Below are 57,671 nucleotides of genomic sequence, written 5' to 3' on the forward strand. Positions count from 1 at the left end.
ATGCAGGAAGTCAGGGTCAGGGGAATTGCCAGAGTGAGATAGAAAGCGCGCATAGGTCCAAGTGGTTCGGCGTCTTAAATATTTTATAAAACTTAACCATTGTCGAGTCTATTCTTGCCTTTTGAGCCCAGTTCTCGCCTCGAAAGCCCGAAAATACGAGGAATTTCTGGCTATGAAACTTTAAAAAGTTTTGTTCCAACCACGGAGATTAGCCGAACAAATCCATCTGGGGATTGTTGGCTTGGGGCATGTTGTCGTGGGTGTCCCGCGTGTTCTTGGGCTTGGGATTGGCCTTCTTCTTCGCATCGGGCTTGTGAGAATTCATTTCCAAATGGCTGAGAATCTCGGTTGCGCGGGAGATGATGGCTTGGGGAAGTCCGGCGAGGCGGGCGACCTGAATCCCGTAACTTTTGTCGGCGGGGCCGGGTTGAATCTTGCGGAGAAAGATGATGTCTTCGTTCCACTCGCGGACGGCGACATTGTGGTTCTCGATGCCCTCCCGGGTGGCGGCGAGGTCACAGAGCTCGTGGTAATGGGTCGCGAAGAGGGCTCGGCATTGGGTCTTGTCGTGGAGATGTTCTGCGACGGCCCAGGCGATGGAAAGACCGTCGAAGGTGGCGGTGCCGCGGCCAATCTCGTCGAGGATGACCAACGAGTCGGCGGTGGCATTGTTGACGATGAGGGCGGTCTCGTTCATCTCCACCATGAAGGTCGACTGGCCTTGCGAGAGGTCGTCGGAGGCTCCAACCCGGCAAAAGATTTTGTCGACGAGGCCGATGGTGGCCTTTTCCGCCGGGACGTAGGCTCCCATTTGTGCCATCAGGGTGATGAGAGCAACTTGTCGGATGTAGGTCGACTTCCCGGCCATGTTAGGGCCTGTTAAAATGTGCAGGCGGCCGCTCTCGGGGTCCATGCCGGTGTCGTTGGGCACGAACTTTTCCTCCACGAGGGTTTGTTCGAGCACGGGGTGACGGGCATTGGTGAGGTGGAGGGAGCGGTCGGTGGTGAGCTTGGGTCGACTGTGTTGATACCGTTGGGCTGTCTCGGCAAAGGAGAGAAGCACGTCGAGGGTGGCGAGAGCATCGGCTGTCTTTTGCAAAGGGGCGAGATGCTCGCAGACCTGCTGGCGCAGGTGGACGAAGAGGTCGTATTCCAGCGCTTTGGCCCGCTCGTCGGAGCCGAGGATTTTCTGCTCCATCTCCTTCAACGCGGGGGTCACATAGCGCTCGGCGTTGGCCATGGTCTGCTTGCGCTGATAGTCGTCGGGCACCAGTGAGACCTTGGACTTGGTGACTTCCAAAAAGTAGCCAAAGACGTTGTTGAACTTGATCTTGAGGGTCTCGATACCAGTTCGCTGGCGTTCACTTTCCTGCAGTTCAGCGAGCCAGTTCTTCCCCTCGCGCGAGGCGGAGCGAAGTTCGTCCAATTCCGCCGAGTAGCCGTCCCGGATGAGGTTTCCGTCTTTGGGTGAAGCGGGTGGTTCGTCGTGAAGGGCCTCGCCGAACAGTTCGGTCAGGGTGGGGAATTCCTCGATTTGGGAAAGAAGAAGGCTGGAGAGGGTGCCGGTGTTGGGGAGGGCTGCCAAGTCCTCGCGCAGGGCCGGGATGCGGTCGAGGGAATTGTGGAGGGTCTTGAGATCGCGGGGATTGCCGCTTCCTTGGGAGAGCCGGCCGGTGGTGCGCTCGATGTCGCGAATCTCTTTGAGGGATTCGCGCAGTTTCGAGAGGAGGTAGGGCTCGGCCAGCAGCTGCTCCACGGTGTCGAGGCGGGCATTCAGGGTCTCGAGGTCCCGCAGGGGGTGGAGGACCCAGTCGCGGAGCTTGCGGGCGCCCATCGGGGTGGCGGTGCGGTCGAGGGTGGCGAGCAAAGTGTGCTGGGTGCCGGAGCGGGATTGCACCAGATCGAGGTTGAGCTGGGAGGCGGTATCGATGAGAACGTGCGCGGAATGGTCATGCACGGTGAGGGTGGACAGGTGATCGCAATTGCGACGCAGCTGATGGACGAGGTAGTGGAGGGCGGCTCCACCCGCGCAGATTGCAGAGGTCATCTCCGCGCAGCCAAAGCCACGGAGGGATTTGACCTTGAAGTGGTCCTGCAGAGTGTGGGTCGCGGTCTCGGCGAGAAAGGCGTAGGCGTCGTAGGGAAAGGCGCCAGGTAGTCCGCCGAGCTGCTGAAGTTGGTCGTCGGCAATGAGTAGCTCGGACGGTGCGAGGCGGTGAATCTCGTCGCGCAGGAGGTCGAGATCGGTGAATTCCGCAAGGGAGAATTCACCAGTGGAGTGGTCGGCGCAGGCGAGTCCGTAGCGCAGCTTTTTGCCGGAGCCCAGCAGGCAGGCGGCGGCGAGGTAGTTGTGGCGGGTGTCGTCGAGGAGGGTGAGGTCGTCGATGGTGGAGGCGGAGATGATTTGGGCAATTTCCCGCTCCACGATTTGCCCCGGTTTGGGTTCGGAGGTTTGTTCGGCCAAGGCGACGCGCTTGCCGGCCTTGACCAGCTTGGCGATGTATCCGGTGGCGGCGTGGTGGGGCACTCCGGCCATGGGGACGTCGTGGCGCTTGGTCAGGGCGACGTTGAGGATGGGTGCCGCGATTTTGGCGTCCTCAAAGAACATTTCATAGAAGTCCCCCAGCCGATAGAGCAGCAGAATATCGTCCGGAAGGGAGCGACGGATGGCCTGATACTGGGCCATCATGGGAGTAAGCTTTTTCGTGGCGGACATGCTGCGCCGACAGTTTGAACAGAAGGCCGCCCGGGAGCAAAGCCGGAATCAGTCCGATTGGGGCAGCCTTGGGCCGCTTACTCGGGCCGGTAGCGGGAAAGAGCGGTCAAGACGTAACCCGTGCCGTAGGGCTTGTGGTAGTTGTAGAGCGGGTAGTCCCACCATGAACCATCCTTTTCCTGCTTTTCCAGCAGGAGTTTGGCCAAAGGCTCGCGCAGTTTGGAGCGGTCTTTCTCCGGAAGGATGGAGAATGCTTCGGACGCGTAGTAGTGTCCGTAGAAGTAGAAATAACCCGAGATCTGAAAATGGGTCTCATGGGGCACGGGGCGCTTTCGGCCAATGGAGAGAAAGCCATCCCGCTTGGTGAGGCGGTCGAGCCAGGCGACAACCCGCTCGTCGGTGATGTCTTCGTCGTCAAAGGCACGGAGGGCGACATTGCAGGCTTGGGAGCGTGCCAGGGAACCCGCCGGGCGGTTGATTCCGCGGCGAGGAGCCATCTGGTGTGGGAGGGAGTAGGCGAAGGAGCCGTCGGGGATCTCCTGCTGGCGAAGGCAGCGCAGTGCCCGTTGGACCACCCGCTCGTTGAGCTGAATGCCGAAGGTGTCGCGCGCATCGCGCAGGGCGAGGAGAACTGTGGCGGTGGTGAAAGAGGTAGGCGAGCCCGAGGGCTTTTGGGTGTGGGCCACGAAGTCGTAGTAGCCCCAACCGCCGTTGAGGTATTCGTAGCGATAGAGCATCTCCACCTGTTGCTCGGCCAAGCGCGCGATGGAGGCCTGTTTGGAGGCGTTGCCGGCGTGATAGCGATTGAGCTCGGCGAGGGCGCGGATGCCGTAGGCGTGACCCCAGTTGTTGTAAATGGTCAGCTGCTCGGCACGGCGGAGGCGGGGCAGTTGGTCGAAGAGCCAGGCCTCGCCCTTTTCGATCGCGGCGACGGTCGCGGGTCGGCGGTCACCGGATTTGAGCAAACCTTCCAAGGCCAGAGCACTGGCCCCGGTGCGGAAGGCGTGGTGCGCGCCCGGAATGGGCGCATTGATATTGAGTCCCTTGGTGAGGGTGGCGCTTCCCCAGGAGCCGCTGGGGTTTTGGCTTGCTATGAGAAAGTCGACCCCGCGCTGGATGGCGGTGTCGATCTCCTTGGTAAGGACCGCAGGGTCATTGGCTGCCGCAGCAGGGGCGGCAGCAGCGGCTTCCGTCTGGGTCTCGACCGCTGGAGTAGCCCCTTCAGGTTTGACTTCCACGACCGGCGCAGCGGTTTGAGCCAAGGCGGAAAGAGGCCAGGAAAGGACGAGAGCTAGAGTGGAAGCGCGCATGATCTAGGGCAGGATAACTTGACCTTCTTCCAGTCCGGAAAGGACTTCCACGACTTTTCCGTCTTTTTTGCCAAGCTCGATGGTGCGCTCTTCGGGCTCCCCTTCGGAAAGTTTGACCAAGACATAGGAAGTGCCATCCTCGCGTTCCTTCAGGACTTCGCTTGGGATGGTGATGGCCTTCTCGGCGCTGTAGAATTCCAGTTCGCTCTTCTCGGTCTGACCCGGGAACTGGAAAGGCTCGGCGGGAGCGGGAGCGAGGGTGACGAGATGCTTGCCGCTCAAGTTGGGATAGCTGGAGATGGTGACTTGAGGTGCTTTCTCACCTGCTTCGGCGATCGACTTGGTGAGTTCTTCCGCCTTTTCGCTACTAACAAGAGCTTGCACCGAGAGCGGGGAGTCTTTGGCGACCAAGGTGAGGACGGTGCTTTCGGTGGGGACGCTGCCTCCTTTTTTCAGGAACTCAGCGGTTTTGCCCTTGTTCCAAACTCCGTCTTTGAACTCGCCATAGACCAGAGTGCCGTCGAATTCGGCGACGATGTCGAAGAGTTTGCGATCGGCTTGAGTTTCCTCCAGAGCCTTGCGGGCCTTGGCGAGGGCTCGTTCCTGTTTGGCCACTTCCAGCTTCTTCAGTTCGTAGCTGCGATCGAGGTTGAGCTTGGCAGTCGCGTAGGCGATGCGCGCGTTTTCTACCTTTTCCTGATAACCGATGAGCTCGCGGGGGAGAGTGACTTCCAGACTGCGGGCGGCATTGCGCTTGCGTTCGGCGAGGTTGAACTCGGCGTTGCGCACGCTGGCCTTTTGGCGGACGAGGATGATTTCTTCGGTCTCTTCGGTGATGTCGTCCTCTTCATACATCTTCAGGAGCTGGGTCAGTTCTTCCTTTTGATACTTCAGGTAGTCTTCGGACTGGGTGACGGAATGCGCGATGTCGTCCTTGCGGGCGGGCAGTCCGGTGGACTCGTAGTAGGCGAGGTCGGCCTCCGCATTCTCCATCTTGCGCTTCGAGGAGGCGAGGGCGAGAGCGTTCTTTTGCTGCAGCTCGGTCAGTTCGCGATTGGCGACGGCGAGCTTCAGTTCCTGGCTTTTGACCTCAGCTTCCTGCTCGACCAGATTGTCGTCGATGGGCTGGGTCTTGAGGACGATGAGGGGCTCTCCCGCCTTGATCTCGGTGCCGTGGGCGGGGACTGATTCGATGGGAAAGGTCTTCCAGCGCTCGGGAGAAAGTAAAACAGTTTGGGTCTTGGTTGGAACCAGAACGCCACTGAGCTCGGTTTTGATGGAAAACGGAGCGGCTTTGACAGTGTGTGGAGCGGGTTCTTCGGCCGTGGCGACCAGTGAGATTGCGAGTGTGAACGCAGCTAGAAGCTTTTTCATAAAGAGTATTGCGACTCTCTAGCAGAATCGGATGAAAAGGCGAGAGCAAAGCCATTCCGACCCAATATTAATGATGGGGGCCGAGATGGCAGCGCATGCCAGTCAAGTACTCGTCTGCATAGCTGAGAGGCCGAAAGGCGTAATAGAGGGCCGGCTTCTCGTTGGGAAAAATGACGTATTGGTGTCCGTCGGTATGGGTGCTGACGAAGAGAAAGCGCAGCATCAAATACGCGCCCAGATAGATGAAAAGAACCCCGCTGGGGAGGGCGAGGATGTGTTTGAAGAGGCGGGTGGGGACGAAAAGCATGGGGGGACTAAAGGCTGTCGAGAGTATCCTTGAGGATGCTCAAGGCCTCGGCAACCTCGGCTTCGGTCACATTGAGGGCGGGCAGGAAGCGGATGGTGTCGGGGCCGGCGGGGGGGACCAGGAGCTTGTTCGTGAGCAGCTCGCCGCAGAGATGAGCGGCAATGGTTTTGCCTTCCGGGGCTTTGACGACCTCGGGATTGAGTGCGATGCCCAGCATGAGGCCTTTGCCGCGTACGGCGGTGATGGCGGAGTGCTTCCAAGAAGCAATGGTCTCCCGAATCTGGGCCTCCCGCGCCATCGCATTGGCTGGCAGTTCGGCGTCTGCGATCTCGTTGAGCACCGCGAGGGAGGTCTCGGCCGCGAGTGGATTGCCACCATAGGTCGAGCCGTGGGAGCCCGGCCCAAGGAGGGAGGAAAGGGCGGTTCCGTCGTCGCTTGCGGGGCGGTCATTGACCCAAAAGGCTCCGATCGGGATGCCGCCGCCCATTCCCTTGGCCCACGAAATGGCATCGGGTTGCAGGTCGGGGGCTCCGAGAGCGCGCCATCCCATCATCTCGCCCAAGCGGCCAAATCCGCATTGGACTTCATCGAGCATGAGCAGGAGGTTGTGCTCCTTGCAGAGCTTGGCCAGGCCTTCCAGGAATTCGGGAGTGGCAGTGTTCACCCCTCCTTCGCCCTGAATGGGTTCTAGGAGAATCGCGCAGGTCTCGGGAGTAATGGCTTCGGAAAGAGCATTGAGTTGATTGAAGGGGACATGACGAAAGCCCGGAAGTAGGGGATCGAAGCCGTCTTTAATCTTCTGTTGTCCGGTGGCGGCGATGCCACCCAGGGTCCGGCCGTGGAAGGACTTGTTGAAGGTGATGATCTCGTGCCGTGCCTCGGCTGTCTCCGGATTGGGACAATGGCGACCGAAGCGCCGCGCCAGTTTGATGAGCCCGTCGTTGGCTTCCGCGCCAGAGTTGGCGAAGAAGGTCTTTCCCGGAATTTCAACCAGATCGGTGATCAGTTGAGCGAGGTGCGCGGCGGGCTCGGTGAAGTAGAGATTGGAAACGTGGATGAGGGTGCGCGCCTGTTTCTCAATCGCCGCCACCATGGAGGGATGGCAATGGCCCAGTGAGCAGACGGCGATACCGGCGCAAAAGTCGAGGTAGCTATTCCCCTGGTTATCCCAGACTCGGGAGCCCTCGCCCTTCACCAAAGTCAGAGGAAAGCGGGCATAAGTCGCCAGAATAGGCGCGGTAGTGGGGTCGAAGCTCGTGGACACGCGAGAGATGAACCCTTTTTGCGGCGCTTTTTCAAATCGGAAAAGTGAGAGAATCCGATGTCCATTTGCCAATTTGGGACATTGAAATTCTTCAACCCCAGATCAGACTCAAAGCGATGCGCAATCTAGTTCTTCTTTCCCTTGCCATGTCCTCGTTCGCCTTTGCGGACCATGGGGGCACTTCTTCCTTTGAGAAAAAAAACCAAAACTATCGTCGCTCCATTGGGACTGCTTCCCAAGAGAGGCTGCAGGCTCGCTGGTTTCAGGACGGAGAGGAGTGGCTGTGTGTCACTGGTGAAGGGGACGATGCCTTAGCTGTTTCGGCCAAAGATGGGGAAAGGCGCGAGATGCCGACCGGGGAATTACGGGAATCCCGGAACCTTCGAGGTGGTCGGAATGGGCGGGGCGGCCGTGGCGAGCGACGCAGACAACAACCGGGCAAAGCTCCCGCGATCAGTTTTCCCAGCCCCCGTCAGATTGCCGCCCTGGAGTGGCAGGCGGAGGCGAAAGAAGGTTGGATCTGGGGTGAGCGTGTGGAGTGGACGGCCAGCCGCGAGTATTTTTTCGTAATGGAGATTCGTGACGTGAAGGAGCGCCAGGTTCACTACACCCGCTCGTCACCCAAGGACCAATTGCAACCCAAGTATTTCGTAAACAACTACCCCAAGCCCGGGGACGAGTTGCGGACCCAGGTCCCGGTCATTTTTTCCGTGGAAGGGAAGCGCGTCGATGTCGATCCCGGTCTCATCAAGGACGCCTACTCCATTAGTCGGGTTGAGTGGCAGGACGACGAGCGCATCTGGTTCGAGTTCATTGAGCGTGGCTTCGACAAGTACCGGTTGCTGGAGCTCAACGCGGCAACAGGAGAGACCCGGGTGGTGGCTGCCGAGGAAGATGAAAAGTTCATTCATATTTTTGAAAAGTGCGGATGGTGGAAGCTGGGGGAGGGGAAATTGCTTTGGAGGTCGGAGGCTGATGGCTGGAGCCATCTCTACTCAATCAACGAACAATCCGGTGAACGTAAGCAGTTGACCTCGGGGCAGTGGGTTGTGCGGGGCGTGGAGAGTGTCCGCGGTGGGAAGGTTCTTTTTCGCTTGAGCGGATTCTATCCCGAACAGGACCCCTATTATAATCATTACGCCCGGCTTGATGTCGCGAGCGGAGAAATGACGTTGCTGACCCATGGTGATGGCACTCACGAACTGCAGTTCTCGCCCGATGGCAGCTACTATGTGGATCGTTATTCGCGGGTGGATATGCCGCCGGTGCATGAGTTGCGGAGGGCGAGTGACGGGTCGCTCATCACCGTGCTGGCAGAGGGTTCAGCCGAGGAGATGTTGAGCAAAGGTTTTCTTCTGCCGGAGCGCTTCGTCACCACCGATCGCGAGGGGCGCTATCCCATCTACGGAGTGATCTGGAAACCCCGCGACTTTGACCCCAGTAAAAAGTATGCGGTGGTCGAGAACATCTACGCCGGGCCACACGGCTCCTTTGTCCCGAAGAAATGGAGCAGCTGGTATGGTCACCGAAGCGAAATGATGGGAGCGGGTTTTGTGGTGGTGCAAATTGATGGGCGCGGTACCAATTTCCGGGGAAAAGAGTTTCAACAATTTGCCTACAAGAATCTCAAGGACTCCGGCTTCCCGGACCGGATCAAGTGGATGAGAGAGGCGGCCAAAGAGAGACCTTGGATGGACCTTTCCCGTGTCGGCATCTACGGGGGATCAGCGGGAGGACAGAGCACCGTGGCCGGTCTCCTATGGCACGGTGATTTCTATTCGGCCGGCGTCGCGGACTGCGGTTGCCATGACAATCGGATGGATAAGATCTGGTGGAACGAGCAGTGGATGGGCTGGCCGATCGATGAAAGCTATGCTGCCAATTCCAATACCGAACATGTCGAAAGGTTGAAAGGCCACCTGTTTCTAACAGTCGGAGAAGTCGACACGAATGTCGATCCCAGCTCCACCATGCAAGTCGTCGACGCGCTGATTCGCGCAGACAAGGACTTCGAGTTTCTTTCCGTCCCTAACGGAGGGCATGGCATTGGCGAGAGTCCCTATCTGCGGCGCAAGCGGGTCGAGTTTTTCGAGCGCCACTTGGGCGGACCTATTCCGATGCCTCAGTAGTGGTCGTTGTGGTCGCGCCGCCCGAGGCATTGCGCGGGCGGATATTGATCACATGCGCATCCCAATTGTCATTGGCCTTGGCTTGCGAAAGGACGTACTTGAGCGCGACCGAGGCGGGAATGTTGCGGAGGCGGATGTTGACCTTGTTCTTGGCGATGTTTCCCGAAGGGTCGTCGACCACGAAGTTGGGGACGAAGGTGTCGTCACTGGCCTTCTCAATCATCGCGCCCAAGGCCTCAAGACTCTCCTCCAGGGTCAAATCTTCGAAGGTGACATTGGGGAGGGTGATGGATGCCAGCTTGGCCTTCCGAACCCGGATGCGGGCCTCGGCGGTGAGGGTCTTCATCGAGAGCAGGCGATACTTGGCATTCCCATGATTCGGATCCAACTTGAGGGTGGCGGCATAATAGGTTTTGGCCTTCTCGACGTTGCCGGCTTTGAGCTCTTTCTCTGCCGCTTTATAATAGTCGGCAGCAGTGGCTTCGGCGAAAAGGGGGCTCGTCAGGCCCAGGATGAGGACGGGTATTAGGTATTTCATTTGTTCTTGGTGTTAGCGCTTGGAGTGATCGATCCGTGCAAGATCAACCACCTATCACGCTATCTTAGCCAAGAGGATGCGTCAAGGAAGCGGGAGAGGTTTTCCCTGCAACTACAAAGACTTTACGGGGGTGATGACTGTAGTGGCGATCCAAGGTCCGGACTTGGGATTGAGAGTGGCGTGCCAGAACCAAGGGGAGGGTGAGTTCCAATTGCGGGAGCCGTCCGTGATCTGTTCGCGCACATGCAGAATCTGGTCGTTCTTTTTTGCGTAGTAGGTGAGCCAGTTTTCAAGGTCGATTTTTCTACTAGAAATCTCGTAGCCGGATGAGCGCAAGCAGGTTTCCGAGGCGTGCAGTCGGCGCGTTCCCCGCGTCGCCCGGCGGAGGATGATCTGCCGTCCGGCGCTGCGGAAGGTGGCGATGTCGCCGGGGAAGTTGGCAGCGAAGCTCTTTTCGAACTCCGTTGGTTCGATGAGGTGTAGGGCCGCTCCCTGGAAGTGACTGGGCCACTCCGCGAGATTGGGCGGGAGATCGTGGTCGCGATGGGAGAAGATGCGGGCACCTTGAATCAGGCCGAGACTGGCCCCGAGTAGGAGGAGTGGAGTATGGTTTTGCATGGTTGGGTGAGTTTGTTGACGAGAGCGAGGAGACCGAGCGCGACGGTCAGATGGAGAACCGCGCCAATGGCTTCGTGGGTCCAGTGGGGGAAGCTGAGGAGGCCGGACTCGGGAAAGAAGAGAGCGACTGCACGGAGAATATTGGCCACGATGCTGAGCAGGGCCGCGAGGGGCAGAAGGAGAAGAAGCTTTCGACCAGAGAGTCGGTTCATCGCCGCCAGGGTGCAGCTGAGGTAGGCGGTGAACCAAAGCATGCGCAGTCCCGAACAAGGAGGATCAACTCCGACTTCTGCCCCTTGGAAAAAGAGGAGGGTTCCTTCCCGCGTGACAGGGAGTTGAAGCAGATTGAGAAGCTCTTCGGCACAAACGGAGACCGCGAGCCGGACGGGCCAGCCCAAATAGAAATCGAGTGAAGCCATCACCGGAAGCGAGAGGAAAAGAAGTCCCATCAAACCCGGATTACGAAAGAGCCCCGCGACCAGAGCCACGGCACACAGTCCGAGCGCGGCGGTGATGAGGTTGGGAAGAAAAAAGGAAGAGGCGACCGTCAGAACGAGGGCGAGCCACGCAAGTTGCTGCGAAAGAGGAACGTCGGGCGGAGTGTTGAGTGGTCGTCTTCCGCGCGTCTTTTTCCGCACGAGCAGGTCCTTTCCCTGCCAGGCCAATATTGCTGCGGTGGCGAGGGCGAGGAGACCCAGTGGCTCGTCGGAACCGTCGAAGGTCCGCTCCACGAACCACTGGGCCTGCGGCCACAGGGCGAGAAAAAAGGCCGCCGCGACTCCTGCTCCTTCCTTGAACGGCGAACTTGTCATTTGAATGCTTCAGGTTGTTCGGCGGTCTAGGACTGGCGACGGCGGGGAAGGAAGATGGTCAAGAGGGTGACGATCAGGAGGGCCACCGGGCCGGGCTCGGGGACGGAGCCATTTTTGGCCAATGGCTGGTGGGTGGTCACTTGGCTCCCGGGCATGGCAGAGGCGGGCACCCCTTTTGGGAGGGCATTGGGTTGCTGGGCCAGCTTGGGATTCAGTTCCGTGGGCCGGCTGACCGTATCCACCGCCACGAAGGAGGACCAAGGGGTCAGGAGCGAATACTTGAGCCCTAGATTGGCCACTTGCGCGATGGTGTCGCGGTCCTCGCTGAGCTTGGCGTAGTCGGCGAGGTGACGCACGCGCCCGCGGGCCCAGAGAGGCCGCAGGGAAGGGTGACTTGTTCCCGTAGCGGTGACGGCTTCCGCAAGGTCGAGGGAGTCGCTCCAGCTTTGTCCCCCTCCTGTTAGGCCGGAGACCGTGATGCTTCCGCTGGGCTCGCCAGTCCACTTGGCGGTGAGTGAGAGAGGACGGTTGGCGAAGAGGTCGCGAATCTGTGTCGGCTCGAGTTCGCTGACCTCGCAATCGTTGGTAGTGACCTTGATGTTGGTGAGAACGGGAGCGGTGATGTATTCCAGAAAACGCTCGCTGACCGGAGCGGCTTCGGAAGGCTTGGTGACGACAAAGGGCTCGCCTTCACCCACCGCAGCCAGTCCTTCGATGAGGTGACGGTTGACGGAGGAACCGATGCCAAAGGCGAACAAATTCGCTCGGCCCAAATTGTCGCGCACGGTCTGGAAGGCATCGGCCTCGAAGTTGATATAACCATCGGTGATGACCACTAGCGAGCGCGAACCGTCACGACCCTGCGGCAGAGCAATGGCTTTTCTTAAAGCCGAAACCAACTCCGTGCCACCCCGTCCGCCTTGGGCATTCAGAAAGGCGATGGCGTCGGCGACGTGTTCTTTCGTTGCCGAAACCGCCTTGGTCGAAAGGATGCGCGAGTCCCCCGCGAAGAGGAGCATGTTGAAGCTGTCCTCCGGCCGCAGGCCCGCACAGAGATTGCGGAAAAGCTCTTTGGTGGTGTCGAGTGGGAATCCGCTCATCGACCCCGAAACGTCAATCACGAAGAGATAGTCGCGCGGCGGAATGTGGTCGGGGGTGACCCGCGCCGGAGGCTGAATCGTGAGCTGGAGAAAGTTCTCGTCCTCACCCTCGTGCAGCAGAAGCCCGCTTTCGATGGCTTGGTCCGCGAGCCGGTAATTGATGATGAGGTCGCGGTCGTTGCCGGGGCCTCGACTGCTTCCTTGCCAAGCGAGATCGGCGCTTTGCTTGGAGGTGTAATTGATGTCGATGTCGTGGCTGGGTGACTCCACCGATTGCAACGGGAGGCCCGAACTGAGAGCGAGGTTCAGCGAGAAGCTCGTCGCCGATTGTTCGCCTTCTGCGAGAAAAGGATTGGCGACCGTCGTCGTCCCGGCAGTGGGGTTGCCGTAGCGGGGGCCGAAGGTGGTGGGGAAGACAAACTGATAGACGTTGTCCTCGGGTTTGAGCAGCTCGGAGTAATGGAGCTTCACCTCGATCTCATCCCCCGGCAAAATCCGAGCCACCGACATTTGGAAGAGGTTGGGCCGGTGCTGCTCTAACAAAGCGGCGGACTTACTTTCGCTTTGGGCCTTGGCAAAGGTTTTCTTAGCTTCTTCTTTTTCCTGGATCTCCGCCACAATGGTGCGATTTCCAATCGTCATCGTCATGCCATGAACCGCCGCCCCCGTGCTGGCGGGAAAGAGGTAAGTCGCGTCGAGCGGCTGACTGCCTTCGTTGGTAAAAGTCTGTGTCAAGGTCACCTGCGCCAAAGGCCCCGCAATCGCGACCTCGGCATGGGTGGACTCCAGCGGAAGAAGGGCCGAACTGCTTTCGTCAGCCGAGTTGTTGACTTGGAAGTAGGGGAGGAGGCTGGTCTCGTCGGCAAAGGCAGAAGAGAAGGCAGCCGAACTGGCAGTGAGGAGGAAGAAAAGAGCTTTCACAGTATCGGTCGTCGTTGAGTGACGGCCGAACCCTGCTCTTCATGGATGAAGCTTTGATGAAGGTTCTGTGAATTTTGCGCGGGTTGAGTGGGGGGCGGTTGTCGGTTGTCTCGTTGAAACGAAAAATTTGTCAGAAGAACTAAACCCGTCCCCTCAAAATAGAAAATCTCCTCCATTCCGTCAGTCCCAACAGGACGAGGGAGCAAAGCCCGTGGTCTCACGGGCTATGTTCTCTCGCCCCTTCGGGGCCGACAGGGCAGGTCGAGTTGTTGGTTCGGGCTTGCAAGGGTTCTAGGGGTATTGCGCCTCAGAATCTCTGGTGGACGGGACGTCCACCGCACGGGCTAGAAGCCGCGCCAGGCGGTGAAGCTGAAGGCGAGGACTAGGACTCCGTAGGCGAGTCCGCCAGCGGCGAGGCCTTTCCAACGACCCTGGGTTTTGGTGGCCCAAGCGACGGCGTCACGGAAGGTGTAGGGCATTCCGATCCAGAACATGCCTTTGGTCAAAAGAGCGTAGGCAAAGATGGAGAGCAGCAGCCGGGAGCCGGGTTCTTTGAGGAAGGCCGCGTCGAGAATCGGTGCGGCAACCATGAGGGCGATAACCCCGAGACCGCGGACAAAGAGAAATTCGCGAACTTGGGTGATGAGGCCAAAGCAGACCAAGGGAACGGCGATTTGCAGGTAGCGCTTGAGGAAATTGAATTCGCCGAGGTCCATGGAAAGTTTGCCGAGCCAGCTGAAGGGACCGCGTAGGTCGGGGGCGACAAGGAGCCAGAACCAAATGAGCCCGATGGCCATGGTGTAGATGCCGGCATTGTGATTGCGGGGGAGTTTTTTGAGGATTCCCTGGGATTGCTCGGGCTTTGCCAGCATCCAAGCGTGCATCGCGACCAGATAGATCCCCACCACGATTCCTACTGAGCTCATGGAGAGAGACTCGTAGGGGTGCATTGCTTCCTTCATCACAGTGGAGATTTGGTAGGGGAGTCCGCGCCACTTGGCAACCCTGCAAACGCAAATTCCCAGCCTCCGCGAAAAACGAATGGCCGGGAATTTTGGAGGGAGGGAAGGGATTCCTGGAGGACTTTTTCCTCAGGAGAGATTAGACAGGGTCGCCTTCAATATTGGGCTCTTCGTCCGGTGAGCCGAGGAAACGATAGACAATTGCGCCGAGGAGGCCGCCTGCGATGGGGGCTATCCAGAACATCCAGAGTTGGCTGAGTGCCGCGCCCCCTGCAAAGACTGCTACGGCGGTGCTACGGGCGGGGTTCACAGAGGTATTGGTGACGGGAATGCTGATGAGGTGGATCAGGGTCAGGCCCAGACCAATGGCAATGGGGGCGAAGCCTTTGGGGGCCCGGCCGTCGGTGGCACCGAGGATGATAATGAGAAAGATTGCAGTCATAACGACCTCAGTGACAAAGCCTGAGAGAAGTCCGTAGCCTTGCGGAGAGTGCTCGCCATAGCCGTTGGAGGCGAAGCCACCCACGCCGTCGAAGTCTTTCTGCCCGCTGACAATGAGGTAAAGGGTTCCGGCGGCGAGAAGGCCTCCTACAACTTGTGCCCCGATGTAGGGTCCAATCTCTTTTGCGGAAAAGCGACCGCCCATCCAGAGCCCGATGGAAACGGCAGGATTGAGGTGACATCCGGAAATATGACCAATGGCGTAGGCCATCGTGAGAACGGTGAGACCGAATGCGGCCGATACACCGGCCCAACCGATGCCGACATCGGCCACTCCGGCAGCCAAAACCGCGCTACCACATCCACCTAAGACCAACCAAAAGGTTCCAACTAGTTCAGCTACATACTTTTTCATCGAGGTGACCCTTTAGAGGCTGCTCGTGAAGCAAAGAGCACAAAAATCACAATGTATTTGCATCGGGCGGCATGAGCCTATGGGCGCTGACGGTGGGCGCGGGGCATAATCTCGTCTATCCCCCAGCATCGTGGTGGTTGCCGGGTCTGCCTAATGGAGATGAATTTTGGCTCTGATCCTGAGCCTGATGTCCAGCTGCAGAGGCCAAGCAGTTGTGAGATGCCCTTCTGAGATTCGAGGGCAAAGAGGGCGTCTTTCTCTTCCGACTTGTAAACCAAATCGATGAGGTGACATTGTTAATACGACGGCCTCGTTTTTTTACCCATGTTTCCTCGAATCCTATTCTTCTTCCTCCTTTTGCTCTCTCCGCTGCGTGGGGAGGTGATTTTGCAGTATTTTGGCACAAGTTGGGGGGAGATTGAGCGGCGGATACCTGAATTGGCCGAGGCGGGTTACACTGCGTTGTGGTTGCCTCCACCATTCAAGGCGGGAGGGGGGAGTTATTCGGTTGGCTTTGATACCCTTGACCGATTCGATCTGGGCGACAAGGATCAGTCGGGAACGCTGCCGACCCGGTATGGTTCGCGGGCGGATCTGGAGCGCCTGATGGTGACGGCCCACCGTTTTGGTTTCCGCGTCTACTTCGACAATGTGATGGCCCATACCGCAGGGCCATTGGATCCGGTTCCTCCGGGGACCCTTTTACCGGGAGTGCCGGGCTTTGTGCCAGAGGATATGCACTTGGGCTGGAATGGGAGCAATTGGCAAAAGTTTGCAGATTACCCTGACTATAACAATGAGTGGGAGGTGCTGAACCGCAATCCATTCGCTTGGGATATCGCGCAGGAAAGCCCCAATACATCCTTCGATGACAATGGCTTGGCGGAGGGTTCGGACTTTCCCAAGTGGGTCGGGATTCGACATCCCGATCGGCCCGAGTACTACCTCGACACGGATCTAACGGTGGCGATCAATGGACAGGGCAATCCTGTTCATCCTTTCGCCAATCAGGAGCCCTTTGATGATGTGGGTGTGGATGGTAGTCCCAATACGGGAGATTCCGGTGAGGGGAATGGCCGTTTCGACTTCACCGACAGCAACGCCAATGGGCAACACGACGCGGGGGAACCGAGTGAGCCTTTCATCGACACGGGAGTTGATGGCAGCAATCCCAATCGGCAAACCACTGCCTGGGGCTATGGGGATGGAATCTACAATATGGGTAATCCTGTTGCGGAGGATGTGAACCTGATGTTGTTTCGAGCGATTCGTTGGTTTGTGCAGGAGATCAAGCCGGATGGCTTTCGGCTCGATGCGGTCAAGCACGTGCCTTCTTACTTTTTTGGCGAACAATCCGGTGCAGATAAAGACCTTTCCAATGCGGGATACAATGGTTCGATTCAGGAGCACTTCAATCTCACCAGAGGTTACTCGGATTGGAACAATCATCGCGATACGGTTTTCAGTCTGAGCGTGGCTCGTGATGATGCCATGCTCTTCGGCGAGCATTTGGGTGAGCCTCCAGCGGCCGATGGCTATCGCGACGCGGGGATGCGAGTGGCGACCGATCAGATGCTCAATAATGTCGCCAACAATATTGGAGGAAACCTCACTGGGTTGGATGCGCCGGGCTATGGCTTTGTCTTTGGAGATCCTGCCACCTCGATGAGTTACGTGATGAGCCATGACAACACCTTCCTCTTTGGGGGAGACCGGGCGGCAGCGCTTCCGTATATGATTTTAAAGGAAGGGCTCCCGATTGTTTACACCGATGGTTATAATGAGTCGGGTGCTCCGGACTATTTCCCCAAGCCTGCCGATATCAACTTTCTGGGTCAATTCAGCGACACGAGTGTGACGGGTGCATTGGCGATTCACAATGACCTAGCGCGTGGGGGGCAGCGGGGTCTGTGGAGTGACAGCGATTTTTTGGCTTTCGAGCGCTTTGACGGGTCGGAGCAAGGTCCAGCGGCAGGCTCTTGGAACGACGCTACTTTGCTTCTGATGATGGCACGTAATTACATCGGGGGCGGACATGGACGGGGGGATGTGGTCACCGGCTTTCCGGCTGGAGCGGCTTTGCGAAATCAGTCGCCGTATGGCGGGGACTTTGTCGCAGTGGTGCAAGGGGATGGCAAGGTGCGGGATACCTCTGGCAATGTGATTTTAGTGCCTTCGGGTGGTTATTTTGCTTTCGGGTGGCGGCGCCCCCAATTGCCTGATGTCTGGAGTGATGGACCCGCCGGGGAGCGACAGCCGATCGAGATCTATCAGAACGGCGAAAGAGCTTCCATGATGACTGTTACCCGTCGGGATGGTGTTGATGGTGATCCGAACTTCAATCCGCTCGGGCTTGCCGGGCAGAGTGACGGAGACTTTTCCTACGAGGTTCAGATACCGCGGGTGACGGGTGGCGCTCCGGTTCGTTTCGTAGCGCGTTCGGATGGTTCGGCGGAGAATATCCTTATGAAGTTGGACGGTGGAGTGGATTTGAATTCGCAGATGGGATTCGGTCCCAGCCTGGGAGCAAAACGGGATTTCCCTCCCGGTATCAACAGCGACCTGCGAGACGATCAGGGGGATGGCGATTTGTCCAACGATCCCATCCGGCAGTCGTCGACCGATACTTACCTCGGCTACGAACAGATGCGATTTGTCGGACGTTATAACGAACGGTTCGCTGCAAGTGACGTCAGTCGCAATGTTGCGGGGTCTCTCGGCGCGGAGACCTGGACCGTTACCATTGGAGAGGCGGGCGTGAGCGTGAATAACGGCAATGGACCGAATTCGGGACAGGAAACAGCGAGTTGGATCTACCACGATCCGGCGGCAGACAATCAATTGGGAAGCGGTGATTTGCAGTTGAGCCCTGCTCCGGAGAATGCGGTGAACTCGCCCATTACGGTTTGGGTCAAGGTGGGCTATGAGAACGAAGTGGATCGTGCTCACCTCTATATTACGATGGACGGTTCGGTGCCCGAAGGTTCAGCTGGTGTTGGAAAAGGAACAACGAAGGTGGTTGCGCTCACGGATACTGCTGACGGGAATCTGGACGGAGGAACGATGCAGACCCGCTGGTGGTCGGGTCAGGTTCCAGCTTTGCCGGAGGGAACCATTTTGACCTATAAAGTCGGAGGACATCGCGATGCGGTCAGCAGCCGGTTTCCTTTTTCGGAAGGGGATCATACGGATATCTCCCGGATGGAAACCGTGTTTGAAGTCGCGGACTTCGAGCCGGAAAATGTCATCTATCATCCCCACAACGATTACGGGAAAATGGCGACAGGCTTGGCGGAAGGCTATCATGTTCTCCGGACGCGTCCCTTTGTCGGTCGCAATGACGGAGCGTCCATTTTTCGCACCAACGTGCAGACCTTCTACTACGATGCGAGTCGGACCGAGGGGCAAATTGCTTTTCCTGAAGAAGGAGATCAGCTTGGAGGATCCAGCTACGAAGTTGTTGTTCTAACAGATGCATCGGTCACTGAAGTCCGCTTTCAGATTCTTGACGATGACGCTGGAAACGATGGGGCCGGAAATGGCTCATGGGCAAACGCGAGTCTGCAAAGGCCCACCGCCTATTTGCGTGACAGTGGGGCGGCGCGGGAGTGGCGGTTCGAATATCAGAATATCCCCACCACAGGGTCTGCCGCGATCCAGGTTCGGTTGATGGAGGACTCGTCTTCATCGGATATGGCTCTCAATGATGAGGAGGGCTGGTTCACGACCTTGACCCGGAACGTGATCGTCGGCAGTGGACGCACCTGGTCCATCAGTCAACCCGCTGAGGGGGAGGTGGTCGATGAGGGCAGTGTGATGCGGGTCGCGGTGTCCAAAGAGCTTGTGGGTGAGCTCAGCGATGAAGAATTTTTGTCCGAGGTGCGGGTTTTGATTGGAAGCACGGTTTCCGCGAGTCCAAGCGGAGCGGTCTTGCAGCCGCTTTCCTCCTATCGATTGATTCGGGATGTCAATGGGGCGGAGCATGCGGTGGAGTTTACTTTTGAAAATCTCTACAATGGAGATTCGGATTTTTTCCATCATGTGCGGGTCTTGCACCGTCGTGCGGAGCAAACTCTAACAGATGTTGTGAGGGTGAAGATGGCACCCGGTGCCCTAGCTGATTCGGACGGAGATGGTCTGCCTGATTTGTGGGAAAGTGAGAATGGGCTTCAGCCTGGCAACCCTTTCGGTGAACATGGGGCCGAGGGGGATTATGATTTTGATGGTCTCAGCAATGAGGAAGAATACATCTACGGACTTAGCCCAACTCTAGCCGATGCGCATTTGGCCCCCACGGTGGCGCTGGTGGCCGATGATTCGAATTGGGATGTGAATTTTCCGGGAATCCCGGGGCGACTGCATACTCTGTTGTGGTCGGAAGATTTGGAAAACTGGAACCCGCTGGTGAGTGATTTGGAAACGGCAGAAGACATCTTTTTCAGTGTGGACGATGACGCGGATGTGCCGCGGCGGTTCTACCGAGTGGAGTATCGGATGAAGTTTTGATTGCGAGAAAGAGCTCGAGGGTGCCTTTTCGTCGAATTTTCTTGGGAGAGGGGAGGAGATTCGTTCGTTATTGGGGGGTGAAGTTTGCCCTCGTTTTGCTCTCCCTTTTTCCGGTCTTCTCTTTTGCTGAGAAGCGACCGAACGTGCTGTTGATTTGTGTCGATGATTTGCGGCCTGAGCTGGGATGCTATGGATTGGACTATATTCATTCACCCAACATCGACCGACTGGCTGAGGGCGGGGTGCTGTTCGAGAAGCATTATGTGCAGGCTCCGACCTGTGGGGCCTCGCGGTATGCGCTGTTGACCGGGCGGTACGGTCCCGCGGGCAATGATGCCTTGATGCGGAGAGCGTCAGCGATTGGCAAGGGCGAGGAGCCTTCTCCCAGTCTGCCCGCTTGGTTCCGGTCCCATGGCTACACCACGGTCTCGGTCGGCAAGGTGTCCCATCACCCGGGTGGTCGTGGCGGGGCGGATTGGGACGACGAAGCCATCCCCGAAATGCCGAATTCCTGGGATCGGCATCTCCTTCCGGCAGGGGCCTGGCAGCATCCGCGTGGTTGGATGCATGGGCTGGCTCATGGCGAAATTCGCGAGAATGCGGGCGAGATGGCTCTCTTTCAGGCGGAAGAGGGCGATGATTCCATCTACCCTGACGGGGTCGCGATTCCAGAAGCGGTTGGCCAATTGAAGGAGCTGGCCGCAGGTGAAAAGCCGTTCTTTCTCGCGGTGGGAATTCTGCGTCCGCACCTGCCGTTTGGCGCTCCCAAGAAGTATCTCGATCTCTATGAAGGAGTGGAGCTGCCGGCGATTGCAAACCAGGAAAAACCTGCCGGGCGAACCACCTGGCATGGCTCCGGTGAGTTCATGAAGTATTATCGTTGGGGCAAGGATCCCCGGAAGGATGCCGCTTTTGCACTAGCAGTTCGTCGTCACTACGCGGCTTGTGTGAGCTATGCTGATGCGATGGTGGGAAGGGTGATGGAGGCTTTGGCTGATTCACCGGCAGCAGAGAATACCATTGTTGTGTTGTGGGGAGACCACGGTTGGCATTTGGGCGAACATGCGATTTGGGGGAAGCATGCCCTCTTTGAGGAGTCCTTGCGATCTCCTTTGATCATCGATGTCCCGGGTGGGAAAGAGGGGGAGGCTCGCAAGACCGTGGTTGAGTCTATCGATCTGTATCCCACTCTCTGTGCTTTGGCCAATCTGAAGCAACCGGACGAGCTTGATGGTTCTTCTCTGATCCCGCTTCTAACAGGTTCTAACAAAGACCGGGGTGGGGAGGCGGTTTCCTATCATCACAAGGCGCGGACTCTCCGAACGGAGCGGTATCGTCTGGTGCTGCATAGCGACGGTTTCGTGGAACTCTATGATCACAAGGTCGATCCGGGTGAGACCACGAATATTGCGGAAGAAAATGCTGGCTTGGTGAAGGAACTCAGCGAGAAGCTGGGTGCGTGAAAGATGTTCCGCAAAAGCCTACTCCCCGTCGTCTCTTTTGGACGAGGTTTCTCGCAATCACAATCTTGGGACTGCTGGCGGGAGTGGCTTATTTGATCATCCGGTGAGCCGCTATTTGAGCAGTTCCGGATAGGCCTTCATTGCGACTTCGCGGGAGGCTTGCATGATGAGGCGGGACTCGGGAAGAGTGAGAGCTTCATCCGCGAGCGCTTTGCACTCCTCGTAGTTGAGAGCGCGAATCGCGTGTTTGACAGAAGGGAGGCGCGGGGTGCCGACGGAGAGCTCATCAATGCCAAGGCCGACGAGAACGGGTAGCAGAATGAGGTCGGCCGCCATTTCGCCGCAGATGCCAATCCATATGCCATTCTCGCGTCCGCCATCAATGGTCATTTTGATGAGGCGCATGACGGAAGGGTGGGCCGGCTTGTAGAGCTGCGAGACCCGTGGATTCACCCGGTCGACGGCGACGGTGTATTGGATGAGGTCGTTGGTTCCGATGGAAAGGAAGTCGACATGGGCGGCGATTTCCTTGGCCATGAGAGCTGCAGAGGGAACCTCGATCATCGCCCCGACCTCAATATCATCGGAGAAGGGGATCCCCTTGTCGGCGAGGTCCTCGCGGCATTGGTCGAGGACGTCAACGGCTTCGCGAATCTCTCGCAAGCCAGAAATGAGGGGGAACATGATGCCGACTTTGCCATGCACGGAAGCCCGCAGAATGGCGCGGAGTTGGTCCTTGAAGACATCCCGTCGATCGAGGGAGTAACGAATGCCGCGCCAGCCCAAGAAGGGGTTGGGCTCGGGTTCGGCGAGTGGTTCGCCCGGGAGCTTGTCTCCTCCGACGTCGAGCGTGCGAATAATGGCCTGCTTGGGCGCGACGGATTCCACCACTTGACGGTAGAGCCGGGCTTGGCGGGGTTCGTCGGGAAATTCTCCCGTTTCCAGCATGAAAAACTCGGTGCGGAAGAGGCCAATTCCATTCGCGCCTGATTCGGCAACCTGATTGAGCTCATGCTCGAACTCCACATTGGCCGAAAGCGTGATGCGCCTGTCATCCAAGGTGGCGGTGTCGCTATCTCGAATCTCCTTGAGTGAAGTCTTGAAGATTTCCCGCTCTTCCGCGAGAGCCCGGTATCGGGCTGCGGTCTCGGGGGTGGGGTTGACGATGAGTTTGCCCTCGTATCCGTCAATGATGCAGTTGCTAAGGGTGCGGATGCCCAGCACTGCGTTTTTCAGGCCCACGACAGCCGGAATCCCCATGGAACGCGCTAGAATCGCGGTGTGGGACACGCTTGAGCCTCGTTCGGTCGCAAATCCGAGGGTTCGCTGGGGATCCAAGCCAGCGGTATCGGAGGGGTTGAGGTCATAGGTGACGAGAATGTGGCGATGGTCGGGGCTTTCGTCTTCTTCGGGGGAAGAAGCGGAAAAATTTTGCAAAACCCGCTGGGAGACATCTTCGATATCGCTGGTTCGTTCGCGCAGGTAGGGGTCGGAGATGCGCCGCATGGCCTCCAGAAAGGTCTGCATGATGGCATAGAAGCAGAACTCGGCGTTCTGTTGCCGACTGGAGATGGCGTCATTGACGCGATCGACGAGAGTCTGATCCTGCAGGATCATGAGGTGGGACTCGAAGATGCGCCCCTCGGCCTCGCCGGAAATTGACTCGATCTGGGTGCGCAGGGAGGCAAGTTGTTCCTTGGTGCGCTCGAGAGCCCGACGGAATCGCTCCCGCTCGGTCGGGACTTGATGGGGAGCTACGGCGTAGACTTCGGGGGCGGCAAAGCCCCGGGCGAGAACGTGGACGGGGCCGAAGGCTATCCCTTGGGAGACGGCTTCTCCGTCAAATATTTGTTCCCTTCCTTCTCCCATCTGCGGCTATCTTGCCGTGTTCTGGCCTTGGCCAAAAGGCGAAAATCCGAGGGAAGAGAAATTGCTAACAAATTGTGTAAATTTGCATGGCGCGAGAGTGGCCTGTCTCCCCGCAACAAAAAGCCCCACTGGAAGGTGGGGCTTGGGAAAATCTGAGGGATGAGCGCCGCGGCTTAGGCTTTCTTGTATTTTAGAAAGGCCTTGTATTCATCGGGCAACTTGTCGCCGCGTCCGAGTGCGGTCTGCCACATCTCAACCAGTGCGGCGGCTTCTCCCAGGAGAAGGGCGCCGGTCGAATTCGGATTCTCATCCGGGGTGCCGTGCAGCTTGCGGGCAAGTTCGACCTCGGGATGCTTTTCATAGACGCTGAAGCAAGCCAAGGCGGCCTTTTTCGTCAAAACCTCTGATGCGGTGTAATCGGCGACGAAGGCTTTGTTAAAGGCGATCAAGGCGTCTTCCAAGCGGCCCAAGCCGTCGAGAGCGAGTCCGTGGCAATATTCCAACTGGGCGCGAATGCTGCCAGGGACTTTGCGGTCGGCCCATTCTTCGCAGAGGATATTCAGACGGGCCCAATCTTCGGTGCGCACCGCGTTGTAGAGCGGATAGACCTCGATTTGGGTTTTCTGGGTTTCCAGAAGGAGGGGAGCGGGCTTGAACTTGCTCATCAGGGTCTCGATCTCTTCGTATTTGCCCAACTTGCGAGCACACTCGATTTCGTAGAATCCCGAGAGGGTCGAGAAGTTGCCGGGCACATCCTCGACGAACTTGTATTTCTCACGTGCTTTTTTGAAAGCAGGCTGAGCTTTTTCGTAGTCGCGGTTTTCGTAGAGCTCGAGAGCATCTGCGAACTCGGCGGGGGTGAAGAACATCACCGAGACATTGCGAACGGGGACGTCAATTCGATTGAGCGACTTGGGATTTTCGCGGTAGCGAATGGTCTTTTCGGAGGCGGCTTCGATCCAAACTTTGTCTGAATTTCCGTCTTGGCCGATGAGGGCGGGAGCGAGGTCTTGTCCGGACAAGCTGGCCGCACATGCTAGGAAGAAAATGATATTTTTCATATGAGTGGGTTGGTCGGGTTCTTAGTTTTGCTCCTCTTCAACGATAGGTTTGGTGTCGGGATTGGCTTCGTAGACTTGCACCTGCTTCTGGACGTCGTCCCACATCTCCTTTTCTTCCTCGGGAACCCGGGGATTGGAACGGATGTTCGTGGTGGCCTTGATGAACTTGTAGCCAGTTTCGTAGGCGAACTGACGGTCGGCGGGAGTCTTGTCGGTGGCGGGCTTGTTCCGGTCCCAAAGGAGCTGCATGTAGCGCTTCAAAGAGGGAGCAGAGACCGCGATGAGGCCACGATAGGAACCATAGATGCCGAAGTAGGTGACCATGGCGTTCTCGGTTTCTCCGAGGTTGTCGTAGGCTTGGGCCAACACGTAGCTGACTTGCGGAGCGTAGGTGTTGTAGTTGAGGTCGGGCTGAAGGAATTCCTTGGCGCGAGCCTTGGCTTCTTCCCACTTCTCCAGTTTGGCCAGAACTTCAACCGCGCGGTAGAGCGCCTGCTGTTGTTGCTTGTTGTCGGTGGAGTTCTGGTAAACGGCGATGAGTTGCTCAACCGCTTTCTCGTTTTCCGAACCGCTGTCGGAACGGCCGTAGACATCGGCGAGACCGAAGCGGGCGGGGAAGCGGTAGGATTGGTCGGTGCGACCAAGCACTTCCTCATAGTAAGGAATGGCCTCTTTGGGAGAAGCGGTCTTCTCGCGCAAGTAGTCGCCGACGCTCACCAGAATGAAGTTGGAGAGAGTCTTCAGGTCGAAGTCTTGCTTCAGGTCGCCGAAGAGGACCTTGATCATCGCGTTGGCCTTGGAGGCGGCACCATTGTCTTCAGACTTGGAGGCGGTCTTTGCCTTTTCCTCGAAAACGCCAATCAAAGCGATGCGGAGCAGGGCTTGCGCGGCCTTGTCCTCGGTGCGGATACCAGGGAAGGCGTAGTAGAGATCCTTGAGACCTTCCTCGGTGTTGCCGGGCGTGGCGAGGTAGAACTTGGTGAAGGAGTTGATGGCTTCTTCCAGGCCGTAGGAGCCGGGAACTTTTGCAAGTTGGGCAATCACTCCCTGCAGGCGGTCGAGACCTTCCTCGGAGCGTTCAGCGGCGATGAGAGCAGGCATTCCTGCTACTGCGACCTGGGCTTTGTAGGGAGAATTGTCGCCATACTCTTCCCAGAACTTGTCGTAGAAAGGAACTGCTTCGGCGAGAGTTTCGCTCTTCTCTTCGCCGAGAAGTCCGACGAGATAGAAAAGGGATTCTCCGGCGACCATATCGTTCTCCTTGCGCTCGGCGAGGGCGAGGGCGCGCTCGTAGTATTGCTTGGCCTCGTCAGCGTTGCCTTGGGTCTGGAGGACATTGCCTTTCAAGTTGAAGACCATCTCGCGATTGCCAGCATCGGGGAACTCGCTCTCGACTTTGTTTAGCTTCTCGAGGGCTTCTGGATACTCTTCCTGCGCGAAGTGGCAGTTGGCGCGGTCATAGAGAGCGAAGGGAAGGTAGGAATTCTCCTTGGGATTTGGGTAAGCCTTCAAGAACTTGTCGAGAAGAGGAGCCGCGCGGTCCCAAAGCTGGAGCTGGGCGTAGTTGGAGGCGTCGAAATACTGGGCTGCCACCTTGAACTGGCTCTCCGGATACTCTTTCACGTGGCGGCTCAAGGGCTCGACCGCTTGGTCGAACTGTCCGGTGTAGAAGAGGCTGCCGCCCAAGACGTGGAGGCAGATGTCGTGTTGCTTGGAACCCTTCGGCAACTGGGGTTCCATCACGGTGGCGACTTCGAGGCAGAGGTCGTATTCGCCCTCGTAGAACAGTCCGGTCAGCATCAGGCTGCGCACGGATTCCTCATATTGGCTGCCGGGGAAGAGCTTGAGGAACTTCTGGCCTTCTTTCTCAGTCTGCAAGACACGACCGACAAGGGAGGAGGTGCGGACCAACTGGTAGAGATAGTTCTCGCGCTTCTCGCGAGGAGAATTGCTGTGATAGCGCTCGAGCATGTCGTAGGCGCCGTAAGCTCCGCGGATGTTGCCGGATTGCTCATGAATGTAAGCGGTGGCTGCGAGGGCCGTCACTTCGGGGAGTTTGCCTTCTTTCTCGCGGGCTTTGCTCATCTCCAGCTGCTTCTCGAGAGCAGACTTCTGATAGATGCTGGCTCCATCGGGGAAAGAGCGGGGATAGTCGCCGACCTGCTGAATGGCAGCCCGCAAGCTGTCTTCCGCTTCAACCGAACTGGGAACCAGAGCGTAGAGCTCGAAGCCTACCCGCTTCATCTCGGCCTGCAGTGCTTGTGCTGCGAGGGTCATGAAGACTGGGGAGTAGGGCTGGGCTTCCCAAGGAAGAAAAACGACGTCCGCACGGTGCTTCTTGAGGAAATCGAGAAGAGCTGCTTCGTCCTTCTTTGCGATAGCGGCTTCGCAGAAAGCTTGGAAGCCAGCCATGATTCCGGCGGGAGGAGTTGGGAAAGTATTCTTATTCTTGATGGCGATTTGGAGGTTTTCCACTCCACCGGCCAACTTTTCGGTTTTGAAGTGGCAGACCGCCATGTTGATGTAGAAGGCTCCCTTGGGGAAGTTGTCGCGCTCGGGATCGCGCTCGGCGAGGAATTTCTTATACTGTTTGATGGCCACGTCGTATTCCTCTTTGCCTTGTGCGGCTTCGCCCCACTTCAGGAGGGACTTCTTGTGGTAGGTGTTCTCAAAGGCTCCGTCTTTGTTGGGGTACTTCTCGTAGCAATGCTTAAAGGATGCCATGGCGTCCTCGAACTTGTTGAGCTTGAGCTCGCAAAATCCCTTGTGATACCAGAACCAACCGAACTTGGGGCCGTAGAGCTGCATGGCGCGGCCGTCGAAGGTCTTGGTCGCCTGCGACAAATAGGAGAGGGCTTCATTCCATTTGGCGGCACCTTCCGGCATCCCGAGGCGTCGGGCCTCGTTCATGGCTGTCAGTGAGTTGGAGTGGAGCTCTTCCACCCCGCCTTGTGCGCGGAGAGAAGTGGAGCTAGCGAACATGAGCAGTAGAGCAAGGAGTGCTCCAGTATAGTTCCAATATTTCATTATCAGTAAGTTGGCTTGGGTTGGGAAAAATGCAAAAGAGTTCCCGTCGGCCCCGCTGGGGGGGCCGTGGGAGATAGTTGTTGTGAACAAGGAATCGCCATCAGCGACCCGGACCGATTACTCGTTGACGAGGTCGGTGAAGGTCACTTTGGAGATCTGCTTGGAACGCAGGGTGTCGATGACATCGATGGAGCGCTGGTGAAGGGCGTCGCCATCGACGAAGACCTGCACGAGAGGCTCCTGGCCTGCTGCACGGGCTCCATCAGCGTAGGTGCCCAGACGCTCGGCGAGCATGGGAAGCTTGCGAGACTCGGGGTCGTCATCAAGCCGTTCCTGGGCTGGTCCGGAGTTGACGTAAATCACACCGTCATTATCGACGCGGATGAAGAGGGGCTTGATCTCCGGAATGTCATCCGAAGGGGCGGCCGCTGGCAACTGCATGTTGGTATCCGTTTCGCTGCGAACAATGGTGGTCGTCACCAGGAAGTAGATGAGCAGTAGGAAACAAATGTCGATGAGGGACGAGATATCCAATACGGGTTCGTCGTCCTCGAGCGCTTTGCCTTTTTTGTGTCTAGCCATGAAAAAATTTCGTTGATTATTGGTAGGCCTTGGAGCTTGCGTAACTGGCGAAAATCACCTGATCGACGCCGGCTTCTGCCGCGATGCGGATGATGCGACGGCAGTGCTTGAACTCAACGTTCCGGTGACCACGCAGGTGCAACTGGGGTTTGACCGTTCCTTCCATTTTGTTCTTCTGCTCCTTGATGTATTCAAGGATGGCAGCGTCATCATCGGGGAATGGGGTGAACTTTTCGTCTCCCATCGAGTAACGGCCTCCAGCCTCAGCCATTGCATCATCGCCATAGACGTTGATTACGATACGGCCGGTTTTCTTTTCCTGCGGGCTCGAGTGCTCGGCGACTGGAACCTCAACCCTCTTGTCCATCTTCACAACCACCAGATTGGCGGTCACAATGAAGAAGATGAGGAGGAGGAAGACCATGTCGATCATAGGTGACATGTCGACAGCGAGGCCGTCGCCTTCATCGGCATTCGCCGCGCGGAGTTTCTTGGATGCCATTACAGTTGAAAATCAGGGAGGTTTGCAAAAAGGAAGGGGACTCGGTGAGCCCCCTTTCGCAATTAGACGGCGACACCTTCGGGGATCTTGGTGAGGTAAGCGTCGGCGTTCACAGTCTGGAGGGAAGCGTTGAGCATTTCCTCAGCAGAGTGATGGGCGTCAGCAACCAAGCCGTTGAGCTTGTTCTTGAAGAAGAAGTAAAAAATCACGGCGGGAATCGCGGTAATCAGACCCCACATGGTAGTGAGGAGGGCGACGGAGATCTGGCCAGCCAACTGGGCGGGCTCGGCCTGTCCGGTCTCGGCGAGAACACCGAACGCGCTCACCATACCGATGACGGTTCCGAGCAGTCCCAACATGGGAGCGGCTTGGGCGACGAGACCAATGTAGTTGATCCAAGTCATGTTCTTGCGGTTCTCGTTGATTGAAAAGTCAGCCATGGCGTCTTCCACCTGGTCGCGACCGAGGGTCTCAGGCTGAGTGGCGTCGATGTTGGGAAGGGCGTATGCTGTCATGCGGCCGAGGTAGGAAGGATGGGATGCTCCCAACTCGATTGCGGAACGTACCCGGCAAGCGGTCATGTGCTCCAAAAGGGCAGCGCGAAGGTCGTCGGGAACGAACTTGGATTTGGTGAGGTTGATGAAATTGAAAACGACCAGAGCAATGAGAGCCAAAATCGCAATCCCGATGAAAATCATCGTAGGGCCACCATCCAGGATGTATTTTTGCAGAGCATTACCTTCTGCAAAAAGACTGCCTGAAGAGGCGAGGAGAATGGCGGTAGTGGAAGTGGCGACCCGTGGGAAACGGCTTCTAGTTTTTTCAATCATGACAATGTTAATGTGTGGGAGCGGATAGTGGAGAGTCGGAATTGGGAGTAAAGAAAAGAAGTTACCAAATCGCAAATTCTCCGCTTGAACCGTCGTAGTGGAAACGTGGTCGTTTGCAGAATCTTTGAAGGAAATTTTGAAAATTGTTATTTTTGCTGAAAAACTTGGCAATTTCATACCGTGGGGATTCAGGTGGGCGGCTAGGACGGCTCTCTGAACTCATACGGGTTCAAAAGGATCCTGCAGACGGTGTGAGCGAGGGGTGTTCTTGGTGGGGGGTGCAATTTCCCGCAAGCCTCTCGCGTGGTTTGGGCATAGGCCGCAAAAAAAAGGACATGCCTGAGCATGTCCTTTCGGGATGACTGGAGTGAGCCCGTCGGAACGGGGTGGGCGGACTAAGCGCGGCCCACGTAAGAGCCGTCGGCGGTGTTGATCTTCAGCACGTCGCCTTCTTTTACAAAGAGGGGGACCTGGACTGTGATTCCAGTCTCGAGGGTCGCGGGCTTGGTGGGGTTGTTCGCGGTGTCGCCTTTGATGCCTTCGGACGACTCGGTAACGAGTAGCTCAACATTGGAAGGGAGGTCGATGGAGACGGCTTCGCCCTCGAGGAAAAGGATCTCCACTTCCTGGCCTTCCTTCATGAAGTCCTTGGCATCGCCGACGAGGGTCTCGTCAAAGGTGACGGTCTCGTAGGTATTGAGGTCCATGAAGTGGTAGCCCGAAGGGTCGGTGTAGGAGAATTCCAGCTTCTGGCGATCGGTCTCGACGATTTCCACTTTATCTGAAGAGGCGAAGCGGATGGTCTTCTTGTTGCCATTGTTGAATGAGCGGATAGTGGCGGCGATGAGGGCGTTGCCTTTGCCGGGGGTGCGGTGTTCCAGACCGAGGACGATTCCGCGATCACCTTCATATTTAATACACTGACCTTTTTTGAGATTGGTTGCGACAACTGCCATGATGGGGAGGTTTGAAGTCGGAAATGGGCAGTGTGGAAAGGGAAAAATGACTGGGGATGACAGTTTTTCCCGATCAAGAAGGCTTCTTTGCAGTCGATTGCAGAGGGGGTGATGTTGCGGTTCGCCTTCTTGATGATGAGTTTCTGGCTGTCGGAGGGCGGGTTTTTACTTCAATCGAATCTCCTGCGTAGTTGCTTTGGCTTTACGTCAGAAAGGATTATTCAGCTTTCGGGCACGGCGCATTGACAAGGGGGGTGCGTTTGGCGCAATTTGTTAGTTCAAGCAAGCTGGACAAAAGTTCGCGCCTTGTCTTTTCCCAAGCACACACCACACAACCCGTGTATTCGAATCAGGATTATCTCAGTCAATTGTTGGTAGAAGCCGGAGTGGTTTCTTCCGAAGCCGTCGAAGAAATTAAACGCTCAGGAGCGTCTGAAATCGTAGATCGACTGCTCATGGATGGAGCCGTAGAGGAGGCGCAAGTCACTGCCGTTATCGCGGAAAATGCTTCCATGCAGGTCGTCGATCTCTCGGAGTATGAAATTCCTGCGGCCGTTGCGCAGCAGATGACATCCGACGTCGCCAAGCGCTTCCAAGCCGTTCCCGTTCACGATGATGGCACCGAGTTGATGGTGGCGATTGCCGATGGTCTCAACTTCGAGACACTCGACAGTCTGCCCCACGCGGTTGGTCGCCAGATCAATCCCGTCCTTGCCAATCTTTCCGATATCAAGCGCTTACTGGTTGAGGTCTATCGCGTCGGCGGCAGTGATGATGAGGATATCCCCGAGTTCGAGGTTTTGACCATGGAAGGGGTCGAGGAGATCAGCGAGGAAGACGCGCCCATCGTGCGGATCGTGACGTCTACGCTGATGAACGCCTTTAAGATGAAGGCCTCCGATATTCACATCGAGCCCTTGGAATCCACGCTGCGGGTTCGCTTCCGCATTGATGGCAAGCTCATCGAGGTGGAGAATCATCCCAAGAAGCTTTTGCCTGCGGTGGTTGCCCGTCTGAAGGTGATGAGTGGTGCCATGAGTATCGCGGAGAAGCGGATGCCTCAGGATGGTCGCATCCAGATGCGGATTGCGGGCAAGTCGGTCGACCTCCGGGTTTCGACCGTTCCTTCCAACCACGGCGAAAGCGTGGTCATGCGTATTTTGGACAAGTCGGCCCTGACTCTGGGTCTTCCCCAGCTGGGCTTCCTGTCCGATGACGAGGCAACCTTCAAAGAGATGCTTGCCCTGCCGGACGGCATCTTGCTGGTCACAGGACCTACTGGTTCCGGTAAGACCACGACCCTTTACGCTTGTTTGAATGAGATCAACAAGCCCGACAAAAAGATCATTACGGTGGAAGACCCGGTCGAGTATCAGCTCGCGGGTATCAACCAGGTAATGGTGAAGACTGATATCGGAATGACGTTCGCGGCAGCCCTGCGCTCCATGCTTCGTCAGGCTCCCAACATCATCATGGTGGGGGAGATTCGAGACAAGGAAACCGCGACCATCGCGATGAACGCCTCGCTGACCGGTCACTTGGTATTCTCCACTCTGCACACCAACGATGCGACTGCAACGGTGGCTCGTTTGGCCGATATGGGTATCAAGCGCTTCCTGATTGCTTCCGCAGTGCGGGCCGTTCTCGCCCAGCGTCTGGTGCGTCACCTCTGTCCGAACTGCAAAGCTCCCGTTCCGTTGACCGAGCGTGAGATGCGCATTCTGGGCATCGATAGCGAGCGTGCGGCCGCTGATAACATCCTCGGCCCCATCGGTTGTGAAAAGTGTCGCCAAGGCGGCTACAAGGGCCGGAAGGGTATCTTTGAGATTTTCAAGGTGGACGACGAGGTTCGCAATATGATCAACGACGACTTGAGTAGTCCCGAGCTGCGGAAGCGAGCCCGGGAGTTGGGGATGCGCACCATGAGGGAAGACGGCATCCGGAAGGTGTTGGGTGGCATGACCTCCGCAGAAGAAGTCATTCGGGTAACGATGGCGGACGAAAACTAATTTTTACGAAACCAGAAAATGGACAATACACAAGTCATCGAACTTTTTCAGAACCGCGGGATGTTGGAGCCCGGGTTGCAGGCCGAGTTGAAAAGCCAGTTGGAATCCAGCGGCAAGGAAATCGGCGAACTGCTGACCGACTATCAGGTTCTCAGCAACAAGGAAGATATCTGGCCTATTATCGCGCAGGAGCTCGGAACCGAGCTTTTCGACCTCTCGACCTATGTGCCTCCGCGGCAGGTTCTTTCCATGGTCCCGGCAGGTCTTGCCCGTCTTCACGGAGCCTTGCCTTTGCTCGTGGATGAGAATGGCCTGACCGTTGCTCTCTCCGATCCTTTCAATCCGCAGACGATCGAAGATTTGCGTTTTGCCCTCGGGCAAAATGTCAATCAGGTCATCGCTCCCACCGACCTCATCGAGGCCAAGTTGAACACTCTCTACGCAGGCGACCAATCCGACGCCATGCAGGAGGTTCTCGGCCAGATGGCGGCTGAGTTCAGTGGCAAGTCTGCCAGCGAGTTGGAGGATGAGGCTAATGCGGCCCCCATCGTTCGTTACGTTGACTTGGTTCTTTTCCAGGCGATTCGCGAAAAGGCCTCCGACATTCACTTTGAGCCGTTCGAAAACGACTTCCAGATCCGTTACCGGGTTGATGGAGCTCTCTACGCGATGGATCCTCCGCCAGCTCACCTGGCGCTTTCGATCATTTCCCGGGTCAAGGTTATGGCCAACCTCAATATCGCTGAGAAGCGGGTGCCACAAGATGGCCGGATTGTGAAAAAGGTCGGTGACCACCATGTCGATATGCGGGTTTCTTCCCTGCCGACGACATACGGGGAAAGTGTCGTTCTCCGGGTCTTGGATAGTTCTTCCGTCAACCTCGATTTGGAGGCTCTCAGCCTGCCGGAAGAGATTGATAGCTACATTCGCGAAACCATCGAAAAGCCCAACGGCATTTTCGTGGTTACAGGACCAACGGGAGCCGGTAAGACGACTACCCTTTACGCCGCCTTGCGCCAGATCAACCGAGTCGATACCAAGCTTCTAACAGCAGAAGACCCGGTGGAATACGACGTGGACGGGATCATTCAGATTCCGGTCAATGAGGCCATTGACCTGACCTTTGCCCGCGTTCTTCGAGCCTTCCTTCGTCAAGACCCTGACAAAATTCTGGTGGGTGAGATTCGTGACTTGGAGACGGCCCAGATTGCGATTCAGGCTTCTCTAACAGGTCACCTTGTTCTTTCCACCCTTCACACCAACGATGCCGCCGGAGCGGTCACTCGTTTGATCGATATGGGGACGGAGCCGTTTCTGGTAGCGGCCTCCCTGGAGGGAGTGTTGGCTCAGCGACTCGTGCGCCGGATTTGTCCGGATTGCCGAGCGGACTACGAGCCCAACGAAGCCACTATTGCCCAGCTCGGGCTCTCCGCGAATGAGCTTGGCGACAAACGTTTCTACACCGGGGTAGGTTGTGAAACCTGTAATGGTGGTGGGTATCGCGGGCGACGGGGGCTCTTCGAGCTTCTCAACATGTCCGACCCGATTAAGGAACTCGTCACCGAGCGAGCTCCTTCCGTGGTGATCAAGCACAAGGCCATCGAGCTGGGGATGAATACTCTGCGAGAAGATGGTCTGCGAAATATTTACGACGGAACCACCACTATCGAGGAAGTTCTGAAATACACCTAAGAGAAAAATATCCGTAATGGCTGCTTGCACAGCCACCGACACTCAAGATACACATTAACCAGAAACGACATGGCAAATTTTCAGTACATCGCGCTCGACGCTTCGGGCCAGCAACATGAAGGCGCAATCGAAGCCGGGACCCGCGAGGAAGCGATTCAACAGCTTCAAGGCCAAGGGCTTTACCCGACCAAAGTCGGGGAGTCCGGCAAAAAGTCGAAAGGCGGTTCAAAGAAGGGCGCTGCGAAAAAGTCGACTGCGAAAAAGGGCAAGAACGCCAAGGGTGGCGTTGGCGGAAAATTGAAGCCGAAAGTGCTCATGATCTTCACTCGCCAGCTGGCGACCTTGATTGACTCCGGCTTGCCGTTGTTGCGTGGGCTCAATGTTCTTTCCAAGCAGGAGCCCAATCCTGTTCTGAAGGGAACGATCAGCTCTCTTGCGGATTCGGTTCAAGGTGGTTCCACTTTCTCAGAAAGTCTGGCCCAACACCCCCGCATCTTCAACAAGCTCTATGTGAACATGGTCAAGGCCGGTGAGCTGGGCGGTGTTTTGGAAGTCGTTCTCAACCGCCTTGCAGAATATCAGGAGAAGGCCCAGAAGCTGAAGAACAAGATCGTTTCAGCGATGGTTTATCCGGTGATCGTGATGTGTATCGCGGTCTTCATCCTGACCTTCCTGATGATTTTCATCGTTCCGAAGTTCAAGGAGATGTTCCGCGATATGAACGTGGATCTTCCTCTGATTTCCAAGGTGGTCTTCAACGCTTCAGGATTCCTGATGGCCACTACCGTGCCATTCGTTCCGAACATCGTGTGGCTCCTAATTCTCGGTGTCGGTATCTACATCGGTTTCACTTCATGGGGAAATACCAAGGGTGGGCGCAAGGCAATCGATTCCTTCAAATTGAATGCACCTCTCTTCGGAGACATTCAGCGCAAGAGTGCCATCGCTCGTTTTGCCCGGACCTTGGGAACGCTGGTGACATCTGGTGTCCCCATCCTTCAAGCTCTCAATATTACCAAAGAGACTTCGGGTAATGTCGTTGTATCCGATGCGATTGAGAAAGTTTATGACTCGGTCAAAGAAGGTGAATCTATCGTCAGCCCGATGCAGGCCAGCAGCGTTTTCCCCTCCATGGTCATTAGCATGGTGGACGTGGGAGAGGAAACAGGTCAGCTCCCCGAGATGCTTCTGAAGATTGCCGACGTCTATGACGATGAGGTCGATAACGCGGTGACCGCACTGACCTCCATTCTCGAGCCCATCATGATTGTCTTCCTGGCTGTCGTGGTTGGTGGTATCGTATTCGCGCTCTTCCTGCCCCTGATGAAGGTGATTCAGACCATGCAGGGCTAAGTTTCATCCAAACGTTTCCATTATGAAAATCTCCCACGTATCTCGCAAGTCGGTCTCCCGAGGCTTCACCTTGGTGGAAATCCTCACTGTGATCTCCATTATGGTTGTCCTGATGGCGATGACCTTCGGAATCGGCAAATGGGCAATGGGCAATGCCCAGATCGAAAAGGCCAGGACTCAAGTCAAACTCTTCGAGAATGCCCTGCAAACATACGAGGCGGACAAAGGTGAATACCCTCCCGGAGACGGTTCGGACAAAAGTTCGGTCAATCTCTACACTGCGCTCTACGAGGACGGCATCTTGAACAACAAGAAGGTCTACATGGATCAGCTGAATCCTGATGGAGACCAGTTCAACCGGAAGATTAAGAACGGAGTGATTCTCGACCCATTCAAGCACAAGAAGCCCTATTTCTACCTGCGGGGTGTGGATGAAAATGGAGAAGAAGCTGGCAATGCCTACAATCCGGACTTCGACCTCTGGTCCCTGGGACCAAATGGTGTTGGTCGTGGAGATGGCGGTGCCAGTGACGAGGACCTCGATGATGATATCGTCAATTGGTAGCCAGTTCCGCTGCTAGTCATTCGTTGCTGCGTGCACAGCGGCAAACTTTCCAGCCAACTGGTTCCACGAGGACCAGTTGGCTTCTTTACTTTCTGAATAAACGATTATGGAAACAAAGCCACCAACCCAACCCCCTCGGTCTCCAGCGAAGGCGAGCCGGAAAACGTTTCTCTTCATTGTGGCAATCCTTGTTGTTCTTTTTATTCTTCTTCTTTTGACTGTCGTCACCGGAATTGGAAAGTCGGCGATGAGCAATGCCTTGATTAACAAGGCCAGAACCCAAATCAAACTCTTTGAGATCAAGCTGGAGGAATACCAGGCCGATCACGGAGAATTTCCTCTCGGCGATGGCTCTCCAACGAGTTCAGGCTCGCTCTATGATGCCTTCTATCAGAATGGAATTAGGAGTGGCAGTAAGGTCTATATGCCTGAGCTCGATTCAAAATACTCTGATTCTTTTCGGGGCCAAATCCGAGGTGGACTCATTCTAGATCCTTTCAAACATGGAAGACCCTACTTCTACCTGCGCGCTTACGATGCGAGCGGAACGATGGTGAAAGGGGCCGAGAATCCCAACTTTGACCTCTGGTCCGTGGGACCGGACGGGGTAGGGAGAGGAGATCGAGGCGCCACTGCTGCTGAGCTTGCCGATGATATCACCAATTGGTAAGGGTGGGTGCAGGCCTACGCGGATTCCTGCCACTTCATGAATTTTACCATCACCCGCTACAGTCCCGACGGGCACGCAGAGCTCTCTGACCAAGTGGCGGACGAAGAGCCGCTCCAGATCACGGTCGATGGCTTCCCTGTTGCGGTGGTGATGCGCACGCCGGGCGACGATCTCGACTTGGTGAGGGGGTTCCTGCTGACCGAGGGCTTTATCAGCAGCTTGCGGGATGTCTCCCGAATCGATGAGGAGCAAAAGAAGAACCATGCTCTCGTCTTTCTCGCTGATGGGGTCGAGTTCGACCGTGCCAAGCTCAGTCGCAATCTCTTCAGTGCCTCCTCGTGTGGAATTTGTGGCAAGGCGAGTATCGATTCCATCCGGCAGCAGCACCCTCCAGTAGGCGACGGGTTTATGATTTTAGCCGAAACTCTTTTGACTTTTCCCGACCAATTGAGGCAGGCGCAAACAGCATTCCGTCGAACGGGTGGAATCCACGCCGCCGCACTGTTCAACGCCTCAGGAGAGCTTCTTGTCTTACGCGAAGACGTCGGGCGCCACAATGCCATCGACAAAGCAGTGGGTTGGGCAGCAGGCAAGGGAATCGATTGCTCGGAGGTCGTTCTTCAAGTCTCCGGCCGAGTTTCCTTTGAGGTGATGCAGAAGGCACTCGCAGCCTCGATCCCCATCGTTTCAGCCATCTCGGCACCCTCGTCATTGGCGGTGGAATTTGCTCGAGAAAGCAATCAAGGCCTAGTCGGCTTTCTCCGTCCACCCAGCTTCAACGTCTATTCTGGTGCCGGGCGGATCCAAGTTTAGCAGTCGGGCTGGGCAATCAGGAGAGGGAAAGCCTCGATGAGTTTTCGGGGCTGGTCGAATCCCTCCTCCTTTGCGGTTCGTGGGTGGACTGGTCTGCTGTTGGCCCGATTGGTATCTCTAATCGTTCGAAACCCAGATTCCAAATTCCGAGACTTGCTCGAAAATGATGGTGTTGCCGCCGACCGTCACTTCCTCCGTCGTGATGCGGTGAAAGCGTTCGATGGGATTGCGGCCCCCCGTCAGCTCCCCGCCCTTGTGCGAGTCGAAGTAGAGCCGCAATCGCAAAGTCTCCGGCAGTGTCTCGCCGACCATGGTGAGCTCACCAATCATGGGGCTTGTTTGCTCATAGGTGACCGAGGTCAGCTCATGGGTTCCACTCAAATCACCTCCAATACCTTGAAGGATACCCGCATCGCCGGTGGAATTGAGGAAAATGTTGAATACGTTGAGAACCTGGGGATTGTCTCCATCGACCACCCGCCCTTTTAGACTGAGGTCGGCATTGGGGAGCTGATCCTCAAAGTCTGCCGCCGGCCATTGGGGATGGTCGATGACCATGGGTAGGGTGCGGAAAAAGGAACGCGGATATTTCTCCATGATACTGAGCCGCGTTCCCGAGGGTCCTCCAGTTTGCGAAGGCCAATCGACATTGAGCCCGTATTCGGAGTCGGCATTGAGTGGGTAGCCGGATTTGCCAACCAGGGTCCAGGTCGAGAAGTCATCGGATCGTTCCAGAAAGCGCAGTTGGCCTGGCTCTCCTCCTGATAGAATGCTGCGCCTGGTGCCAGAAAAGTCCGCGCAGGGCGTGCTTCGTTCTTCGACGGATGGTCTGGGCAGGCGGACGTCTGCGAGCAGAGGACTGACATATTCGATGGGGTCGAAGTTCGAATTACTGATTTCAAAATTGATAGCGCGGAGCTCGGCTGGCTCGCCGGCCAGAATTTGGTCGACCGTGACCCGGCTTCCCGCCACCGCCCCTCCTCCGAGGGGAAAGTAGGTGCCGCTAATCACATTGCCAATGTGGGTGTGACGACCGTCGTAGTCTGGATTTCCATAGAACCCGGTGATGAGAATTTCACCTCCGGCGGTGTTGGGAAGTCCGACCCCCGCATTGGCAAAGGCGACTGCATAGCGTTGGGCATTTCCAACCAAACCCGCACTGGTTGCGAAGCGCGCTCCCCACAGATCGGCGTCGCTGAAAGTGGCGTGGTTGACATCTACAACCTCGTTCTGAAAGACCAATCCGTTGGCCTGATTGGCAGTGGCCTTACTCTTTCCAATCGAAAGAAATGGATGGTCGCCTTCGACCAGAATCATGTCGTCGTTTCCATAAAACTCGCCCGAGGTGAGAGTGGGAGTGAGCGAGACATCCTCGGTGATAATAAACCGAGAGGTCGTGGAGCTGGGATTGGAGTTCAAGGTGAAGCTGGGATTATCCGACGTCCAAGTGTTGCCAGTGCCGACGCGGGTGAACTTCGCCACTTGGACATTGCCTGGCTGCTGAAGGAGGAAAGCTTCGCTGGGAGTGGGGGTGAGAGAATCCGCTGCGATGATATAAGCTGTCGCTCCGGATGCCGAAGCTCCAGTGCTCTGGGAAGGAATATATTCGCCCTTGGGATTGGAGGATGAGATGGGGTTCTTGTTTCGATAGTAATTATCAGTGCTATCGAAGTAGGGAATGGTGGTGTTGGTCGTCAGGGTATAGCGCTGGTAGGTGGAGTTGTAGCTCACGCTGAAGTGAGAGTTGTCCGAGGTCCACTCGTTGTCCTCGAAGGTCAGAGTCGCCATCACCGTGCCGGAGGCCTGTCGCACGACATACCCCGTGGTTGGATCATTGTTGTCTACGAGGATTCTATAGATAGTGCTCGCAGGAAGGAGGGGTGAACCGTCCTCATTGGCTGGCACATATTGACCAGCCGGATTGTAGCCGAGGGTTGCGAAGGTGTTCCGATAATACTTCTCCTGCGGCTCTGCCAATAGCATGAAAGCCGCCACGCTGCGGGGGGCGTGGTCATGGTCCAACTGAATCACGAAGCTCCTCAGCTGATTCGAGGAAGCCTCGGTAAATTCTACCGTGATAATGGCATAGACTTGGGCTGAAAGCTGTCCGAGCGAAGCAAAAATGGCGGTCAGGAGTGCTAGAATCTTCATGTCGGTGAGGAACGGCACCTTAGCCAGTCGGGTGAAAAGGGAAAGCAAACTTCAGCAACGGCTCCGTGCTTGCACTTGGTCCATTGTCGTAGTTGCTTGGGGGCCAGTGAGTGAACATTCATCGGAAAAAGGCTGGGCTCTCTTCGACCTCGACCAAACCATCGTCCCCTGGGATCTGCAGGTGCTCTTCTGCAATTTTGTGATTCAGAAAGAGGGGTGGCGCCGGGTTCTCCTCATTCCCTTTTTTCTTCTTCTCCCTTTGGCAAAAGTCCTTGGTTCCGAGGTCATGAAGCGAGTCTTTATGGGGTTCTCCTGGGGAATGGAGCGCGAAAGGCTGCTGGCTTGGGGGCGGGAATTCGCGGAATTCGTTCACGAGACTTTGCCTTATCCCGAGGTGGTTGCCGAGATCGAGCGCCATCGTCGCGAGGGAAACACCCTCGTTCTGGTCTCGGCGAGTCCGGAGGTCTATGTCTCGCACATTGGTAAGCTCCTCGGCTTTGACCATGTCTTTGGCACCGTGGTGGAAGTCGGGGAACGGCTCACTTGGTTCCCTCCTTTCCCATTGGGCAACAACAAGAGTGCCAACAAAGTTGTGCGCTTGCACGATGAGTTGGGGCTGTCGGGGGTTCTGCCTAACAGCGAGGGCTACTCCGATAGCAAAGCCGACCTTCCCATGTTGGAGATGTGCGAAAAGGTCGTCGCCGTTCATCCCGAGGGAATCTTTGCAGAAAAGGCTGAAGCCAATCACTGGCGCGTTCTGACTCCGGAGAAGCCTTGGAAAAACCGCACTCAGTTTGCCCTCGATTGTCTCAAGATGATGCTGGGTTGTTATCGGCCCAAGAAGTAGTTCGAAATCTGAACCGCAGATTAACTCAGATGAACGCGGATTGGACGGAACGGTTCATTTTGGTTGTTATAAAATTGGTCAAAGCAATCGGACCGGGAAGGGACTGGGGAATTTTGGCCGCAAAGAGGCGCAAAAAGAGCGCAAAAATTAGAGACACGAAAAGCACAACAGCTCTCTGCAATTGAAGAGCTTTCAATATCTTCCTTTTTGCGGTTTTTGAGCCTTTTTGCGGCTGAAAAATACGGTGAATTGGCAAGCAGAAGGTAAAGGCAATAAAAGCCCTGTCTGAAATCACCCTCCCACCTCCCTCAGCCTCCCGATTTTCCATTTTTCCTTTTCCGTTTTGAAAAAATGAGTGTTAAGTCCCCTTGCCGAATGAGCGTAAGACGACGAGAAACCAACCTCGGATGTGGGTCCACATCCAGCATCAAGCCGTAGACGAACCGTCTGACCGGGAGCAGGGCTCTGTGGGTCGACGGTTTTTTTTATGGTCACCTGCTTGGGTTGTTCCTCTTTCTCTTCTCTCTTCTAGGTCACAACTTCTGAATCAATGAAAACACTACTCCACGTCGCCGCATTGGGATGCATTGCCGTCCTTGCCAGCTGTAAACCGAAAGCCGATGAACAAGCCGGTGAAGCCAAAGGGGGAACCCTCGTCATCACCGCCATTCCCGACCAGAAGGTCTCTGACCAAGAGGCGAACTTCGCGCCGTTGAAAGACTATCTCAGCAAGGAGCTGGGGGTGGATGTCGCGTTCTCGATCTCTGACGATTATCCTGCCGCGGTGCAGCGCTTCAAGAACGGGGAAGTTCACCTCGTTTGGTTTGGTGGTCTCACCGGCGTGCAAGCCTGGGAAGCGGTGCCCGGCGCTCGTGCCATTGCCCAAGGCGATGTCGACCCTCAGTACAAGAGCTACTTCATTGCTCACAAGTCCACTGGACTCGAAAAGTCCGACACCTTCCCCAAGGACAAGATCAGCGACATGACCTTCACCTTCGGTAGCCAGAGCTCGACCTCCGGCCGCCTTATGCCCGCCTACTTCATCGAGCAGGAAACTGGCAAGAAGCCGGAAGACTTTTTCACCAAGCCTGTCCAGTTCTCCGGCGCACACGATGCTACCGCCCGTGCGGTAGCCAGTGGTTCGGTGCAAATCGGAGCCATCAATTACAAGACTTATGACTCCATGGTTGCGGCTGGCGACATCAGCGCTGAAGACGCTCCCATCTTCTGGATCACTCCCGAGTATGTGGACTACAACCTCACGGTTCACCCTGACTTGAACAAAATGTTCGGCGACGACTTCATCGACAAGTTGCAGGACGCGTTGGTCGCTTGTGACGACAAGAATGTCCTCAAGGCTTTCAACCGCGACAAGTTGATTCCTGCGAAGAACGAAGACTTCGAGAGCATCAAAGACGTGGCCAAAGAGCTCAACATGATGCGCTAGTTTCGGCTGGTCTCCTTTTGTAAGCTATCATCATTGAGCGGGGGATTCTGTCCCCCGCTTCTTTTTATCAAATGTTCGAACTGCAAAAAGTTTCTCTCGATTACGGCGGCACTCTGGCGCTGAAGGAGATGGACTTGTCCCTCGGGGCGGGCGAGCAAGTTTGTCTCATCGGTCCCAGCGGGGCGGGGAAGACCAGTTTGCTCGGCCTTCTCAATGGGCGCGTCTTTCCCACCTCCGGCCGCGTCTCGGTCAATGGGGAGGACCTGACTTCGCTCTCGTCCAAGTCCCTGCGCCAAGTCCGTTCCCGCATCGCCTGGGTGCCTCAGGATCTGGGTTTGGTGCCCAATCTGCGGGTGAACCAAAACATCGCCTGCGGTCGTGTGGCGGCCAAGGGGACCTTCGGTCTTTTGCGTAGCTTTCTGGCCATGGGCAAGGGAGAGCGGGATGAGATTCATCAACTGCTGGTCCGCATGGGAATTGGGGAAAAGCTCTATGAGCGCACCGATCATCTTTCCGGGGGACAGCAACAGCGGGTCGCGGTGGCCCGGGCTCTTTTTCAAAAGCCACGAGCAATCCTGGCGGACGAACCGGTGAGCGCGATTGACCCGGAAAGGGCGAAGGACCTCATCGAACTCCTCACTACCGTTGCCCGCGAGGAGGGGCTCACGCTGGTGGCCAGTCTGCATGATGTCTCCTTGGCCCAGCGTTACTTTGACCGTGTGATCGGGCTGCGCAGCGGCGAGGTGGTTTTCGATGGCAAGGCCTCCGATGAGGGGCTGGAAAAACTCTATCGATTGGGAGCATGAAGCGCCGGTGGTTTCTTCTAACAGCGGTCGCGTTCTTCTTTGCCGGACTCTGGTTCCTGGATGCGAACTTGAAGGACTTGGTGCCTTCCGAGGGGGGACGCCGCATGGCGGGGGAATTCGCTTCGGCCGCACTGCGACCCGCCCTCACCTTCGAAGATGCCGGCATGCGCGAGTCTGGGGCCAGTTTTGCGGGTAAGATTGCCACCGCCCTTTGGCTCACCATTCGTTATGCGGTGGTGGCTATGAGCCTGGCGCTGGTCATCGGTCTGGTTGGGGGAGTTTTGGGTGCACGGAGTTGGTGGGGCCGTCCTTCGCGGGCCTTGGAGGTTTTTCGTCGCTTCATTCGATTGCTCGCCACTGCGGTGCGCTCGGTGCATGAGTTGATGTGGGCCTTGCTCTTCATCTCTGCGGTGGGGACCTCGCCCTTGGCAGCGGTTTTGGCATTGGCACTTCCCTTTGGAGGCACGCTGGCGAAGGTCTTTTCCGAGTTGTTGGATGAGGCGCACTCCTCCGCCAGCGAGGTGATGCGGGCGACTGGGGGAAATGGCTTCGCGGCCTTTCTGGGGGGCGTGGTGATGCGGGCTTTGCCCGATTTGGTGACTTATACCCTCTATCGTCTGGAGTGTGGAATCCGTTCTTCTGCGGTGTTGGGATTTGTCGGGATTCCCACTATTGGGTTTCACATCAAGACCTCCTTCGAGGACGGGCATTATCGGGAAATCTGGAGCTATCTCTATGCTCTACTGGCAGTGGTGATCTTCTTCGAATGGGTGGGCTCGCGGGTGCGCGATGCGATGTCGCAGGGGAAGGCTTCCAAGAAAACGTTGTCCGCTGACGCGAGCGCTATCGAGCTTTTCCAACAGCGTGGAAAAAGCCACTTTCTACGAGCTACGGGATTTCTAGTAGCTGTGCTGGCCGTCGCGGGATGGTTGTTCGAGCCGGACTGGAGCTCGGGGCTGAGTCAGGAACGACGGCTGGAGAACTTTCAACGCTTTACCCAAGAGTTGATTCCTTATCCGGTGCGCGCAGAGGGCGATTGGTCGACGATGGGACCGTGGCTGAAGGAGCTCCTTCTCTGGGATGGTCTGCAGGCACTCTGGCGGACCTTTCATCTCGGCACCTCGGCGGCCTTGTTGGCGGGGGCGGTCGCCTTGTGCGGGATTCTCTGGGGGGCGCGGTCATTGGCTCGCAAGGCTCCCCGCGGGGTCCCCATGGCGGGCGGATTCGGGCGCATGGTTTTGGGTAAGGTCGTGAGAGGGTCCGCGATCGTGGCGCGCTCTTTTCCCGAGTTCATTCTGGCCTTTCTTTTGCTGCAAGTTTTCGGACCGACGGTGTGGGCTCTGATTTTTGCCCTCGCGATTCACAACGGGGGAATTCTTTTGCGGCTGGGGGCGGAGGTGGTGGACAATGCCTCCAGTCGGAGCGCGGAGGTCATTCTTCTGCAAGGGGGGAGTCGGAGCGCGGCCTATCTGGGGGCTCTTTTGCCAGAGGGATTCAACCGCCAGGTTCTCTTTCTGTTCTATCGATGGGAGACCTGCATTCGGGAAGCGACGATGCTGGGGATGCTGGGGGTTGGCTCACTCGGTTACCTGATTTCAGAGGCCAAGGTTCGACTCTATTTTGACGAAATGCTGGTGTGGGTGATTCTGGGTGGCTTGCTGGTTTTTCTCGGAGATTTGACTTCGGACTGGGTTCGCAAGCGTTTGCGCGAGGGGGAAGGGTTGCCACGAAATCGTTCCGTCGCTCCCTATCGCCGCTCGGTCAAGTGAGCGTGTTAGTGCCTTCGAATTGTTATCCGAGAAAAACCTTTGGCATCTCGATCCGCTCGGGTGCGTGAGTCAGGAGAGCCATCTCGCGGAAGCCGGTCAACTTGGCGAGGATGAGGTCGGGGAAGCTGGCGATGCGGGTGTTGTAGGTTTCCACCGCGTCGTTGTAGCCCTCGGAGGTGAAGGCGATTTCGTTTTCGCACTGAACCAGTTCCTTGGCGAGTTTGCCCAGGGTGCGACCGGCGCCGAGGTCGGGATAGTCTTCCGCCAAGGCGATAATGTCGCGGGCGGCCTGATGGGAATCGCGGAGCTCGGGCGAGAGGTCCCCGGCATCGTTGGGACGTTCGCTGCGGAGTTCGGCGAGCTTGGTTTGGAGCGTTTTCTCATGCTCTAGGGTACTGGCCGCGACTTCTTGCAAGGGCTTGATGAGGTCGTTGCGCTTTTGCAAGGCAACATCAATGTTGGACCAGTTGCGGCGCGCGCGTTGGCGGAGAAAGACGAGGTCGTTGTAGTGTATGGTGATCGCGATTCCGATCATGAGCAGGGGGCCAATGAGGGCGGCGGCGAGGTAGCTGGCGGGATTGAAAGAGCCCAAGACGCCGAAGATCATGAGCCCCGCAAAGAGGACGGCGGCAAAGGTGAGGTTCAGGATGGTCGCGGCTGCCAATCCGCTTCGGCGGAGGAGGTGGCTTTCTTGAAAACCGGAAAGCAGGAAGGGCGCGCCCGACCATTTCTTAGGTTCGTCGCTTTGTGCGAGGTGGAGGCGGTCTCCGGTTTTGGGATCGAGTTGAGCATAGCCCATGACGTGGACCGGTTCGCCCAGGTGCAGGCATTTTTCCGTGTGCTGTAGGCGGCCTTCGCGGCGGGTCTCGACGCGCCAGGCATCGACTTGGGCACCAGTGGGATCGACGGGAATACTGCCCGAGCGGTCGCGGCAGAGGAAAGGGATGCGTTCTTTCTCGTCGCGAATGACCACCCATTTGGCATTCTTGCCCGAGCCCCGCTTTTCCTTAATCACATAGTGGTAGGCCACGGCGGGCAAGTGCGCGAGGGGAGTGTGCAGCTCGGTGGTAGCAGGGAGAGTATCGATGAGGCCATGGGCCTCGGTGAGCCCGTAGGTGACTCCGGCAGCGGGGGTGGTGGGGAGGTTCTCGATGAAGCGCTTGTACTGCACTTTGCGAAAGCCGAAGAAGAGACTGCCGAGACCGAAAAGCCCGGCGAGCACCGTGCCGATGATGCCGGAGACACCCGAGATTTTCGCTTTGGTGAACTCGGTCTCCAGCTTTTGGCGGAACTCCTCGTCGCGCTCGGGGAGAGGAATCTCCGGCGGGCGATCGATTCCGACAAAAGGCCGCACCCAATTGTAGGGAAAAGACTCGGCCTGGGCATTGGAGCGCAGGGTGGCGGTGGCGAGGTCGATGCGAACCCGTCGCAGTCGGGTGCGGGCTTTGCCGGAGAGCTCGCGGTAGTCGGAGAGGTTTCCGAGCTTCTGCCAGTCGCCATCCCAGGGGATGTTTTGGGCACCGAGTTCTTCTTGAATGAGTTCGCGCACCACTTTTTCCTGTCGCAAGACTCGGCTTTGGGATTTGGTGAGGTCGGTCGCCATCATGGTCACTCCCTGAAACAAAAGCGCTCCGCTGACAATGAGGCTGAGCATACCAAAGAAGACCAGAATGCGATGGAATCCCAAGAGAGAGAACAACATTGAGGAGGCAATCGCAAACCCGCCCAGTCCGAGCCAGCAAAGCCAGATCGAGCCCACCGCCCGCGAGTGCCGCTCTCCTAGCTCAGTCTCCTTGGAAATGAGAGGATGGTAGTCGCCCTTTTGCTGGAAGGTGACCACGGGGTTGTCTTTCTCGGCAAGAAAGCCAAAGACGAAAATCCGGTTGGCAGGTTCGAGGCGATACTCGGTGTAGCGATATTTACCCGAACGCCGCTGGTGGCTGACCGGGATGTTGAAGGAGACCTCCTTGCTGGGGCGGATGCGCATCAAGCCGGTGGTGTCGTCGAGGTCGAAAGGCACGTAGCGGGTGCGGTCTTCCACCGTGACCCAGCGGGTGTCGCCGTCGGAATCCTTCTCTTCGCGTTCCTTGGTGTAGCGGTAGTAGAAGCACTGGGTGCGGGTGTCGGGGGAGTTGAGAATTCGGCCCTGGTCGGCCTGCCGGGCGCGGCCTGTTAGGTTGACCTCACCGGGGACCGCGGCCACGACCTTGGTCTGCGGGATGCGGCCGATTTGGCGCTGCTCGGCGATCTTCTGATAGCTGCAGGTTTGCAGAATGAAGCCGGCGATGGCGGTCGCGATGAGGGCGACCAGTTTGAGGATGCGGTGGCTTTGGCCCAGGCTGCCCTTGGGCGGTTCGCACAGTCCGCAGACGTATTCGGTGGCGTCTCCAGTGGTCCAATGGGGGGAAGATTGGATTCCACATCGGTTGCAACTGACCACTTCGCTCTTCGGCATGGGGCAAACTTAGTATGCCGAAAAGAAAAAGGCCAGCGGCCCGATGGACCGGTGATGTTTCCATCGCCGGAATGAAATCGGAACCGCTGGCGGTGCTATGAACTTGTTGTTTCCCGTTCTTAATCGAGAAGCATTTTCAACCCGTCGGGAGAAGTGACTCCGCTCTTGCGGCTCACCTCGACCCCGTCTTTGAAGACGAGGAAAGTCGGGATGGATTGCACTCCATACTTCTGGGCGAGGGCGGGGCTTTCATCGACATTCACTTTCGCAATGGTCGCTTCGCCCGCGAGCTCCTCGGCCAGTTTGCCAAGGACGGGATCCATTTGCTTACAGGGTCCGCACCATTCGGCCCAGAAGTCCACGAGCACGGGGCCCTTGGCTTGCTTCAGTTCGTATTCGAAGGTGTTGTTGTTCAGCTTTAGGATTTCGCTTTTTTCAGTAGTCATCGTTTTGTGCTTTTAGACTTCTATGGGAGCGCGGGGCGGAGGCTTTATTCCCGGCTTAGAGATGAGATTGGATCTGGCGCTTGAAGGCCTGCCATTTGGCCCCGTATTTGCCATTGTCCAGCAAAGGTTTAGGGCAATTCTTGTAGCCGAGGTTTTTTCCGTCGTCATAGCGAATCCGTTCCCACTCGCAGTGACCGACCACCCGGGAGATGGGGATGTTGTGTTGCTTCATCAGGTCGGCGACGAGCTTGGCGGTGCGAGCCTTGGTGGCGGTGAAGGAGCCGTCGCGGTTTTCGCACATCTCGATTCCGATGGAGTATTTGTTCCCGGTGCCTTCGTAATCCGCGTGCTGGCCTTGCTCGTTGGTGGGAAGGCTCTGATAGATGGAGTGGGAGTCCACGCTGAAGTGCCAGGTCAAGTAGCCCAGGGAATTGTGGGACGAGGTCAATCCGCCGCGTTTGAGGAGGTTGGCGTGGGTGCGTGCGCCCGCTCCGGATCCGTAGCTCTGCGTGGTGTGGATGGTGATGTAGCGCGGAGACATGGGCCGCATCTGCTTCCGGCCATATTGACCGGCAGGAATCATGAGCGAAACATTCACCCCGGGAGGGGTGGAGTGATCGTGCCGGCCAAAGGAGCTGCCGCCGCCAGAGCCGGAGGGAGCGCAGGTGGCGAGGAGCAAGGGTAGAGCGAGAAGGAGGATTTTTTTCATGCTATTGGGGTCTATTCGATATTTTGAACCTGCTCGCGGATCTTTTCGAGTTCTGTTTTTGCGGCAACGATGTGGTGCGCAATTTCGGAGTTGTTGGCCTTGGAGCCGATGGTGTTGAACTCGCGGTTGAGCTCTTGGCAAAGGAAGTCCAGGGGACGGCCGACGGGCTCGGTGGCGGTGAGGAGTTCGGTGAACTTGTCGAAGTGGGCAGCGAGGCGAGTGAGTTCTTCCGAGATGTCGCAACGGTCGCAGAAGAGGGCGATTTCCTTGAGGACCCGATCGTCGTTGGAGTCGATGGCGAGGCCGGCGTCGGAGAGTCTTTGCAGGAGGAGTTCGCGCTGCCGGGCGGGGACACTTGGGGCGATGGTAGTGATTTCGCTGGTGAGCTTTTGTAAGGTGGCCAAGCGGGTCTCCATGTCGGTGCGGAGGGCGGCCCCTTCGTCAGTGCGCATGGCGACTAATTCCGTGAGCGCTTTTTGCAAGGCAGGGAGGACGGCAGGGAGAACTTGTTCGATATTATAGCCGCTATCGATGAGGAACTGGTCCGGCATGCGTAGAAAGTCCTGTGTGGAGAGGGTGAACTCTTGATCGAGATCCTGACCCAATTGCTCGAAGGCCAATTGGAGTGCGCGTGCTTTGGTAGCGTCGATTTGTAGAGTAGACGCATTTGGGTCGAGCGAGGTGAGCTTGATGGCCAGATTGACGCGGCCACGCGAGAAGCGGGCGAGGGCTTCCTTTCGCAAAGTGGGCTCCAGCTCTGTCAATCCGCGAGGCAGGCTGAGAGAAACTTCGGCCTGCTTGCGGTTGACGGAGGATGCTTCGACCTCGGCGTGAAAGGTGGTAGTAGTGGCTTCGCCGCGTCCGAAGCCGGTCATGGATTGCATGGGAAGAGTCCTACGCGATTTTGGAGTGGGGATCGCGCTTCTTTTTTTAAAACGGAAGCTAGCCCGCTAGCGTGAAGGCTTGGTTGGTTTTTTTAGAGAGATTGATTTGAAGAAGTTTTGAGAGGCTTCGTGATTCGGGTTCTTTGCCTCGCTCAGATAGTAGAAAGCGTAAATAGTATCGTCGATAAAGAGAGTGTACATCGTCGCTAGTTTTTTTCCCTCATCCGTCGAGTAGCGAAATTTTCGGCCTGTTTTGCCTGCAAGTTCCCAATGAGATGAACTAAGAAATTTTGATGGCTGTAAAGAGGTTGCCTTGTCGTAAAACATCTGATACATTTCACCCAGAGTCAAACTCTCTAGTGCAAGAAGAGCTTCTTTTCCAATCGCCTTTGAGGCTACAACTATGTAGCCTTCGTTCTCGGTAGTAACACTTGCATAATGGGTTTTTGTGCCGAGATTGGCATCAATATCAAGGTTGACCTGAGGTTTGGATGGTAGTGTGACCTCCAACGCCCAATCTTTGATGGAGAGAGTGTAGGAGTTTGTAACTTGGGCATTGATTAGCTGAGTTCCAATGAAGATCAGGAAAATTATAATTTTTTTCATTTTTTACACATTGCTATAATTTCAGTTGCTTGTAAATAAATGTATCAATGCTCGATAGTAGAAATCGTTTCTATGGTTTTGAGACTTTGAAGGAATCAATTTTTTTGAGACTAGTAAGGCATTAAAAAGCAGTCCCTGCAGACTGCTTCCTTAAGGATTGGGAGTGGGAAAAAATTAGTCCTCTTCCGAAAGGTAGCGCTCGGCTTCGATGGCGGCTTTGCAGCCTTCGCCGGCGGCGGTGATGGCTTGGCGATAGTAGTCGTCCATGACGTCTCCGGCGGAGAACAGGCCGGGGGTCTTGGTCGCGGTGCGCTCGCCCTTGGTCTGGATGTATCCACCGTCGTTGCGGTCGACGAGGTCGCCGGCAAACTGACTGTTAGGAACGTGTCCAATGGCGATGAAGGCTCCGCGAACATCGAGTTCGCTCTCTTCGCCTGAGACGAGGTTCTTCACCTTGACGCCCGCCAGCTTGTTGTTTTCGCCAGGGATATACTCGGTCAAAGCGCTGTTCCAAACGGGCTCGATTTTTTCGTGAGCGAGAACGCGCTCGGCCATGATCTTGGAGGCGCGGAGCTCGTCGCGGCGGTGGACGAGATAGACTTTGCTCGCGAAGCGGGTGAGGAAGTGAGCTTCCTCGGCAGCGGAATCGCCTCCGCCCACGACTACGACGGGCATGTCGCGGTAGAACGCTCCGTCACAAGTGGCGCAAGTGGTGACTCCGGCCTTGCCGTAAAGTTCTTGCTCGCCCTCGATGCCGAGGAGGCGGGGAGAGGCACCGGTGGCGATGATCACGGTCTTGGACTCGATGACTTCGTCGCTGCCTTTGATTTTGACCTCAAAGTGACCGGCCTCGGTTTTCACGATGGATTCGGCGACCTTGTATTCGGTGCGGGCACCGAACTTTTCCGCCTGTTGCTGCATCTTGTTCATCAGCTCGTAGCCATCGACTCCATCGGGAAAGCCGGGGAAGTTCTCGACTTCTGAAGTGGTGGTAAGGAGGCCGCCGGGCTGTTCGCCAGCGAGAACACGGGGAGAGAGATTGGCACGACTTGTGTAGAGAGCGGCGGTCCATCCGGCTGAACCGGTTCCGATGATGAGAACGTTTTCCATAGTGGTTATCAGAGGTGTGAGGCGCGACTTTATGCCCGAATTCTTTTTGGCCAAGCGGGAATGGGGGCTGAGGACAGTTTTTCGGTGACGATGTTGACCGCTTCAACCCGATTGGTGGGTGATTCCGGCTCTTTGCAGACAATTGGTCGGGTGGATTTCAACAATCTCGTCAGATCCTTGAATCAAGACTTTCGATTTCCGTTGGAAAAGGTGAGATTCGGGGCAGTGAATCGACTGGATACGACTTTTGAGCAATTGAGGAATGAGGGGAAGAAGGCGTTTGTGGCCTATGTGGCGGCTGGCGATCCTGATGAGGGGCGTTCGCTGAAGATCATGCAGGCTTTGGCGGATGCGGGGGCGGATGTGATTGAGTTGGGCTTGCCGTTTTCCGATCCTTTGGCCGATGGCATCGTCAATCAGATGGCGGCGGGCCGGGCCTTGGCGGCGGGTGCTTCCACGCGCTCTTGTCTGGAGATGATTCGCGAGTTTCGGAAGACGCACGATACTCCCTTGGTGCTCTTTACCTATCTGAATCCGGTCTTCACCTACGGCTACGAGAAGTTTCATGCCGATGCGGCAGCGGCTGGAGCGGATGGGATTCTGTTGTTAGATCTGCCACCCGATGAGGCCGCCCGCAATGCGGATTTGGCGAGTGAGGTGGGGCTGGCTCACATTCGGCTGATTGCGCCGACCACTCCAGAAGATCGGGTGAAGTTGCTGGCGGAAAGTTCGCAGGGGTTCATCTACGCCCTTTCCCGCACGGGAGTGACGGGCGCGCATGGGGCTCCTTCGGAAGGAATCGGCGAGGTGGTCTCGCGCATCAAGGCGCATACCGAAACTCCCGTTTGCGTGGGCTTTGGAATCAATACGCCCGAGCAGGCCTCAATGGTCGCGAGTGTGTCGGACGGGATTGTGGTGGGATCAGCGATTGTGAAAATCGTCGAGAACAATGCGGATGACCCAGACGTTGCGACCAAGGTGGGAGCCTTTGTGAAGACGCTCGTAGACGCGATTCGGTAATTTCGGAGTGCGTGAGCGCAGCTCCCGCTTTTTGGGCGAACCTTCGGGTGGGGTGGAGAGAAGCGTGAGCTTCGGGGTTTGTTCTGGGGCGACGGATGGGTTGTTGCGGGATGGCTTGGAGAGCGTGGGGTGGTTGTCGTGGCCTCTGCAAAAGCGGAAGCTCGCGCCTCGCGACCGCGCTCCGGTGGCCTTAGCTTTTGGCTTTGGCGTTGCGGCCTTCGTCGATGAGGTTCCAGAAGTGTTTGGACTCGGCGAGGGCGTCGTCTTCGGAGGACAATTTGGAGCGATAGAGAAAGTCCGAGAGGGTGCCTTTGTGAAGAACGCGGTGAACGATGACTTTGTTGTTCGCCACCTCGAAGTAGAAGCGCCAGTCGTCGGAGCGAAAGCGGTAGAGGGTCTTGCCGTCTCGCTCGATTTTGCCGAATTTGTCGCCATCCAGATTGTCCAAATCGTCGTGGGTGACTTGGAAGTCATCGAACACCTGCAACTGGGCCAGGGTGTCGAGTTGGGAGATCTCAGCGGCTGAGATTTCGTTGAAGACGATTTGAAGCATGGCGAAAGATGCCATGGGAAAGGGGGCGGGGTCAATGTTTGGAAGAGGAGTGTGGGGAGGAAGACTTTTTGACAGGATGGACAGGAGTTTACAGGAATTTTGACGAAGTGGTTGGAGCGAGTCGGTCTGGATGAGCGCTGCTGTTCTTTTGGCGTGACGATTCGGGCTGACTTTCCGATAACTGTTCCATGCCGACCCCACATATTGAAGCCGCCGAGGGAGCTTTTGCAGAAACCGTGCTGATGCCGGGCGACCCGCTGCGGGCGAAGTTCATTGCCGACACCTTTCTGGAGGATGTGGTGCAGGTAAATGCGGTGCGCAATATGTTTGGCTATACTGGAAGCTATGAGGGCAAGCGCGTTTCGGTGATGGGATCGGGGATGGGGATTCCGTCGCTTTCGATCTATGCCAAGGAGCTGATCACCGAGTATGGGGTGAAGAATTTGATTCGGGTTGGCAGCTGTGGAGCGGTCAGCAAGGAGGTGAAGGTGCGCGACATTCTGATCGGCATGGGGGCAAGCACCGATAGCGGGGTCAACCGCGCGCGCTTCGGGGGCTATGACTTTTCGGCCGTGGCCGACTGGGGCTTGACGCGGGCGGCGGTGGAGTCGGCGGAGAGGCAGGGGATTGCGGTGACAGTGGGCACGCTCTTCTCGGCGGATCTCTTCTACACCCCGCTGCCGGAGATGTTCGATCGCATGGAGAAGCTCGGTGTTCTGGGCGTGGAAATGGAAGCCGCGGGTCTGTTCGGCGTCTGTGCCGAATTCGGCGCGAAGGGGCTGGCAGTGTGCACCGTCAGTGACCATATCCGGACAGGAGAAAGCCTTCCAAGCGACGAGCGCGAGAAAGGCTTTTCCGATATGATGAAGGTGGTCTTGGGCTCGATTTAGTTTTGGCAAGGAGCACAGGCGTCTCGCCTGTGAAAGAGAAGATCTCGGAGCGCGAGATCATTTGAAGGCGGAATACGCGAGCGAGATGATAGGGTTCACAGGCGAGACGCCTGTGCTCCTTGATTCGGCTTACTCGCCTTGGCTCCAGACTTCGTCGACGATGGCTTTTTTGAGTTCCATGGGCTCGATGATGCCGGTGTGGCGGTAGAGGATTTTGCCGTCTTTGCCGACCAAGAGAGTGTGGGGCATGGCTCCGTTCCATTCGGTATCGAGCGCTTTGGCGAGGTCTTCGGTGTCGCCTTCGAAGATGTAGTTGTTGGTGGTGCGGCCTTCTTTTTCGACGATGCCTTTGATGCGGTTGTGGAGGCCGACTTGTTGCTCTTTCAAGAACTCGGTGACCTTGTCCTTTTCCTTGGCGGGATCGAGGCTGATGGTGATGAATTCGAACTTGTGATGGGAATACTGGCGGTAGATGGAGGCGAGGTCGGGGAACTCGGTGATGCAGGGGCCGCAAGTGGTGGACCAGACGTTGAAGAGGCGGAAGTCGGAGGCGTTCTTGTTGGCGACCAGCTTGGCGATTTCATCAGCTGAGACGGTCTCCACTGTGACAGGCTGTTCGGCCCAGCGCTTGTTGACTTGGGCGACCATTTCGGCCTTTTCCAGCCATTTGGTGGTGCAGCCGACGGGACGGGTTTTGATGACCTTGGGCTCTTCTCCGGCGAGAATGGCGGTGAGAGCGTCGCGGGCTTCGTTCTTTTTCGCCAAGCCGAGGCTGCGGCGACCGTCGTCGATGCGACCGTTGTATTTTAGCTTGAGGTCGGCATCGAAGATGAAGATGTGGGGAGTGGCGACGGCCCCGTAGGCTTTGGCCACCTTCTGGGTGTCGCCATCGTAGAGGTAGGGGAAGTTGAACTGCTCTTCCTTGGAAAGCAACTTCATGGCCTCGAAGGAGTCGTCGTGGATGGTGAAGGCGAGTTCCGCGAGGTGAAGTCCCTTGGGAGAGTTGCTATTGATGGCCACAAAGCCCACGCCCTGTGGGGTGAATTGATCGACCAGAGTCTTGATGCGGCCAAAGGCTGCGATGGCGTCGGGGCAGTGGTTGGTGGTGAAGATGACGGCGGTGGCTTTCTCGCCCTGGATGTCGGCAAGGGTGTATTCCTTGTCGTCGACGTTGGGGAGGGCGAAGTCCGGAGCGGTGGCTCCTTGTTCGAGGGGAACAGGGGTGTAGTTGGCCGAGAGGCTGGGGGCGAGCAGGCAGGCCGCAAGGGCCAGAGGTGCGAGGAGTGTTTTCATGGAATGAGTGATTACGAGAATGGTGGAGGTATCTATACAAGAAAAAGAGAGCTAGCGACTAGCCTTGCGGATTTTTTTCAGCAAAGCGACGAGGACTTTGGACTCGCGCGGATTGAGGCTGGCCATGAGGGGGGTGAAGAGGGCGGCGCGTTCGGCGGTGAGCGCCTTCAACGCGGCTTGGCCTTCGGAGGTGATTTCAACCCGGACTTTGCGAGCGTCCTTCGGGTCCTTGCCGGTGGTGACCAGGTGCCTTCTCTTGAGCCGTTGCACGGCGGTGGTCATGGAGCCGCTGGTTAGCCCGACCTTGGGCGCGATTTGGTTGACGGAGCGGGGGCCTTTTTTCTCGAGGCGGTTGAGAATCGCCAGATCGGAGGCGCATAGCTGATGATCGGCAAGGAGAGCGCGTTCCTGGGCGGCCAAGAGGGACTCGGTTTCCGCAATCAGATTTCTGGTGAGGAGAGCTTCCGGTTCCTTTGCCTTCATCCCTTGACGCTAGTCCAAAAAAAACTCCGCGAAAAGTCCCCATGAGAGAGAACTGTTTGCGGAGTGAAAATCTGAATGAAAAAGGGGTCCTAGAACCAGCCTTTCTTATTCGTGATATAAGTATCGACGAATTCCTGGTCAGTCTTGGTGAGGTAAATGATACCCTCGATGAGGCTGATGATTCCGGTCAAGCCGCAGGTACAAACTCCGATGATGAGTTGAATGACTCCTTCCTTGGTGTAACCCAAGTAGAATTTGTGAACTCCCAAGTAGCCCAAGAGGATACCGAGGATTCCAGCGACTAATTTCTTCTCGGCGCCCGGGATCTGGGCTCCGCCTGCAGGGGGGGGTGTTCCTTCTGACATCTCAGTTAGGAAATCAGAAATCAATGGTTATTCAAGTTAGGAATGAGCGCGGCGGGAAATCTCTGCCCCTCAGGTGATTGTCTCTTTTGCTTTCGCGTCGACTCGCTAGCCTTTCTCGCGATGGAGGATATCTTTTCCGACTTTAGTAGTGACGAGTACTTTATGCAGATGGCTTTGCGCGAGGCGCAGAAGGCCTTGCGAGCGACCGAGGTGCCGATTGGGGCTATCATCGTGCGGGGGGCTGAGGTGATTGCACGCGGTTGGAATCAGGTGGAGACCCTGAAGGATGCCACCGCCCACGCCGAGATGATCGCCCTAACCTCGGCGCAAGAGGCCTATGGCGACTGGCGCCTGGAAGGCTGCACCCTCTACGTCACGAAGGAGCCTTGTCCGATGTGCGCGGGGGCGATTGTGCATTGCCGTCCGGACCGGGTGGTCTTCGGTTGCTCGGATCCCAAGGGCGGCGCGGCGGGCGGATGGATCAATCTTTTGCAATCCAATCCTCCGCTCAACCATGCCTGCGAGGTCGCCTCCGGGGTATTGGGGGATGAATGCGGTGCATTGATTCAAGGTTTTTTCCGCGAGGCCCGGGCACGAAAGGCGGCCGCGCGTTTGCTGGAAAGGCAAGGGGACGAAGGTCCGCCCGCGAACCAGAACTGATTGGAGGCTGCCTGTCGGGTGGTTTGCTGTGGCTTTTGGAGGGAAAATGGAGTCTTTAAAGTATCATGAAGTCCTTTTTCCCTATCCTATTGGTGCCCTTTTTTCTGACCAGCTGTGCCCAGTTTTTCGTCAAAGAGAAAACTTATGAGGCGACCGGTGGGGCGGAGGTGAACGGGGCAGCGGTGACGAGCGCGGTGAAGGGTATGGGGGGGAAGGCCGGTGCTTCGGTCTCCGCCATGGTTTACAATGCTGCGACGGGCGAGACTGATGGGCCCTTTCTGTGGCGAATTGAGGCCCGTGGCGAGGAAGGGGTGCACGAATCCATGACAATCCACAGCTTGCGGACCAAGACCGAGCTGACCAAGAGAAATGAACCTTTCCCTGCGAAATGGCTGGGCGAAGCCATGCCCTTCGAGCCGCTGAAGGGACGCAAAAACAAGGGGAAGGTCTTTGCCAAGTTCCAGCCGCCGGGCAAGTTGGAGGTCTTTCCCGAGGTTGATGGGAAGATCACGATGGAGGCTGACCTGACGATTCGAGCCAATGGCCGCAATGAGCGCCGGAAGGTCAGCTTCGAGATGGAGCCCAAAGTGGGGCGCACGACCGAAACCCTGTTTCTACCTGGAGAAATCGTCAATAGTTTGGGAAAGAAGGATCCCACTGAGTGGAAGTGGAACTCGACTCCCGGAGCCGACCCCTATGGCAATGAGTTCTGGGGGCCGGATCAATATTATTACTAAAGCGGCGCAATTTCTTTGAGTTCGTCCTTTGATATTCAGAGAAAGGCCGGCTGCGGAATCGCTCCCTATTAGAGCGGAAAGACGAGCAATGGGCTCGCAAACCGACTGCAAAGATGCACATTATCCCCCACAAGATGAAGCGAATCGCGTTAATTTTCCTCGCCGGACTGATGGCCATCTGTCCAGCCCAAGATGAGGCGGCTGAACCGAAGGAGGCTCTCAGTCCCGAAGAATTGGAGCTTAAAGAACAGGCCTTGATGATTTCCGACTACGATGGACAAGTCCGTCGTCGTCCCGAGGATGCTTCGGTTTTGGCGCGGACCAATGCGCGTGCGATTACACGGGTGGTGCCTGCTCCCCGGGGCATCATCACCGATCGAAAAGGCCGTCCGATGGCTCGGAATAAGGTGTCCTACTACTTCGGCATTCAATTTCCCCAATTTGCGGAGGATGTGACTGATGAGGATGTCCTGTCGTGGTCCCGTCGGCGTCTCGAGCAGGTGGCGGACTTGGTTGGGAAGGAAGTGACGGTGCGGGACAAGGACTTGCTCGACCATTATCGTGACCGGCGTTGGGTGCCGATGCTGTTGCCGCACTTGGCCGATGGCAGCGAGCGTTCCCGCTGGGAACCGAAATTAATGCGGGGTTTGATTTTTCAGGCTGTCTATTTGCGGGATTATCCCGCCAAGGAGTCGGCCGCCCACATCATCGGATATGTGCGGAGCAAAGGAAAGTTACCCAAAGGCCCCATCCTTTCCAACGAGCCAATGTGGGAGGATACCTATGGCGAGGAAGGGTTGGAGAATACTCTGGATGATGAACTGACGGGTAAGGATGGAGAGTGGACCTTGCTGGTCGATGAGAATGGGGATCGTTTGCAAGACGAACTGACCCGCAAGCCGGTGATTGGCAACACTGTGATCACGACCATCGATCTGACCTGGCAGCAGCATGCGGAGTCCGTGCTGCGCAGCTACTGCCGAAGGGGGGCATTCGTGGTGGTGGATATCCAGACGGGTGAAATCCTCGTGCTGGCTTCGCGCCCAAGCTACGATATCAACAAGTGGATACCCTTCATCTCCTCCGATGATTATAATGAGCTACGCGAAGATGAAGCCGCGCCCATGTTCGCCCGAGCCTATCAGGGATCTTATCCGCCGGCTTCGACTTTCAAGCCCGTGGTAGCAGTCACCGCATTGACCACTGGAGCGATCACGGAGTGGACCAAATTCAATTGTCCTCCCTTCATCACCATCGGCTCCCGCAAGTTTCACAACCATAGCCGCAAGCATGCGGGCTTGGTCGACGTCAAGCTGGCCCTGGCAATCTCCAACAACCCGTGGTTCTATCAGGTGGGGATGAAGGTTGGTCCGACCTCCTTCCTCTCGGTGGCACGCCGCATGGGCTATGGGGTTCGCACGGGGGTTCCTCTTTACAACGAGGCTCCAGGGGTGATTCCGACTCAAGAGTATATGATTAAGAAGGAAGGGCGCCCTTTCACCGATGGTGACACCGCCAACTCTGCGATTGGGCAGGGCTACGTGCAAGCGACTCCTTTGCAAGTAGCCCAAGCAATGGCCGCGCTTGGCAACGGCGAGATTCTTCCTCAACTGCGTCTCATTCGCCAAATTCAGG

The 57,671-nt window shown here is 56.8% G+C and carries 48 protein-coding genes (1 of these 48 cut by a window edge); 18 read left to right on the top strand and 30 right to left on the bottom strand.

The annotated features are described in order from the left end of the window. Positions 1 to 208: 208 nt before the first annotated feature. The 5 genes from mutS to IE099_RS02385 all read right to left on the bottom strand — a co-directional run bounded on the left by mutS (position 209) and on the right by IE099_RS02385 (position 6,971). Positions 209 to 2,716, bottom strand: coding sequence for a DNA mismatch repair protein MutS (gene mutS, locus IE099_RS02365; protein ID WP_229809354.1), 2,508 nt, complete (start codon positions 2,714 to 2,716; stop codon positions 209 to 211). Positions 2,717 to 2,793: 77 nt separating this feature from the next. After that, positions 2,794 to 4,026, bottom strand: coding sequence for a prenyltransferase/squalene oxidase repeat-containing protein (locus IE099_RS02370; protein ID WP_189567023.1), 1,233 nt, complete (start codon positions 4,024 to 4,026; stop codon positions 2,794 to 2,796). A gap of 3 nt (positions 4,027 to 4,029) precedes the next feature. Continuing rightward, positions 4,030 to 5,400 carry a permuted SH3 domain-containing protein gene (locus IE099_RS02375; RefSeq protein WP_189567024.1) on the bottom strand — a complete coding sequence of 457 codons (1,371 nt, stop codon included), beginning with the start codon at positions 5,398 to 5,400 and terminating at the stop codon, positions 4,030 to 4,032. Positions 5,401 to 5,467: 67 nt separating this feature from the next. After that, the gene (locus IE099_RS02380; protein ID WP_189567025.1) at positions 5,468 to 5,707 is read right to left on the bottom strand and encodes a hypothetical protein; all 240 of its coding nucleotides are present in this window, start codon (positions 5,705 to 5,707) and stop codon (positions 5,468 to 5,470) included. A gap of 7 nt (positions 5,708 to 5,714) precedes the next feature. Next, on the bottom strand, positions 5,715 to 6,971 hold the full coding sequence (locus tag IE099_RS02385; protein WP_229809355.1) for an aspartate aminotransferase family protein: 1,257 nt from the start codon (positions 6,969 to 6,971) through the stop codon (positions 5,715 to 5,717). 116 nt (positions 6,972 to 7,087) lie between these two features. On the opposite strand from IE099_RS02385, the gene IE099_RS02390 reads away from it, so the two are divergent. Next, on the top strand, positions 7,088 to 9,100 hold the full coding sequence (locus IE099_RS02390; protein WP_189567027.1) for a S9 family peptidase: 2,013 nt from the start codon (positions 7,088 to 7,090) through the stop codon (positions 9,098 to 9,100). Here the strand turns inward: IE099_RS02390 and IE099_RS02395 are convergent. The 6 genes from IE099_RS02395 to aqpZ form a co-directional block, all read right to left on the bottom strand. Next, the gene (locus IE099_RS02395) at positions 9,081 to 9,638 is read right to left on the bottom strand and encodes a hypothetical protein (protein WP_189567028.1); all 558 of its coding nucleotides are present in this window, start codon (positions 9,636 to 9,638) and stop codon (positions 9,081 to 9,083) included. The genes IE099_RS02390 and IE099_RS02395 overlap by 20 nt on opposite strands. 111 nt (positions 9,639 to 9,749) lie before the next feature. Then, positions 9,750 to 10,256 carry a hypothetical protein gene (locus IE099_RS02400; RefSeq protein WP_189567029.1) on the bottom strand — a complete coding sequence of 169 codons (507 nt, stop codon included), beginning with the start codon at positions 10,254 to 10,256 and terminating at the stop codon, positions 9,750 to 9,752. After that, positions 10,208 to 11,068, bottom strand: coding sequence for an exosortase/archaeosortase family protein (locus IE099_RS02405; RefSeq protein WP_189567030.1), 861 nt, complete (start codon positions 11,066 to 11,068; stop codon positions 10,208 to 10,210). The genes IE099_RS02400 and IE099_RS02405 overlap by 49 nt, the downstream gene beginning before the upstream one ends. Positions 11,069 to 11,094: 26 nt before the next feature. Beyond that, positions 11,095 to 13,089, bottom strand: coding sequence for a VIT and vWA domain-containing protein (locus IE099_RS02410; protein WP_189567031.1), 1,995 nt, complete (start codon positions 13,087 to 13,089; stop codon positions 11,095 to 11,097). A 344-nt stretch (positions 13,090 to 13,433) separates the two neighbouring features. Continuing rightward, the gene (locus IE099_RS02415; protein ID WP_189567032.1) at positions 13,434 to 14,051 is read right to left on the bottom strand and encodes a hypothetical protein; all 618 of its coding nucleotides are present in this window, start codon (positions 14,049 to 14,051) and stop codon (positions 13,434 to 13,436) included. Positions 14,052 to 14,190: 139 nt separating this feature from the next. Then, a complete protein-coding gene (gene aqpZ / locus IE099_RS02420) occupies positions 14,191 to 14,907 on the bottom strand; it encodes an aquaporin Z (protein WP_189567033.1) in 717 nt (238 codons plus the stop codon). A gap of 324 nt (positions 14,908 to 15,231) precedes the next feature. Between aqpZ and IE099_RS02425 the strand changes: the two genes are divergently transcribed. Both IE099_RS02425 and IE099_RS02430 read left to right on the top strand, forming a co-directional pair. Then, complete coding sequence (locus IE099_RS02425) at positions 15,232 to 19,413, top strand: alpha-amylase family protein (RefSeq protein ID WP_189567034.1); 4,182 nt, start codon at positions 15,232 to 15,234, stop codon at positions 19,411 to 19,413. 77 nt (positions 19,414 to 19,490) lie between these two features. Next, the gene (locus tag IE099_RS02430) at positions 19,491 to 20,876 is read left to right on the top strand and encodes a sulfatase (protein WP_189567036.1); all 1,386 of its coding nucleotides are present in this window, start codon (positions 19,491 to 19,493) and stop codon (positions 20,874 to 20,876) included. A gap of 111 nt (positions 20,877 to 20,987) precedes the next feature. On the opposite strand, the gene ptsP is transcribed toward IE099_RS02430, so the two are convergent. The 7 genes from ptsP to efp form a co-directional block, all read right to left on the bottom strand. Next, entirely contained in the window at positions 20,988 to 22,745 is a 1,758-nt protein-coding gene (ptsP, locus tag IE099_RS02435; protein ID WP_189567038.1) for a phosphoenolpyruvate--protein phosphotransferase, read from the bottom strand. Positions 22,746 to 22,918: 173 nt separating this feature from the next. Continuing rightward, a complete protein-coding gene (locus IE099_RS02440; RefSeq protein ID WP_189567040.1) occupies positions 22,919 to 23,806 on the bottom strand; it encodes a Mul1B family putative transporter subunit in 888 nt (295 codons plus the stop codon). Between the two features lie 21 nt (positions 23,807 to 23,827). Beyond that, on the bottom strand, positions 23,828 to 26,833 hold the full coding sequence (locus IE099_RS02445) for a tetratricopeptide repeat protein (protein ID WP_189567042.1): 3,006 nt from the start codon (positions 26,831 to 26,833) through the stop codon (positions 23,828 to 23,830). A gap of 117 nt (positions 26,834 to 26,950) precedes the next feature. After that, positions 26,951 to 27,415, bottom strand: a complete 465-nt coding sequence (locus IE099_RS02450; RefSeq protein ID WP_189567044.1) for an ExbD/TolR family protein — start codon at positions 27,413 to 27,415, stop codon at positions 26,951 to 26,953. Positions 27,416 to 27,431: 16 nt separating this feature from the next. Further along, complete coding sequence (locus IE099_RS02455) at positions 27,432 to 27,917, bottom strand: ExbD/TolR family protein (RefSeq protein ID WP_189567046.1); 486 nt, start codon at positions 27,915 to 27,917, stop codon at positions 27,432 to 27,434. A gap of 62 nt (positions 27,918 to 27,979) precedes the next feature. Further along, positions 27,980 to 28,747, bottom strand: a complete 768-nt coding sequence (locus IE099_RS02460) for a MotA/TolQ/ExbB proton channel family protein (RefSeq protein ID WP_189567049.1) — start codon at positions 28,745 to 28,747, stop codon at positions 27,980 to 27,982. 395 nt (positions 28,748 to 29,142) lie between these two features. Next, positions 29,143 to 29,703, bottom strand: a complete 561-nt coding sequence (gene efp, locus IE099_RS02465) for an elongation factor P (RefSeq protein ID WP_189567050.1) — start codon at positions 29,701 to 29,703, stop codon at positions 29,143 to 29,145. 338 nt (positions 29,704 to 30,041) lie between these two features. Here efp and IE099_RS02470 point away from each other — a divergent pair, with 338 nt between their 5' ends. From IE099_RS02470 to fdhD, 6 genes are all read left to right on the top strand, one after another. Next, the gene (locus IE099_RS02470) at positions 30,042 to 31,712 is read left to right on the top strand and encodes a GspE/PulE family protein (protein ID WP_189567051.1); all 1,671 of its coding nucleotides are present in this window, start codon (positions 30,042 to 30,044) and stop codon (positions 31,710 to 31,712) included. A gap of 18 nt (positions 31,713 to 31,730) precedes the next feature. Further along, positions 31,731 to 33,404: a GspE/PulE family protein gene (locus IE099_RS02475; RefSeq protein WP_189567052.1), complete on the top strand. Its 1,674-nt coding sequence runs from the start codon at positions 31,731 to 31,733 to the stop codon at positions 33,402 to 33,404. A gap of 69 nt (positions 33,405 to 33,473) precedes the next feature. Then, complete coding sequence (locus IE099_RS02480) at positions 33,474 to 34,757, top strand: type II secretion system F family protein (protein WP_189567053.1); 1,284 nt, start codon at positions 33,474 to 33,476, stop codon at positions 34,755 to 34,757. Positions 34,758 to 34,779: 22 nt separating this feature from the next. Further along, the gene (locus tag IE099_RS02485; protein WP_189567054.1) at positions 34,780 to 35,322 is read left to right on the top strand and encodes a type II secretion system protein; all 543 of its coding nucleotides are present in this window, start codon (positions 34,780 to 34,782) and stop codon (positions 35,320 to 35,322) included. Positions 35,323 to 35,500: 178 nt separating this feature from the next. Further along, the gene (locus IE099_RS02490; RefSeq protein ID WP_189567055.1) at positions 35,501 to 35,992 is read left to right on the top strand and encodes a hypothetical protein; all 492 of its coding nucleotides are present in this window, start codon (positions 35,501 to 35,503) and stop codon (positions 35,990 to 35,992) included. A 36-nt stretch (positions 35,993 to 36,028) separates the two neighbouring features. Next, positions 36,029 to 36,805: a formate dehydrogenase accessory sulfurtransferase FdhD gene (fdhD, locus tag IE099_RS02495; protein WP_189567057.1), complete on the top strand. Its 777-nt coding sequence runs from the start codon at positions 36,029 to 36,031 to the stop codon at positions 36,803 to 36,805. 117 nt (positions 36,806 to 36,922) lie between these two features. Here the strand turns inward: fdhD and IE099_RS02500 are convergent, their stop codons facing one another. After that, entirely contained in the window at positions 36,923 to 38,956 is a 2,034-nt protein-coding gene (locus tag IE099_RS02500) for a peptidylprolyl isomerase (RefSeq protein ID WP_189567059.1), read from the bottom strand. Between the two features lie 106 nt (positions 38,957 to 39,062). Here IE099_RS02500 and IE099_RS02505 point away from each other — a divergent pair, with 106 nt between their 5' ends. Continuing rightward, the gene (locus IE099_RS02505) at positions 39,063 to 39,803 is read left to right on the top strand and encodes an HAD-IB family phosphatase (RefSeq protein ID WP_189567061.1); all 741 of its coding nucleotides are present in this window, start codon (positions 39,063 to 39,065) and stop codon (positions 39,801 to 39,803) included. A 25-nt stretch (positions 39,804 to 39,828) separates the two neighbouring features. On the opposite strand, the gene IE099_RS02510 is transcribed toward IE099_RS02505, so the two are convergent. Beyond that, on the bottom strand, positions 39,829 to 40,131 hold the full coding sequence (locus IE099_RS02510) for a hypothetical protein (protein WP_189567063.1): 303 nt from the start codon (positions 40,129 to 40,131) through the stop codon (positions 39,829 to 39,831). 222 nt (positions 40,132 to 40,353) lie between these two features. Between IE099_RS02510 and IE099_RS02515 the strand changes: the two genes are divergently transcribed. The 3 genes from IE099_RS02515 to IE099_RS02525 all read left to right on the top strand — a co-directional run bounded on the left by IE099_RS02515 (position 40,354) and on the right by IE099_RS02525 (position 43,825). After that, the gene (locus IE099_RS02515; RefSeq protein WP_189567065.1) at positions 40,354 to 41,250 is read left to right on the top strand and encodes a putative selenate ABC transporter substrate-binding protein; all 897 of its coding nucleotides are present in this window, start codon (positions 40,354 to 40,356) and stop codon (positions 41,248 to 41,250) included. Positions 41,251 to 41,321: 71 nt separating this feature from the next. Further along, positions 41,322 to 42,056: a phosphonate ABC transporter ATP-binding protein gene (locus tag IE099_RS02520; protein ID WP_189567067.1), complete on the top strand. Its 735-nt coding sequence runs from the start codon at positions 41,322 to 41,324 to the stop codon at positions 42,054 to 42,056. Continuing rightward, entirely contained in the window at positions 42,053 to 43,825 is a 1,773-nt protein-coding gene (locus IE099_RS02525; protein ID WP_189567069.1) for a PhnE/PtxC family ABC transporter permease, read from the top strand. The genes IE099_RS02520 and IE099_RS02525 overlap by 4 nt, the downstream gene beginning before the upstream one ends. Positions 43,826 to 43,847: 22 nt before the next feature. Here the strand turns inward: IE099_RS02525 and IE099_RS02530 are convergent, their stop codons facing one another. From IE099_RS02530 to trxB, 6 genes are all read right to left on the bottom strand, one after another. Beyond that, positions 43,848 to 46,280, bottom strand: a complete 2,433-nt coding sequence (locus IE099_RS02530) for a LemA family protein (protein WP_189567071.1) — start codon at positions 46,278 to 46,280, stop codon at positions 43,848 to 43,850. A 119-nt stretch (positions 46,281 to 46,399) separates the two neighbouring features. Then, positions 46,400 to 46,726, bottom strand: a complete 327-nt coding sequence (gene trxA, locus IE099_RS02535; protein ID WP_189567072.1) for a thioredoxin — start codon at positions 46,724 to 46,726, stop codon at positions 46,400 to 46,402. Between the two features lie 55 nt (positions 46,727 to 46,781). Next, a complete protein-coding gene (locus tag IE099_RS02540) occupies positions 46,782 to 47,435 on the bottom strand; it encodes a peptidoglycan recognition protein family protein (RefSeq protein ID WP_229809356.1) in 654 nt (217 codons plus the stop codon). A gap of 11 nt (positions 47,436 to 47,446) precedes the next feature. After that, positions 47,447 to 48,319, bottom strand: coding sequence for a YicC/YloC family endoribonuclease (locus IE099_RS02545; RefSeq protein WP_189567073.1), 873 nt, complete (start codon positions 48,317 to 48,319; stop codon positions 47,447 to 47,449). A gap of 66 nt (positions 48,320 to 48,385) precedes the next feature. After that, positions 48,386 to 48,925: a hypothetical protein gene (locus IE099_RS02550; protein ID WP_189567074.1), complete on the bottom strand. Its 540-nt coding sequence runs from the start codon at positions 48,923 to 48,925 to the stop codon at positions 48,386 to 48,388. A 174-nt stretch (positions 48,926 to 49,099) separates the two neighbouring features. Next, positions 49,100 to 50,035, bottom strand: coding sequence for a thioredoxin-disulfide reductase (trxB, locus tag IE099_RS02555; protein WP_189567075.1), 936 nt, complete (start codon positions 50,033 to 50,035; stop codon positions 49,100 to 49,102). 90 nt (positions 50,036 to 50,125) lie between these two features. Here trxB and trpA point away from each other — a divergent pair, with 90 nt between their 5' ends. Continuing rightward, positions 50,126 to 51,055: a tryptophan synthase subunit alpha gene (trpA, locus tag IE099_RS02560; RefSeq protein ID WP_189567076.1), complete on the top strand. Its 930-nt coding sequence runs from the start codon at positions 50,126 to 50,128 to the stop codon at positions 51,053 to 51,055. Positions 51,056 to 51,245: 190 nt separating this feature from the next. Here trpA and IE099_RS02565 read toward each other — a convergent pair whose 3' ends face one another. Continuing rightward, positions 51,246 to 51,623: a hypothetical protein gene (locus IE099_RS02565; protein ID WP_229809357.1), complete on the bottom strand. Its 378-nt coding sequence runs from the start codon at positions 51,621 to 51,623 to the stop codon at positions 51,246 to 51,248. Positions 51,624 to 51,796: 173 nt separating this feature from the next. On the opposite strand from IE099_RS02565, the gene deoD reads away from it, so the two are divergent. Continuing rightward, the gene (gene deoD, locus IE099_RS02570) at positions 51,797 to 52,498 is read left to right on the top strand and encodes a purine-nucleoside phosphorylase (RefSeq protein ID WP_189567077.1); all 702 of its coding nucleotides are present in this window, start codon (positions 51,797 to 51,799) and stop codon (positions 52,496 to 52,498) included. A 129-nt stretch (positions 52,499 to 52,627) separates the two neighbouring features. Here deoD and IE099_RS02575 read toward each other — a convergent pair whose 3' ends face one another. The 3 genes from IE099_RS02575 to IE099_RS02585 all read right to left on the bottom strand — a co-directional run bounded on the left by IE099_RS02575 (position 52,628) and on the right by IE099_RS02585 (position 54,639). Continuing rightward, complete coding sequence (locus tag IE099_RS02575) at positions 52,628 to 53,791, bottom strand: redoxin domain-containing protein (RefSeq protein WP_189567079.1); 1,164 nt, start codon at positions 53,789 to 53,791, stop codon at positions 52,628 to 52,630. A gap of 51 nt (positions 53,792 to 53,842) precedes the next feature. Then, complete coding sequence (locus tag IE099_RS02580; protein WP_189567081.1) at positions 53,843 to 54,274, bottom strand: MarR family winged helix-turn-helix transcriptional regulator; 432 nt, start codon at positions 54,272 to 54,274, stop codon at positions 53,843 to 53,845. 89 nt (positions 54,275 to 54,363) lie between these two features. Then, complete coding sequence (locus tag IE099_RS02585; RefSeq protein WP_189567083.1) at positions 54,364 to 54,639, bottom strand: TM2 domain-containing protein; 276 nt, start codon at positions 54,637 to 54,639, stop codon at positions 54,364 to 54,366. A 120-nt stretch (positions 54,640 to 54,759) separates the two neighbouring features. On the opposite strand from IE099_RS02585, the gene tadA reads away from it, so the two are divergent. The 3 genes from tadA to IE099_RS02600 form a co-directional block, all read left to right on the top strand. Beyond that, positions 54,760 to 55,299 (top strand): tRNA adenosine(34) deaminase TadA, encoded by a 540-nt coding sequence (gene tadA / locus IE099_RS02590; protein WP_189567542.1) that lies wholly within the window; start codon positions 54,760 to 54,762, stop codon positions 55,297 to 55,299. A 65-nt stretch (positions 55,300 to 55,364) separates the two neighbouring features. After that, on the top strand, positions 55,365 to 56,036 hold the full coding sequence (locus tag IE099_RS02595) for a hypothetical protein (protein WP_189567085.1): 672 nt from the start codon (positions 55,365 to 55,367) through the stop codon (positions 56,034 to 56,036). A 113-nt stretch (positions 56,037 to 56,149) separates the two neighbouring features. Continuing rightward, positions 56,150 to 57,671 carry the 5' portion of a penicillin-binding transpeptidase domain-containing protein gene (locus tag IE099_RS02600; RefSeq protein WP_189567087.1) on the top strand. The gene runs 668 nt beyond the window's last position, so only the first 1,522 of its 2,190 coding nucleotides appear in the window; its start codon is at positions 56,150 to 56,152; its stop codon lies beyond the right edge, outside the window.

The organism is Roseibacillus persicicus, assembly GCF_014651675.1.
GTDB lineage: Bacteria > Verrucomicrobiota > Verrucomicrobiia > Verrucomicrobiales > Akkermansiaceae > Roseibacillus > Roseibacillus persicicus.

Bases quoted from the DNA above. Each gene is read 5' to 3' on its own strand.
- mutS (WP_229809354.1), bottom strand. From the start codon at position 2,716: ATGTCCGCCACGAAAAAGCTTACTCCCATGATGGCCCAGTATCAGGCC.
- IE099_RS02370 (WP_189567023.1), bottom strand. From the start codon at position 4,026: ATGCGCGCTTCCACTCTAGCTCTCGTCCTTTCCTGGCCTCTTTCCGCC.
- IE099_RS02375 (WP_189567024.1), bottom strand. From the start codon at position 5,400: ATGAAAAAGCTTCTAGCTGCGTTCACACTCGCAATCTCACTGGTCGCC.
- IE099_RS02380 (WP_189567025.1), bottom strand. From the start codon at position 5,707: ATGCTTTTCGTCCCCACCCGCCTCTTCAAACACATCCTCGCCCTCCCC.
- IE099_RS02390 (WP_189567027.1), top strand. From the start codon at position 7,088: ATGCGCAATCTAGTTCTTCTTTCCCTTGCCATGTCCTCGTTCGCCTTT.
- IE099_RS02395 (WP_189567028.1), bottom strand. From the start codon at position 9,638: ATGAAATACCTAATACCCGTCCTCATCCTGGGCCTGACGAGCCCCCTT.
- IE099_RS02400 (WP_189567029.1), bottom strand. From the start codon at position 10,256: ATGCAAAACCATACTCCACTCCTCCTACTCGGGGCCAGTCTCGGCCTG.
- IE099_RS02405 (WP_189567030.1), bottom strand. From the start codon at position 11,068: ATGACAAGTTCGCCGTTCAAGGAAGGAGCAGGAGTCGCGGCGGCCTTT.
- IE099_RS02415 (WP_189567032.1), bottom strand. From the start codon at position 14,051: ATGAAGGAAGCAATGCACCCCTACGAGTCTCTCTCCATGAGCTCAGTA.
- aqpZ (WP_189567033.1), bottom strand. From the start codon at position 14,907: ATGAAAAAGTATGTAGCTGAACTAGTTGGAACCTTTTGGTTGGTCTTA.
- IE099_RS02425 (WP_189567034.1), top strand. From the start codon at position 15,232: ATGTTTCCTCGAATCCTATTCTTCTTCCTCCTTTTGCTCTCTCCGCTG.
- ptsP (WP_189567038.1), bottom strand. From the start codon at position 22,745: ATGGGAGAAGGAAGGGAACAAATATTTGACGGAGAAGCCGTCTCCCAA.
- IE099_RS02440 (WP_189567040.1), bottom strand. From the start codon at position 23,806: ATGAAAAATATCATTTTCTTCCTAGCATGTGCGGCCAGCTTGTCCGGA.
- IE099_RS02445 (WP_189567042.1), bottom strand. From the start codon at position 26,833: ATGAAATATTGGAACTATACTGGAGCACTCCTTGCTCTACTGCTCATG.
- IE099_RS02450 (WP_189567044.1), bottom strand. From the start codon at position 27,415: ATGGCTAGACACAAAAAAGGCAAAGCGCTCGAGGACGACGAACCCGTA.
- IE099_RS02455 (WP_189567046.1), bottom strand. From the start codon at position 27,917: ATGGCATCCAAGAAACTCCGCGCGGCGAATGCCGATGAAGGCGACGGC.
- IE099_RS02460 (WP_189567049.1), bottom strand. From the start codon at position 28,747: ATGATTGAAAAAACTAGAAGCCGTTTCCCACGGGTCGCCACTTCCACT.
- efp (WP_189567050.1), bottom strand. From the start codon at position 29,703: ATGGCAGTTGTCGCAACCAATCTCAAAAAAGGTCAGTGTATTAAATAT.
- IE099_RS02475 (WP_189567052.1), top strand. From the start codon at position 31,731: ATGGACAATACACAAGTCATCGAACTTTTTCAGAACCGCGGGATGTTG.
- IE099_RS02480 (WP_189567053.1), top strand. From the start codon at position 33,474: ATGGCAAATTTTCAGTACATCGCGCTCGACGCTTCGGGCCAGCAACAT.
- IE099_RS02485 (WP_189567054.1), top strand. From the start codon at position 34,780: ATGAAAATCTCCCACGTATCTCGCAAGTCGGTCTCCCGAGGCTTCACC.
- fdhD (WP_189567057.1), top strand. From the start codon at position 36,029: ATGAATTTTACCATCACCCGCTACAGTCCCGACGGGCACGCAGAGCTC.
- IE099_RS02500 (WP_189567059.1), bottom strand. From the start codon at position 38,956: ATGAAGATTCTAGCACTCCTGACCGCCATTTTTGCTTCGCTCGGACAG.
- IE099_RS02510 (WP_189567063.1), bottom strand. From the start codon at position 40,131: ATGGAAAATCGGGAGGCTGAGGGAGGTGGGAGGGTGATTTCAGACAGG.
- IE099_RS02515 (WP_189567065.1), top strand. From the start codon at position 40,354: ATGAAAACACTACTCCACGTCGCCGCATTGGGATGCATTGCCGTCCTT.
- IE099_RS02520 (WP_189567067.1), top strand. From the start codon at position 41,322: ATGTTCGAACTGCAAAAAGTTTCTCTCGATTACGGCGGCACTCTGGCG.
- IE099_RS02525 (WP_189567069.1), top strand. From the start codon at position 42,053: ATGAAGCGCCGGTGGTTTCTTCTAACAGCGGTCGCGTTCTTCTTTGCC.
- IE099_RS02530 (WP_189567071.1), bottom strand. From the start codon at position 46,280: ATGCCGAAGAGCGAAGTGGTCAGTTGCAACCGATGTGGAATCCAATCT.
- trxA (WP_189567072.1), bottom strand. From the start codon at position 46,726: ATGACTACTGAAAAAAGCGAAATCCTAAAGCTGAACAACAACACCTTC.
- IE099_RS02540 (WP_229809356.1), bottom strand. From the start codon at position 47,435: ATGAAAAAAATCCTCCTTCTCGCTCTACCCTTGCTCCTCGCCACCTGC.
- IE099_RS02545 (WP_189567073.1), bottom strand. From the start codon at position 48,319: ATGCAATCCATGACCGGCTTCGGACGCGGCGAAGCCACTACTACCACC.
- IE099_RS02550 (WP_189567074.1), bottom strand. From the start codon at position 48,925: ATGAAAAAAATTATAATTTTCCTGATCTTCATTGGAACTCAGCTAATC.
- trxB (WP_189567075.1), bottom strand. From the start codon at position 50,035: ATGGAAAACGTTCTCATCATCGGAACCGGTTCAGCCGGATGGACCGCC.
- trpA (WP_189567076.1), top strand. From the start codon at position 50,126: ATGTTGACCGCTTCAACCCGATTGGTGGGTGATTCCGGCTCTTTGCAG.
- IE099_RS02565 (WP_229809357.1), bottom strand. From the start codon at position 51,623: ATGGCATCTTTCGCCATGCTTCAAATCGTCTTCAACGAAATCTCAGCC.
- deoD (WP_189567077.1), top strand. From the start codon at position 51,797: ATGCCGACCCCACATATTGAAGCCGCCGAGGGAGCTTTTGCAGAAACC.
- IE099_RS02575 (WP_189567079.1), bottom strand. From the start codon at position 53,791: ATGAAAACACTCCTCGCACCTCTGGCCCTTGCGGCCTGCCTGCTCGCC.
- IE099_RS02580 (WP_189567081.1), bottom strand. From the start codon at position 54,274: ATGAAGGCAAAGGAACCGGAAGCTCTCCTCACCAGAAATCTGATTGCG.
- IE099_RS02585 (WP_189567083.1), bottom strand. From the start codon at position 54,639: ATGTCAGAAGGAACACCCCCCCCTGCAGGCGGAGCCCAGATCCCGGGC.
- tadA (WP_189567542.1), top strand. From the start codon at position 54,760: ATGGAGGATATCTTTTCCGACTTTAGTAGTGACGAGTACTTTATGCAG.
- IE099_RS02595 (WP_189567085.1), top strand. From the start codon at position 55,365: ATGAAGTCCTTTTTCCCTATCCTATTGGTGCCCTTTTTTCTGACCAGC.